A 48,170-nucleotide genomic window follows, 5' to 3' on the forward strand; every position below is an offset into this window, starting at 1 on the left:
TCGATGATCACGATCGGTTGAACGCCCCCCGCGCTCGACCGCTCCAGAACCTCGCGGGCATACGGCGCCATGACCTCGGCGGGATCGATCAGGCCATTGGCCAGAACCCGCTTGATCCATTGAAACCGGCTGGCCCGGTTCTCCGTCTCCAGCGGAAGGCCGCAGCCAAGGGCCATCAGGTTGACGTGTTGCTCCTGCAGGAGTGTCGCCACCAGTGTCGAGAGCTTGCGCCTTTGCGTGACCCTTTGCCGGGGAAGCCGACGGCGCATGTCCTCTTCCACAGCCTCTTTCAGCCCATCTATGTCAACCATCAAAACCTCGGGGTTCGGTTCCCCTCGGTCGAATCACGCCACGACGCCCGCGTCAAGTCTCTCCCTCGGAAAAACTGACCCGTGGCAAGAGGCACCGAACCAAAAAACGAAAGACCTTCGTCCAGGGCCGCGCCTCGTCCTTACACCGCCTCGCGCAGCAACGTGAGCTGGCGCGAGCGGCTGCCCCCCTCCTCGTCCACCAGCGGAATCGGGTAGTCCCCGGTGAAATAGTGGTCCAGGAAGGCCGGGGCCATCGGATCGCGGCCGGGCTCGCCCATCGCCCGGTACAGCCCGTCCAGGGTCACGAAGGCCAGGCTGTCCACGTCGATGTAGCCGGCCATGCCCTCGATACTCATGTGGCTGGCCACCAGATCCGCCTTTTCCGGCGTGTCGATGCCGTAGAAACACGGGAAGCGGATGGGCGGGCTGGCCACCCGCATGTGCACCTCGGCGGCCCCGGCCTCGCGCACCATGCGCACGATCTTCACCGAGGTGGTTCCGCGCACGATGGAATCGTCGATCAGCACCACCCGCTTGCCCTTCAACACCGCCATGTTGGCGTTGTGCTTCAGGCGCACCCCCAGGTGACGGATCTCATTGGTGGGCTCGATGAACGTCCGGCCCACATAGTGATTGCGGATGATGCCCAGTTCGAAGGGCAGTCCCGCGCCCTCGGCGAAGCCCATGGCCGCCGGCACCCCGGAATCGGGCACCGGCACCACCACGTCCGCGTCCACCGGCGCCTCCCGGGCCAGTTCGGCGCCGATCGCCTTGCGCACCTGATAGACGCTCCGGCCCCCCACCACACTGTCCGGGCGGGCGAAATAGACGTACTCGAACAGGCAGGGCCGGGGCCGTTCCCGGCGGAACGGCCGCACGCTCTCCAGGCCCTCCTCGGTGATGACCACCACCTCGCCCGGCTCCACGTCGCGCACCAGTTCGGCGCCGATGATGTCAAAGGCGCAGGACTCGGACGCCAGGATGTAACTGTCGCCCAGCCGCCCCAGCACCAGCGGCCGCACGCCGAAGGGATCGCGCACCCCGATCAGCTTGCGCTGAGTCAACAGCACCAGGGAGTAGGCGCCCTCGACCTGCAACAGCGCCTCCACCAGCCGGTCCACCACGCGGCCCTTCGCGCGGGCCATCAGGTGGAGGATGACCTCGGTATCCGTGGTGGACTGGAAAATACTCCCCTGGCCGATCAACTCCCGGCGCAAGGTCATGGCATTGGTCAGGTTGCCGTTGTGGGCGACGGCGACCCCCCCCAAGTCCAGTTCCGCGAACAAGGGCTGGATGTTGCGCGGGTTGGGCGCGCCCGTGGTGGAATAGCGGTTGTGGCCGATGGCCGCGTTGCCCACCAGCCCGTCCATGACCCGCCGTTTGGCGAACACGTCGGCCACCTGGCCCAGCCCCCGGTGCACGTTGAAGCGCTCGCCGTCGTGGGCGACGAGGCCGGTGGCCTCCTGGCCGCGATGCTGGAGGGCATGAAGACCGAGCGCGGTGTGCGCGGCGGCATCGGACGTGCCGAGGATGCCGAAGACCGCGCATTCTTCTCGCAGGCGGTCCGAGCCCGGGTCGAGGGCATAAACAGGCGCGGGCACAGGCGCGGACGCCGGCGACGGGGCCCCCTGCCCGCGCCTCCCCCTGACTGGAGGCCGATGGGAGACCGCGGGGGTCGGCGCGACGGGACCCGCGACGGGATCCGGGCCTGTGTCTGGACTCATTGAGTGCTCTCGATCAGTCGGTTCATCTCCTGGCGCTCGTCGCGCTGGTAGCCCTCGACCCCCGGACGCGGTGGTGCCTGGGGGCGCGGCTGGCGCAGGTCCTCGAACGCCCGCTGGGCATCCAGGGCATTGTTGACCCCGGCGGCGGCCTCGCCTGCCTGCCGGCGCAGGCGCTCCTGCTCGGCCAGCAACGCGGGGGGCAGCATGGCGTACAAGGCCTCCTGGCCATCCCGGATCATGGGCATGCTGCGCGCCTCCCGCACCCAACGCGGCTGGGTCTCGGGCGGTACCAGCCAGGAGGCGGACACATAGATCACGATCACCACCAGGGCGCCCCGGGCCAGGCCGAACAGGAACCCAAGCGAGCGATCCAGGCTGTTGAGCGCACTGTCCTGCACCCGGCGGGCGATCAGGGTGGTGATGATCGAGAACACCACCAGCGCCACCAGGAACAGCGCCACGGCGGCCGTCAGGTCGGCCGCCCACTCTATGGGAATGTAGGGCCGCACGTAGGGCTGCACGAGGGGCAGGCCGTAGACGGCCACCAGGATGGCGCCGATCCAGGCGCCAATGCCCATGACCTCGTGCACGAACCCGCGAAAGAACGCCAGGATCGCCGAGATCAGCAGGATCAGCAGCACGCCCATGTCCACGGGGTTGATCGGCCAGCTATCCATGCTCATCCGTCGTTTCCTCTCGCGCCCCCGTGCCGGCGTCGGCATCCGCCCGCGCGTCCGGCCCCAGCAGGCCGACCAAATCCTGCAGGTGACCGATCGCCCGCACCGCCGGCCCCGGCGTGGCCCGGGCCTCCGAGGTTCGGGACGAACCGGCCGAGGGTCCCCCGTCTCCGGTGCCTTGCCCGGGCCGGGCCTTCCCTCCGGGACGGCGACCGCCCCCCCGCTCCGGCGTGGTGGGCATCAACACCGACGAGAACCCCAGCTTGGCCGCCTCGCGAACACGCCCACCGGCCTGGGTCACGGGCCGCACCTCGCCAGACAGGCCGATCTCGCCAAACACCACCATGTCGGCGGGCACCGGGGTCCCGCTGGCCGCCGAGACCAGCGCGGCGGCGACGGCGAGGTCGGCGGCCGGCTCCTGAATCCGCAAACCACCTGCCACGTTGAGATAAACGTCATTGCCGCCCAAGGCAAGGCCACACCGGGCCTCCAGCACCGCCAGCACCATCGCCAGCCGGCTCCCGTCCCAACCGACCACGGCGCGACGCGGCGAGCCCCCGCCCGAGGGCGCCACCAGGGCCTGGATCTCCACCAGCAGCGGCCGGCTCCCCTCGATGCCGGCGAACACGCAAGCGCCGGAGACGTTGCCCCGCCGCTCGGCCAGGAACAGGGCCGAGGGATTGTCCACCTCCAGCAGGCCCCGGTCGCTCATCTCGAAAACGCCGATCTCGTCGGTGGCGCCGAAGCGGTTCTTGACCGCCCGCAGGATGCGGTACGGGTGGCCGCGCTCACCCTCGAAGTAGAGCACGGTATCCACCATGTGCTCCAGCACCCGGGGGCCGGCGAGCGTGCCCTCCTTGGTGACATGACCGACCAGGAACAGCGTGAAGCCGCGCCGCTTGGCCAGACGGATCAACTCGTGGGCGCAGGTGCGCACCTGGGCCACCGTGCCCGGCGCCGAATCGAGGGTATCGGCGTGCACCGTCTGGATCGAGTCGACGACCACCGCGGCCGGGGCCTCGGTTCCGTCCAGGCTGGCGGCGATGTCGCGCAGGCTGGTGGCGCTGGCCAGCAGCACCGGCGCCGCCTCAAGCCCCAAACGGGCCGCGCGCAACCGCACCTGATCAATGGCCTCCTCGCCGGAGATGTACAACACCGGCGGCGCCTCCTGCGTCGCCAGCGCGGCGGTCGCCTGCAACAGCAGGGTGGATTTGCCGATGCCCGGGTCTCCTCCCACCAGCAGCACCGATCCCGGTACCAGGCCGCCACCGCACACCCGATCCAGTTCACCGATCCCCGTGGAGCGCCGGGGCGGCGTCGCGCCCTCGCCCTTCAGGCCGACAAAGCCGATGCGCCGGCCGCCCTTGCCGGCCGTCACCCCCTTGGGCACGGCCTCCGGAGGGGCCTCCTCGACCAGGGTGTTCCACTCGCCGCACCCATCGCAGCGTCCGGCCCACTTGCGATGGACGGCGCCGCAGGACTGACACACAAAACGACTGCTGGGGGGTTTGGCCATGGGGGAGCCATACCGCGCCCGGGCCGCCCGCCGCAACCGCCCGATCATCCCGCTTGCGGCACCGGGTTCGGAGTCACAGGTCGCGGGTTGCCTCGGGATGGAAATCCTTCAGGTGCCTCGCACCTCCAGGATGAAGAGCATATCGGTGCGCCCCAGAAGCGGTACCGGCCCATCCGGAGACCGTCTGGCCGATCACGTTACCTCTTGCGCCGACCCCAGGTTTTCAGTATTACACGCCCCTCGCCGGACGACACACCGGTCCTGATCGCTGTTTGGCGTGACACCCGGTGTCGTTATTCTGGCAGGTAATGCAAGGCGCCCGTAGCTCAACTGGATAGAGCATCTGACTACGGATCAGAAGGTTAGGAGTTCGAATCTTCTCGGGCGCGCCAGTTTTCAAGGGGTTATGGGCCGGCGAACAGGATGTTAGACAGTCCCAAAAAGGGCGTTAGACACTCGCTGGTCCGTTCCCGTTTTTTTCGTTCCGCACATTTTGTTCCGACGTCGCCGCGTCAAGGCAGTCAATAGCCAGCCGTGCCGCACGACGCTGGGCACTATATTTCATCGCCATCTGCATGGTGGCATGTCCGGTGATTGCGGCGACCCCTTCCCAGTCCCCCAGTAGCTCGTACACCCTCGTAGCGGCCGTGTAGCGCAACCCGTGTGTCGTGACGTCGCTCACTTTGGCTGCCTTGTACGAGGCCGCCATGCGGTGCCGGAAGCGATCCACGGTAATGGTCCCGAGAATCCGGGACTCCCGGTCCGGCTCGCCACCGCTCCGCGTTTGGCGCCAAGCGTCCAGGGCCGCGGCCAAGTCGCGGCTCACCGGCAAGCCGAGATGAGCTCCGGTCTTCTGCTGGTGCACTCGCACGGCGCCCCCCTCGACATGCCCCCAGGTCGTGGCCAGCACATCGCCGCCCCGCTGCGCGGTGTTCAACGCCAGTTCGAACGCGATCCGCTCCCAGGACCCGAGCGGCCAGCGCGCTCGGAAAAGAGCCACTTCACTTTCTTCCCAGGGCCGATGGCCGTCACCGCTCTTGAACCGTCTCGGGCGCGCGGCCGGATTAACGGTCACTCCGAAGGTGCTGGACCGATCGACGGCGTAGCTGAACAACAGCCTCAGGATCTGCAGGATGTAGTTCGCCTTTCGGGGGGTATTTGCATACTTGTCGCGCAAGGCTAACACGAACTCGCGCGGCATGGTCTTGATCGGCAAGTGGCCGTGGTTCTGCTTCAACAGGTCCAGGTAGCCGGTGTAGTCCTTCCGCGTCTTCGGGGCTTTTGATTTGAAATCGGCCGACTCCCGGTAGTGATCGATCAGGTGGGCCAGGGTGCCGACGGCGGCCGGCCGGCGCTCGGTTCGGCCCTGATCCTCGAAGGTCTGGTGGATGCGCTGGTAAGCCGCGACAAACGCCGCGTCGCCCGGCACCACGGGCTTGCCGTCGACATCCGTGATCCGCACTCGCCGTTTGCCGCGCCGGTAGTAGGCGTAGACCTTCCCGCGCGAAGTGTAGACCTGGAGGTATGCGAGGGGGACAGGAGTCATGCTGCGCCCGCCTTCAAAGAATTCAGCCAGGCGTTACCGGTGGCCTCGTCGTGCACCCGACCGGCGGCGCGGTCCAGCCAGGCGTCCAGATCTTCCTTCAGCCAGACGCGCCGGCCGGCGGTCAGAGCGATGGGCTGGGGTGCGGTACTGCCCTGCTTGTTGACCTCTCCCCAGAACTTGCTGGGCGACAGCCCGACGTAGGCCGCGGCCAGTTCCAGCCCCATCGATCGGGGCCAGTCCGGCAGTTCGTGCGGAGCGAGGCGGCGGGCGGTCATGACCCCATCCCCTCCAACAGCGGCTGCACGGTGCCGTCCTGGTAAACGGTGTCCATCCAGGTGTCGGCGCGCGGTTCGTCGCCCGCCCACCCATTCGGCCATGTGCCTGCGTCGATCAGCGCGCGGATGCGGGCCGTTTCCTCCGTGTTCAGGATGTCGATTTCCGGACGGCCCCGGGGCCGCGCAAGGGTGTTCACGTCGCCCTGGATGTCCAGCACCATGTCCAGCGCCGCCCGGCGGGCCTCCAGGGTCAGCGGCCCCATGCGCTGGGGGTTCTTGGCGAGGGCGCCGGACTTCAGGCGCTCGGCGCCGGGCTTGCGCAGCCGCTGCCGCGGCTCGCGCAACCAGCGCCACAGGGGCCGCAGGCCCTTCAACGGCTTGAGATAGGCCCATTGCGGCTGGGCCAGGATGGCGTCGAGGGCCGTGTCCCGCTGCGCCAGCGGGCAGCCGACACAGCCGGTGCGGGCATTGATCTCCTCGGCCTCGTCGCCGCCGTAGGCGTCGGCCAGAGCCGCCGTCTCCCACCCGCCGTATTCCGGCATGGGCGCGTAGATGCGCAGCCAGTCCCACACCAGGCACACCCGCCAGTGCAGCAGCGGCGCCAGGGTGGCCACGCGCCCCCGGATGCCCCTGGCGTGGGGCAGGACCTGCTGATACCAACCCTGCCCGCATTCGGCGCCGTCGCGGCTGCACGACATTTCGATGCGCCGGTCGCGGATGGCGGACTCGCCCTGCCGCACGCCGGTGATCATCAGCACGGACCCGTCGAGGCCGGCCAGACGTTCGGCGATGGCCGCCGCCATCGGGTCCACCTTGATCTGGCGCGTGCACCAGCGCAGCGTGTTGTTGTTCGGCGGCGGCACGCCCCGCCCGAGCATGTACACGAGAAACCGCCGGTCGAGCGGCGCCCGCACCACCTGGACATCAATGCCGCGCGCGCGCAGCCGCGCCATGATCCCCTGGGCCGCGATGGCCAGCGGCGGCAGTTCCATGCGCGTGTCGGCGTAGAACACGGTCAGCGACCGGGGACGATCCAGCGTGCCGCTCTCCAGCAGGCTGACCAGCAGGCTCAGGGCGGCCGTTGAATCCTTGCCGCCCGACCATGCGACGCACCAGTGATCGTGCGCCGGACCGTAGGCCTGGAGCGACTGGACGGTCAGGTCCATGGCCTCGCCCACCGCCATGCGTGGCGAGGTGCTGAACAGGTCGGGGTGGCGGCGAGCAGCGGTCATGACGCCCTCCGCCTCTCCATCAATGCAGGGTTGGCCCCTCTTGGCCATGTCGAGAGACATGGACAGCGCCTCTGGATCGCCCATCACGTCCATGAAGTCCTCAAGCACGTTGTCGGCCGCATCCAAAAGTTCCGCCAACACGTCGTCGGCGATGTAGGTGCGGGCCTCCGGGAGCGGCTCGGCGTGCCACAGATAGCTGTGCGGGTGAATCCACACCCGATCCGGCAGGGTCTGGTTCGGCGTCATGGTCCCGATCCTCCGTCATCAGGCGGGTACCGGCGCATCGGCCGGCAACAGGCTCCGCAGCATGGTCAGCCAGTGATCGGCGGCCTGGTACCAGGGCTCGGGCCGCAGGATGGTGGTGTCCGGTGGCGGCAGTTCCTGGACCCAGTCCACCCCGCAGGGGACCAGCAGGTCGCGGCGCTCGGTGGCCAGCGCCACCATGTCCGCCTGATGCACGGCGCGCAGGGTCTCCGCCGAGGGCATCGGCACGCCGGCTGCGATCCACAACACCGCGTCCGTCGTGTCGGCGATCCGGTTCAGCCACGCCTGCACGTCGGCCGGGGCGCTGCGCTTCATGGGCGCGGGCCAATCCACGCCCATGAGTGCCTCGTGTGCATCGTGCAACAGGCCATACAGCCGCAGGTCCGGGGGCAGCAGGGCCGCCACATGGCAACAGTGCTGCGCCACGCTATAGGGTGCGGCCTGGGTGGCGCCGCCGAACCGGGCGATCTTGCCCAGGCCGTCGGCGATATCGCGCCAACACACGTCCTCGACGCGCGGCGCCAACGGCCACCAGCGCCGCCCGCTGGCCAGTTGCAACCACTCGCCAGCGCGGCGGGACGCAGAAAAAGACGAGAGGGCGAGGCAGGTCATACGGGCGCTCCGGAGGCGGTGCCGTCGCGGCTCAGATGGCGGAACCGCGACGGCAAGAGGGGCTAAAGGGACTCGGGTTCCTCGGGCATGCCGGCGTAGACGGGCACGCCGGTGTCCCCGGCGATGCGGGTGGCGGCGTCCTGGAAGGCGTCGTCGAACACCTCCTTCACCCGCTGCAGGTCGAACCACCAGCTCAGGCCCTCGCGGCTCTTGCGGTAGCGCAGGCGGGCGACCATCCGGTAGCGCGTGCCCTGGTCGAACACCGGGATGGCGAGGCAGAACAGCGAGGGGATGGTCAGCTTCTGGCCGGCGCCGTCGGTGTGCTCCTCTTCGAAGACGATGGAGCCCTCGCCGCTGTTGGTGTTGATGACCGCGCCGACCCGACTGGTCTCGTGAACCACCAGCCCCCGGGCCAGTTCCATCATGCGTTCCGGCCCGGCGAAGGTGCCGTCCAGCAGTCGCGCCAGCTCGTGTAAGCGCTTGTCGCTCTCGGTCTCCGGGACGGCGGTCAGATCGGGCGCCGGCAGGACGTCGAGGATGCGATCCTCGACAAAGGCCGCGAAAGAGCCCTGGCCCATCTTCTCGCCACTGGCCCGGCTCCACAGCTTCCACTCGCGCGACAGCGGGAACTCGTGAGTCGCACGCCACCCGCGCCAGTTCGGCGTGGCATCCATGCCGGTCGCGGTGCCGGTGCCGCTCATGTAGTCGTAGACCGCCACGGCGCGGGCCGGATCGCGGGAGATGAACACCGCCGTCTCGGTGGTGTCGTGAGCCTTGATGTGCTCGATCAGGCTGTCGAGGGTGATGTGCTCGCTGCGCCCGCTGATCCGCTCCGGCCGGGCGCGGTATTCGTCCAGCAACGGCTTCAAGCTCTCCAGGCGCTTGCCCTGGGGAACGACGGCGATCGGCTTGTCGGTGAGGTCCTCGGCCAGGATCTCCAGGCCGACATGGTTGACCATGAAATCGGCAAGGGCGGCGGTTTCAGTCTGGGTTTCGGTGGACATGAACAGGGCTCCTTAGACGGCCTTGGTTTCGGGCGGGGCGGTTTCCACGGTCTTGAACGGCAGAGCCTGCTGGCGCGGGTCGTTACGGGTCAGGCGGTTGTCCTCGGTGGCGAAGAAGGTGGTGCGACGGCGCGGCATCTTCGGCTTCTTGGTGGCGATGTCGGCCACCACATCGATGCCGCGCCCATCCAGCTTCAGCTTGAGCTTGATGGACATTTCCCCGGCGGCCTTGCCCCCGGTCTCCATGCCAACGTTGTGCAGCGTAGCAACCAGCTCGCGCAGGTCGTCGGTAAGCTCGTTGTGGATCTGCCCGTCCTCGACGTCGGCGAGGAACGTGTTGAAGGTGCGGTGGGCGGTGGTGGTGGGATCGCTCATGGCAGCTCTCCGGAGTGGTGGGGGTAGGGATCAGGCGGCCTCGGCGACCGCGTCGGCGAGCAACGCCCGCACGTCCTGGGCGGCACGGCGTAGCCAGTCGCGGCCCTCGGCGGTGGGCACCACCAGCACCGACCGGCGATCGGTGGGATCGGGCTGGCGCATCAACAGCCCCTGGTGACCCAGCCGGTCCAGCGCTCGGCACGTGGCTGGCTTGGACATGCCGAGGTCCCGCGCCAGGCTCCGCACCGTGTGGGGATGCCCTTGAGTGGTGATGGCGACCATCACCGCCAGGTGGCGCAGGCTGGCATCGGGGACCATGGTCCGTGTGGTCATGGGGCGGGCTCCTCAGTGCTTGGTGATCGGGGCGCCCTGCGGCTCGGACGCGGCGGCCCGGAGAGCACGGCCGATGACGCCCAGGTCGGGGGCTAGTTCCTCGGCCCACTCTGCGGCACAGGCGACAAGCTGCACCGCGTGGGGTGCGCAGCAGCAACGCCCTAGGGACTCGATGTGGCTTGCGTCCGGATCATCGATCACGAGCACGTAGCACGTGATCTCGCCGCGTGCGATCCGGTCTGCGAGCGCTTGCAGGCGCTGGGCTATCTCGTCCGGCGAAGAGGTCTCGGCGCGGCTCATGATCCCGGCTCCAGCGCCGGGACGATCCCGTAGGGCACGGGCAGGCCGGCGACATCGGGACCCAGGACCGCGTGCCCGAGGATCGCCCAAAGCCCGAGCACCAGGAACAGGGCGGCAAGAGCCGTGCCCTCGGCGACGATCACGCGCGCGGTCATCGGCCGGCCCTCTCGGCGGCGATTCCCAGTTCGTCGCGGTACATCGCCAACAGCGTGTCGTGCTCGGCGCGGGCGCAAGCGGTCATGCGCCGCAGGCGCAGGACGTCCCGAAACGTGTAGAGGTTGAATCCATCCTCGACGACGGCGGCCTCGGCCGCCGCCAGATCGGCGCGCACATGGGCGATCTCGACGTTCAGCCGGGCGATCCGCTCGGCGCCGTCGGCCTCGGCGATATCTCCGGCGCGGATGTCGCTCCGCAGGGCGCGGACCGCCGCCTGCAGGCCACTGCGCTCCCGGTGCAAGTGCTCGATGCGCTCCGCGTGATACGGGAGGGACGTGACGGTCATGGGTCAACCCTCCCCCTGCGGATCGGCGGCCTGGCAAAGGCGCACCGTGGTCTGGATCAACTCGAGGAACTGGCGGCGGTGGTCTGGCCCCAGGTCCTGCCATGCGCCCAAAAGGGCCAGGGCGTCGTCACTGGTGACGACGGCGCGGTCCCAAGTCCGGCAAAGGCTGGTCATCGGCGCGCCTGCCCCCGGCTCGGCGGTGGGGACCAGGGTGCAGCCGGGGATGCAGACGGCATCCGGGGCGGGTGCTTCGTCGGGCGGTTCGTCCACCGGCTCGGCATGAAGAGGCGGTCCCAAGCCATCACAGCGGGGGCAGTGACAGGGGCACGCGTCCGGCTCGTCGTCACAGACCTCGGACCACGTGTGGCCGCAGTCGGGGCAGGCGTATTCGACGCGCCACCAGCACGGCGGCGTCTCGACGATCACGTGCGCTCGCCGCGGCAGGCCCAAGACCTCATTGGCCGCATTGAAAGCCGCGCCGATCAGGGCGGCCCGGTGGCCGGAAAAGGTCGGCCAGTAAGAGGGCGCCGTCTCGATCAAATGGTTCAGCGCCCAATCCGGCGCGCAGATTTCCATGACGATGGCGTCGATGACTGCCTTCGTGCAGCCGGTCGCCCGGCGCGCGGCGTCGTAAGCGGCGTCGTAGCCGGCCTCGGTCAGACGGACGCCCTCACCCGGGATGAGGGCGAAAAGGGCCGGGGCGGACGCGGCAGGATCAGGCAGGGCACTAGCGGCGCCGGAGGAACGGCAAGCGGACATGGCGGGGACTCCCATCGGGGGCCTGGGTGATGGAGAGATTTTGCACATATCGGTAAATTTTGGCAAGCAAAAATTTACCGATATGTGCAAATATTGCTGCCGAGGAGGGATGCCCGCTCACCTGTAGGGGTTGACCTAGCTCGATCTGGATGAATAGTATGAAGCGCCTGCTACCCGTAGTAATAGGGCAGGCCGTGGGGTTCCCGCCCCACGACCCGCGATGCACCCACATCGCACAGCGCTGGATCGTCATCCTTTGCCGCACCCCATGCCCGTACAGGCATGCATGGGGTAGCAAGTTGTGTACCGTGGGGGCACCAATGAAAGCCGAAGTGCGGCTGAATCGCGGACGTGAGACTCAAGTCATATATCCTGCGCAAGGCACACACATCGTAGGGCAGCATTGTTTGTCCTGGGCCTGAGACGTTCAACGTCCCATGTTCACCTTGTGTTCTTTTGCGGAGGAAAGAATGGCCCTGTCTTCAGACGAAGAACGTCGAGTTAGGGATATCATTTCTCGCCTTCCCAAGTCTCGTCGGGCGGAGGCAGTTGCTGCGGCGGAGGCTCTAGCAGAGCGGTTATGTGCGCCTCAAGGCCATCCAGGAACGCCGCGCGGCGTGACGGAGGCACAGACTCCAAGATCCGCATGAGTCGCCTAGCGTCATCTCTCTCACTTTGACTGTCATTAACGAGATCCACGAGGGGAAGGCCGGCCTTGTGGCTGATTTCCCTGAGTTTATCGATGCCCAGATTGCGGCTCATCGGGTCCCGGAAAAATTGGTAAAGCCCGGAGGGAGATATCCCGTATGCCTTGCACCACGCGTGCAGTGACTTGTAGGGCGACTCATCAATCGCCCGCCGTATTCTGTCGCGCAGCCTGAAGCGACGCGCTTTTTCATCTCCGTTGACCATAACCACATCATGCGCCGACTTGTGCAAATCGCACCTGTCGAGTTGCGCTAATTTTTGCTTGCCAAAATTTACCGATATGTGCAAAATCTCGGTCAAAGGAGGCGCCCACCATGAGCGACGATGATGACTTGTTGCGTGAATTCCGCTCCATCATGGATGCCCACGGCCTTTCGCGCCGTCGCGTGGCGCTGGTCTGTGGCCTCAAATATAGCGCCCTTCGGTTCATCCACGACCGGTCGTGGCGCCCACAGAACAAGACCCGTATCGCATTGGCGACTGCGTTGCCGTGCCTCCGAAGACACGTCGATCGCGCCGATTCCCATCTTACCCCTTCGGAGCCGGAGACCGCGTAGACATGGCCAATATGAACCTGACCCTTCGGGCCATGACTGCTCGCTTGGCCGACGCCGAGGCGACGGCCAACGTGGTGTTCCCGCGTCCGGATCCGAAGGTCCAGCGCGAGGCAACGGTGTGCCCCATCACGGGGTTCGCGATCCCCGTGGACCCACTGCGCTATCGCCGACGGGCCACGCCGCTGCTGGACGTGCTGGGTCGGTGGGAGTGGTGCGCCCGCGCACTGATCGGCCTTGCCGCCATGCGGGCGTTGAGACGCGCTGGTCTGGTGGTCGTGCCTCGGGCGTTGTTGGTGGCTTGCCTGCGCGAGATGGACCCGGAAACGGCTGCGTTGATGGCAGCCGATGACCGGGACACGGCCTTTTCCGATCAACCAGAGGACCAATCCGAAAGCGAGTCTGGTTCCTGCCCCTGCCAAACGGCGGAGTCGTCCCAGGGCGAGTGCGTTGTGCAGCGCGACGCCACGGCGTCGGCCGCCGCCTCGGGCGATGGATAGGTGCCCAGGTCCTCGTTGCCGACGCCAAGAACGAACACCCGTCCTCGGCGCCGGATCCAGAAGGTCCCGACCGGGGTTCGGAACGTCCACATGACACAGCCCTTTCAGTGCGGATCGCGGGATGCACCAGTTTAGGAGTCGATCCATGTCCGTCCACCCTTTGCACCATGAGGCCGCCTGACATGCCCCCGATGATCTTGCTGGTCCCCGACATCCCGGTTCTCTCCGTCCCGCACGCCCTCCGTCGCCTTGTCCACACCCTGGCGCTGCGCTGGTACGACGGGCGCGGCCAACGCTTGGAACGCCGTGCCGAGGCCCTGCAACGACGGGCGGACGCCGTCTACGCGCGAGGCGGTCGCCACTGGCAGGCCCTAAACCCTGATACCTGACACCCGCACTGTGCCCGGTCCAGGCACGCCACGACAGGGGGAGGATCGCCCATGCATGGGATGACGTTGGCACCGTCAGGCGGTTCGCCGCTCTCCGGAGGTGACGTGACCGAGGCCATCGACGCCGTCCGCGCGCGCTTCCTGAACTGGGTCCGTCGCTGTCCAGCAAAGGCCCTGGCGCGGATCCTCGGGGTCCCGGTCAAGACCGTCGACCGCTGGCGCGAAGGCGTCATGCCGTCGCCCGACAGCCTGGCGCTAATTGCCGCGCACATGGGCGAGAACTGGCTGACCTGGTTGTTTGGCCCGGTGCTCGACGAAGGCACGCTGGACGCGCAACTCGCCGTCGTGGCGCTGCGCATCGAGGAAATCCGCAGGGACATCAGGGAGAGCGATCATGTGCGGAGCGCTGGCGCTGCTGGCCAACCGGATCTGGGCGCCGCTGGGCCGGGCGCTAGCGCGGCGGATGGCCGCCCGGCACCTGCGGGCGGCAGAACGGCACGTAGACCAGGCCACCTGGTGGCGGGGTCGATGTTGATCGGCCTGGTCGTCGGCATGGGGGCGATGCAGGTCGTCGGCGATGCCGACGACGTCCTGCTGCGTGCCGGGAGCCAACCCAAGGTCATGCGGACCATGGGGGTGCGTGATGTGTGACTACCTCTTTCTGATCCGAAAAGGTCTGATCATCCCCGTTGGAGATGGACTTTTCAGTGCCACCCAAACTTACACGCTCGGAGACCAAGAAGCCTGATCACTTGAGGCCGGCGGCGCGGGCCGCCCGTTCCGCAAGGGCGGGCAGGCTCCCCCGGCGCCCGGCACCGCCCGCGCCGCCGCCCCACCCCACACTCCCAGGCCCAGGAGCCCGACGGACATGCCCGTCTCCCTCGTCACCGCCGACCAGCGCGCCTCCAGCGCCTACGACACCACATCGCTGGCCATCTTCGGCCCCGCCGGGGTGGGCAAGACCACCCTGGCCAGCACGCTGCCGGGCGAACGGTCCCTGGTGATCGACCTGGAGGCCGGCATGAAGCCGCTGCGCCACTGGTCCGGCGTCAGCCTGCCGGTGCGCGCCTACACCGACTTCCGGGACCTCGCCATCCTGATCGGCGGAGCCGATCCGGCCAAGCCGGACACCGAGGCCTATTCCGCCGGACATCACGCCCACATCGTGCAGACCTACCGCGATGCGGGCCTTAACGACGTGCTGGCCGCGCTGGCAGAACGTTCAATCATCTTCGTGGATTCCATCACCGACCTGACGCGACAGGCCATGGTCTGGGCCAAGCAGCAGCCGGAGGCCTTTTCCGCGCGCACCGGACAGCCGGACGTGCGCGGCGCCTACGGTCTGCTGGGCCGCGAGGTCATCACCGCCCTGAAGCACCTGCAGCACGCCCGGGGCCGCACGGTCATCTTCGTCGGCGTGCTGGAGAAGGTGACCGACGACTACGGCACGGTGCACTGGCAACCACAGACCGAGGGCTCGAAGGTCATGCGCGAACTGCCGGGCATCGTCGACCAGGTCATCAGCATGCACCACTTCCGGCCGGACACCGACGGCACCGGCTGGGTGCTGGACGAACAGGCGGACGGCCGCCGGCTCGTCTGCCGCGCGGGCAACCGCTACGGCCTGCCGGCCAAGGACCGTTCCGGTCAGCTGGACGAGACCGAGGCGCCAGACCTTGGCGCGCTGCTGACCCGCATCAATCAGGACGGCCCGTCGCCGTCTTCCACCACGTCCTGGAGCGCCTGACATGCTCGATCTCAACGACGCCGGCCCGCAGATGGCGCCGGCCAGTGACCTGATCCCCGATGGCACCTTCGCCAAGGTGAAGCTGACCCTGCGCCCGGGGGGTGTGGACGGCCCAACGCCCGATGACCGGGGTCTGCTGAAACCGTCGCAGAACAGCGACGTGAAGATGCTGGACTGCGAGTTCACCGTAGTCGGGGGCCGTTTCGACCGGCGCAAGTTCTGGCAGCTGCTGACCGTGGCCGGCGGCAAGGCCGATGCGAACGGCCAGTCGATCGGCTGGAACATCACCAAGTCCACCATCCGGGCCATGGTGGAGTCCGCCCTGGGGATCAACCCCAAGGACGACGGTGCCGAAGCCAAGCAGAAGCGCACCCTGCCCAGCCTGAAGGCGTTGGACGGAATCGCGTTCTACGCCTGGATCATGGTCGAGCCGGCCTCCAGCGCCCAGTACAAGGACCAGAATAAACTGGCCAACGTGGTTGTGCCCGGCGATCCCGAGTACGACCCGTTGACGCGCGGGGAAGAGGTGGAACCGCGCCCCGTGGACGCCAAGCCGCGCACGCCGAAGGGCGGGACCCAGCCGCAGGGCGGAGCGTGGGGCAACACCGCCGTCCCCAGCGCTCACAACTCCGCGCCTCCCGCTTGGCAGCAGACCGGGGGGCAAACAAGCGGTCAGCAGGCCGCCCAGGGTGGCGGCGCCAAGCCGAATTGGTTGTGACCGAGGACGAGAAACAGGCCGCCATCACCCGGGCCGGGGCATACGCCATCGCCGACTGGCTGGAGACGCGGGGTGCCCTGGGACGTCCCATCCGCTCCCTCACCATGGGCGAATTGGAGCGCATGGCCGGAGCCGCCATCTCCGCCGGCATCCTGGCCCGGGCCGAGGTGGCCTGGCGGATCGGCGACGACGCCGAGATGGCCCGCCTGCTGGTGGGATGACGCGGGCGCCCTGTGCCGTGTGCGGTCGTCAGACCCGCGGCTTCGGGCTCCGGCCGCTCCGGCCGGCGGCGCCATGGCATCACTTCTGTTCGATGCGCTGCCTGGATCGGGGTAGCGCCATGGCGACGAAAGGGCTCGGCATGATCGACAAGTCCAAAATGGAAGCCCAGGCGATCAAGGATGCCCGCCGCCCCTTCGCCGAGGTGCTGACCGAGCTCAACCTGATGGCGCCGTTCGCCGACCGCACTCCGGCGGAGATCGACCACCTGATCGAGGCCTGCGTCACCGGCTTTCAGGAGTCCATGCAGCGGCAGTCCCTCGAGGACGAAATCCCGTTCTGAGGCGCCCGGCATGATCGACCTCAACCATGGCTCCGGTGCCACCTGCGACACCGACCCGCGCCGCTTCAACATCGTGAGCGACCAGGTCAACGGTGCCGTCGACCTCATGCTGACACAGCGCCAGCGCGCCCAGGTGCCGCGCACGTACATCGGCGCGTCGAGTATCGGACGGACCTGTCTGCGCCAGATCCAGTACGACTACATGGCCGTGCCGAAGGACGAGGGCCGTGACTTCGAGCCGCGCACGCTCCGCATCTTCGAGGCCGGACACAAGGGCGAGGACATCGTCGCCGCGTGGCTGAAGGACGCGGGCTTCGACCTGCGCACCCACGGCGCCGACGGCCGGCAGTACGGCTACGTCCAGTTGGGCGGCCGCTTCAAGGGTCACATCGACGGCGTGGTCCTGCGCGCGCCCATCTCCATGGCCGTGCCCGCCCTGTGGGAAAACAAGGTACTGGGAAGCGCGTCCTGGCAGGCGACGGTGAAGAAAGGCGTGGTGCGCAGCAAGCCGATCTATGCCGCCCAGATGGCGATCTATCAGGCGTACATGGACCTGCCCAATCCGGCCCTGTTCACCGCCCTGAACCGAGACACCTGGGAGTTGTACGCCGAACTGGTGCCGGCCGACCCGCCCCTGGCGCAGCAGATGAGCGACCGCGCCGTCCACATCGTGCGCGCCTGCGATCACCAGGAGGTCCTGCCCCGAGCCGCCGGTGATCGCCGCGCCAAGGTGTGCGCCGGCGGTCACGACGACGACCACTGGCATCCGCCGTGCGCCTGGCAGGACCGCTGCTGGAGCCGCCCGTCATGAGCACCTGGCCATTCGATCCCCTGCGCCCACTGACCTACCGCTGCATCGTCGCCGATCCGCCGTGGCGTTTCGCCCTCTACAGCGAGCGCACGGGAGCGGCAAGGAGCCCGCAGGCGCACTACACCTGCATGGACCTGAACGCCATCAAGGCCCTGCCCGTGGGCCAGCTGGCGGCCGGGGACTGCCTGCTGTGCCTGTGGGCGACGGCGCCGATGCTGCCGCAGGCGCTCGAGGTCATGGCCGCCTGGGGGTTCACGTTCAAGACGATGGGGGTGTGGGCCAAGCAGTCGAAGCGGGGCGACAAGCAGGCTTTCGGCACCGGTTACATCCTGCGCAGCGCGGCCGAGCCGTACCTGATCGGCACCGTGGGGCGCGTCCGCGTCCTGTCACACAGCGTGCGCAACTGCATCCAGGCGCCGATCCGGGAACACTCCCGCAAGCCGGCGGAAATCTACCGGGACCTGGAGGCCCTGACCGATGGCACCCGCGCCGACCTGTTCAGCCGCGAAAGCCGGCCGGGCTGGGACAGCTGGGGGCAGCAGGCCGGCTTGTTCGATGCGATCGGGGGCGTGGCATGACAATCACCCCCAGCGACAGCCAAGCAGCCGCGATCCGCCAGATCAAGGCGTGGTTCGAACACCGCACCGACGAACAGCAGGTGTTCCGCCTGTTCGGCTACGCCGGCACCGGCAAGTCGACGGTGTTGAAGTTCGCGCTCGATGACCTGGGGCTTGATGCCGACGACGCCGAGGACGTCGTCACGGCCACCTTCACCGGCAAGGCCGCCATGGTGCTGCGCCGGAAGGGCACGCCGGCACAAACCATCCACAGCCTGATCTACTCCGTTCAGGAAGCGCCGGAAGAAGAGATCGCCGAGGCCGAGAAGGAGCTGGCGCAGATGGAGCGGGAGGTCCTGGCGCTGGTTGGCTGGGCGCGCACGGAGGCGCAGTCGCAGTGCGAGGCCCGCCGGCAGGCCATCAAGGAATTGCGCCGCCCGCAGTTTCGGCTGAACCCAGACTCCGCCGCCGCGCACGCCAAGCTGATCGTGCTCGACGAAGTCTCCATGGTGGGCGGGGACATGGCCAAGGACCTGCTGTCCTACGAACGGCCCATCCTGGTGCTGGGCGATCCCGGTCAGCTTCCGCCGATCAAGGGCGAAGGCGCGTTCGTCGACGCCACGCCCGACGTCATGCTGACCGAGGTGCACCGGCAGGCGGCCGAAAGCGCGGTGATCCGGCTCGCCACTTGGGCCCGCCAGGGCCGGCCGATTCCCATGGGCCTGCACGATCCCTTGGTCGCCAAGATGCGTTTCGGCGACCTGTCGCCGGAGATGTGCCTGAATGCGGACCAAGTCATCTGCGGCCGCAACGACACCCGCATCATGCTGAACAACGGCATCCGCCGGGTCGCGGGTCACACCAGCCTGCTGCCGGACCCGGGCGAGAAGATCATCTGCCTGAAGAACAGCAAGGACATGGGCGTGGTCAACGGCATGTTCCTCGAGCTGGACGAAGCGATCGACGACGCCGAGCTGATCTTCAAGGCCCGCCTGATCACCGAGGACGGCGCCGTCGTCGGCACGCCCAACAGGGACGGCGAGGCATGGGTGCCCGTCTACAAGGGCCCGTTCCTCGACCACGTCCAGATGGACAAGGACCGCAACGGCCGCGACTGGAAGCTGCTGCGCAAGGTCAAGCCGCTGGAGATGGTCTTCGGCTACGCCATCACCTGCCATAAGGCGCAGGGCTCCGGCTGGCGCAACGTCATCGTCTGGGATGACGGCCTTGGCCGGTCCGACGCCGACCGCCGGCGCTGGCTGTACACCGCCATCACGCGCGCCGAGGAAGGGCTGGTGCTGCTGTCATGACCATCGACCTGAATGACACGGCACCGCCCCCGCCTGCCCGCGTCAACCTGCGTGAGGTGAAGGACCGCTTGCAGGCGTCGGCCCACGACTGGGTGCCGATGCTGTTCCCGGCTGGCCGGTTGACCCCGGACCGGCGCGCCCTGCGGCTTGCCAACCTGGGCGGCGATGCACCGCGCGGTCACGGGTCGGCGGAAATCGGGCTGGCCGGGCGCTGGGCCGGGTACGGCCGCGATTGGGCCACAGACGATCGTGCTGACCCTATCGAGCTCATCGGCTGGGCGACGGGCCTTTGCAACGGTGACCTGTACACCGAAGCCGCGCGGGTGGCCGGGCTGACGCCGGACGCGCCCAAACCACGCAAGGCCGCGCCACCGCCGCCACCGGCCCGCGACAAGACGGCCGACGCCCGGCGCGTAGTCGAGAGCTGCCAGCCGCTCGGCGGCACCTTGGCCGAGGCCTACCTGAAGGCACGCGGGCTGACTGATCCCGGGGCGCCCGACCTGCTGTTCACGCCCGACATGACCGACATGGCCAGCCGCACCGGCTGGCCGGGCATGGTCGGCGTGATCCGCGATGGCGACGGACAGCCGACCGGCGGCATCCATCGGACCTTCCTGCGGCCCGACGGTGCCGGCAAGGCGTCGCCGGGAAAGAAGATGCTGGGCCCGGCCGGCGGCGGGCACGTCCGCCTGTTTCCGGTTCCCGAGGATGGCCACCTTGGCATCGCCGAAGGCATCGAGACCGCCCTGTCCGCGCACCGGCTGTTCGGCCTCCCCACCTGGGCGGGCCTGTCGGCGGAGGGTGTGCGGCGGTTCCAGTGGCCCGGCGGGGTGACGCGCCTCACCATCTTTGCCGACGCCGGTGAGGCAGGACAGAAGGCGGCGGCCGACCTTGCCGCGCGGCTGAACGATGCCGGGATCGGCCACACCATCGTCTCGCCGCTGCACGGCGACGACTTCAACGACGATCTGCGCCACGGTGCCACGGCGGACGACTACGCACCGAAGACGTCCGATGCGGCCGGACCGTCGGTGCAGGTGGACGACGGCACCACCCTGACCGCCGAGGCGGCGGCCCTGACCAAGGGCGATTTCCCCGGCGCCATCTCCATCGTCGACCGCATGGTGCGCGCCCGGCTGGAAGGCCTGGAAGAGGAAGGCATCCTGACCGCGCTCAAGGGCGCGACGGGCCTGTCCATGGGCGGGTTGCGCCGGCAGGTCACCACCATGCGCCGTCGGTTCAACGCCTCCGCCGGCGAGACCACGGCGCGCATCAACAGCACCTGGGCGCATCGCCTCCGCGTCGACGCCACCGGCCTGCCTGAGCGCAACGAGGCCAACGTCATGGTCGCGCTGGAGCACGATCCTGCGTTCGGCGGGGCCCTGTTCTTCGATGCCTTCGCCGAGAAGATCCTGGTCCACAGGTCGCTGCCGTGGTCCGGGCATGACGAAGAGTTCCCCCGGCAGTGGGCCGACGCCGACGACATCCACATGGCCGTCTGGCTGCAGCGGCGGGATATCAACGTGACGCCGATCGTCACCGCCCGCGCTGTCAACGCTTACGCTCGCGGCCGCGCCGTGCACCCCGTGCGCGACTACCTCGACAGCCTGGCCTGGGACGGCACGCCGCGCCTGGACAACTGGCTGTCCACCTATGTCGGAGCCCAGGATACCCGCCTGACCCGCGCGTTCGCCGCACGCTGGATGATCTCCGCCGTGGCCCGCATTCGGCGGCCCGGCTGCAAGGCCGACCACATGTTGGTGCTGGAGGGCCCGCAGGGCCTGAAGAAGTCGACCGCCTTCAAGACGCTGTGCGGCGCTGCGTGGTTCACCGACGAACTGGCCGAGGTAGGGTCGAAGGACGCCGCGATCCAGATGCAGGGCGCGTGGGTGGTCGAGATGGCCGAACTGGACGCCATGTCCAAGGCCGAGACCGGCCGCATCAAGGCGTTCCTGACCCGCACCACCGACCGCTACCGACCGCCCTACGGACGGCACACCGTCGAGGTCCCCCGCCAGGCGGTCCTGTGCGGCACCGTGAACCACGAGACGTGGTTGAAAGACGAGACCGGCGGCCGGCGCTTCTGGCCAGTCAAAGCCGGCGTGACCGGCCCGATCGACCTCGACAGCCTCGCGCAGGACCGCGACCAGCTGTGGGCCGAGGCCGCCGCCCGCTTCGCCGCCGGCGAACCCTGGTGGCTGGACGAGCAGGACCTGGTCACCGATGCCTGCGCCGCCCAGGAAGCGAAGCGCGTCACGGACGCCTGGGAAGAGAAGATCGACCGCTGGCTGACCCATAAAGTTGAACGGGTCCAGGTCGCCTACGAGCAGTGGGAGACCCAGGAAGTGCCGCGTGCCCAGCCGCTGACGGACGTGTCCGTAGGCGAAATCTTACAAGGAGCGCTGGGCATCGAGCCGGGTCGGTGGGGCAAACCCGAACAGATGCGCGTGGGGTCTTACTTCACGGCGCGGGGCTGGACTCGGTATCAGCAGCGGGTTCTTGGGGGGCCGCGCGAGTGGCGGTACCGGCACCCGGGATAACCAAACAGCCACTCAAGCCAGCCGCTCATTTCTTTCGCGGAAATATAGGATTCGACATAGCGAAATCCGTCATAATAGGTGGAAGACTGGCCCTTTGCGTTTCTATTAATTTTTCTTCCCACCTCCGACGCAATGTCATAAGATAACAATATATTCTTGGGTTTTTTTCTCTCCTTTGTTCTATAAAATTTCTAAATATCTTAACGTGTTGAATCAACGTGCTTGCCACCATATCAAAGCAAACTTCATCGCTTGCGACATCGGATTCTATTGCTAGAGCCATGCTCTCCCAATGAGCCAGCAATGTAAGAATTGAGACGTGTAGTTTTGGGTGACTTTCCATCTTCTTTTCAATCTCACCCATTGGAATAGCTTCTTTAATAGAAAACATTGAACCAAACACTTCCTCTACCTGCATTCTAGCATCACGTAGATGTTCGTTAGAGTAAAGGGAGTAGTTCAAGGCTTTATTTCTAATAGTCAAGTTATAATTCGCGCGCATTTGCTGCCTGATCATGCGAGCAGACACTAATACGCTCGTTAGAATTGCGATCGGGCCAAGAAGTCGCAAGATCAGGTCAAGAAAGTCCACAGGGGCCTCCTTTCCTCGTGTGAGAGCAGTATGCTGCCAAGGATCACCATGTTCCGCACCTTAAAGTGAGTGGGCATGATAGGCGCTTCCTTGCGCGTGCCTCAACCTGCCTGTCCTCAAAGGGCTGGTATTGTCACCACCACCGTTTTTGAAGTGATGACAGCCTAGCAGACAGCTGCATATGACGATGAGGTGGTGACAACCACAGCTGGATCACCGCGGCCGAGGCGCGTTTGTCACCACCTGTCACCACTTCGCGCACGAGGTGGTGACAGAAGTGATGACAGAATTTCTTTTGCAATATCAAGGCTGTCACCACTGTCACCACTGTCACCACTGAAATGGTGAAAACTGGTGGGCGATGAAAAAATACGGCGGATCGGTAGAGCTTTCATGGGCGTCGATTACCTGAAGTAGGCGTGTGTTTTTCCATCCACAAATGATGGGGACCAAGTGGTGACAGTGGTGACAGTGGTGACAGGCCGTTCCGGCACGACTCGCGCTTGACCCGCGACTCGGGTGACGGCACACTCGTTCCCGCCAAAGCCAGGGGCCCGTCTCACAGCAGCGAGCCCCGATATGTCCGACACCTTTCTGGCCCTCGACCTGGGCACCAAGACCGGCTGGGCTGTTTCCGCCCATGGCCGTGTCGCCGCTAGCGGCACCCAACCGTTCAACACCGGCCGCTTCGACGGTGGCGGCATGCGTTATCTGCGTTTCCGTCACTGGCTGGACGAGGTGCTCGTCCGCGTCGGTGGAGAACTGGCGGCTGTCCACTTCGAGGAAGTCCGGCGCCACGCCGCGACCGACGCCGCCCATGTCTATGGTGGCCTGCTGGCCACCCTGACCGCTTGGTGCGAGGAACGGCGCATCCCTTATCAGGGTGTGCCTGTGGGCACCTGGAAGCGCCATATCGTCGGCAAGGGCAACGCCTCCAAGGATAAAGTAAAGGCCGAGGTTGACCGGCGCGGGTTTGCCCCCTCGGACGACAACGAGGCCGATGCCATCGCCATTGCCCTCTGGGTCGCCGAGACCGACGGGGGTGCGCGATGAGCCGTGAGATCACGTCCCAGGATGTCACCGCCATGATGGCCGCCGGGGCATCGCTGGCCCGCGATCATGGGATGTCTGATCCATGCCCAGAGACAATCGCCTGGGAACTGTTGATCGAGGCGGCCGACACGCTTAAGTGTCTGCCGGATCGGGAACGGGGCTGGTTGGCGTCTTGTGACCGGTCGGCATGGCCGCCGGTGCTGATCGAACAGGCAGAGCGATGGGCTGCGGCTGTGGCGCGGGGTGGGTGGGATGCCATGACCGTGCGACCCGGCCCCCCGTCGGCGGCAGCGATCGAACGCATGGACACCCTGTTTCGCCTGACCGTCGGCTTTCCGCGTCCGCTCGATCTGCGTCGGGCTTTCTTGTTGGCATCGGGTGTGCCCGCGCATCTGATTGCCCGCCACACAAAGTGCAGCCGGCGCACCGTTTTCAACGCTCGGGATCGCTCCGTTGCTGTGTTGGCCGAGCGATTGGACAACATGTCGAAAAATTTAGCCGCTTGACACAAAATAGCTTGCACTCCTTGCACTCGATAAGGCATGGTTTCTTACTAGAATAGCAGCAGTGTGCGACCCCGCCGGCCCCCGCCGTGCGGGGTTTTTCACGTCCGGATCAGGAGAGCACTATGACCGTCCCTGCGAGGGAAGCCACCAGGCAAGCGATCGCAGCGCAAGCGTTGCTAACCGCCGAGATGGAGAGGTTCAACGCTCATGCCGCTGTCGGGGATGGTGAGGGCGCCGACAGTGCCCGGCAGGCCGCCCACGAGCATCTCGACCGCCTGCTGGATGTCCGGGCCGGGATCATCGTCCACGTGCTCGCGGGTGGGTGGTAGAGACCTAGCAAGCAGCGTGCCAGACGGGGCCCCTGAGGGGGCATACGTCGCGGGTCGGCACATCCAGTCGCGTTGTGTCCGCAGCTATAGGGTCCGAAATCCAGTTAACTGCGGCTTAACTGCGGCAAGGGCGCCACGATGGATCTGGTGACCAAGGCCGAATTTGCCCGCCGACACGGGGTGTCCAAGCCCGCCGTTCAGAAGTGGCAGGCCCAAGGCTACCTCATCATGAGCGACGGAAAAGTCGACGTCGCGGCGACTGACGCCAAACTGCGGGACGCTCGTAAGGGGCGCTTCAGGAGCGCGGCCTCCCAAGTAAATCCGGGTGTGAACAGGGCCGTTGACGCCTCGACGCCGAGTGTCGAGGACGCAGCCGCCACGATCGCGGCCTTCCTGCAGCGGCTCCTGGATGGGGAGTACGAGACCGAGGCGGAGGCTGATCGGGTCAAGGCGAACGCTCTGGCGGGCCTGCGAGCCTTGGAGTTTCAGGAAAAGGCGGGGTCGCTGGTGAACCTGGAGATGGCCGAGCGGACCCTGATCGACACATCGCGGGCCGCGCGGGACGCCTGGCTCAACTGGCCGTCGCGGGTAGGGCCCTTGGCCGCGGCTGAATTGGGGGTTGAGGCCGATAAGGCAACCGAGGTCCTGACGGCCCATGTCCACAAGCACCTCGAAGACCTGGCAAAAACAGGGGCAGACGCAGAAGGCCAAAGCTGAACGACTGCGCCAAGCGGCGTGGCGCGGCTGGGCCCCGCCGGCTCGGATCAGCGTGCCGACCTGGGCGGACGAATACCGACGACTGGCGAAGGAAGCCGGCAACCTGTCGGGCCGCTGGCACACCGACACGGTGGAGGTCGCACGCGGGCCGATGCTGGCCGTGACGGAACCTGGGGTGCATGTCATCACGACGATGTGCTGCACCCAGCTCATGAAGACGGCGCTGATCGAGAACATCTTCGGCTTCTTCGCGCACCTGGACCCGGCGCCGATGCTGCTGGTCCAGCCCAAGGAGGATGCGGCCCAAGCGTTCAGCAAGGAACGCATCGACAAGATGGTGAAGGCGACGCCGGCCCTGAGCGGGCTGGTGGGGACGGGCAAGAGCCGATCTTCGGACGACACGCTGCTGTACAAGGCATTCCCGGGCGGTTTCCTGTCCCTGGTCGGCGCGGGGAGCCCGGACAACCTCGCCCGGCGGCCGGTGCGGATCACGCTGTTCGACGAGGTGGACAAGTACCCCGTCACCAAGGAGGGGGACCCGATCGCGCTCGGGGAAGAGCGCACCGCGACATTCGGCGCCAACTGGCTGTCGGTCCGGGCCTGCTCGCCGACGGTCGAGGACGAGAGCCGTATTGCCCGGAGCTACGCCGCCAGCGACCAACGCCGGGCCTCGGTGGCTTGCCCACACTGCGGGCACAGGCAGTTCCTGGACTTCTTCAAGCACGTCGAGTGGGAGAAGGACGAGTCTGGGAACCATCAGCCGAAGACGGCGCGGATCTACTGCGAGTCCTGCGGCTGCGAGTGGTCGGAAGGCGACCGCCTGCACGCTCTGCAAACGACGCGCTGGCACCAGACGCGGCCGTTCGAGTGTTGTGGTCGACGGCACAGCCCATTGGACGATTACGCCCGGGCATGGCGCGACGGTGCTGCCGACCCGGTTGGCGCGGTCTGGGCCTGGTGGGAAGGCGACCGGTGGGCCGTCCATCGGGCGCGGTGTCCAGACTGTGGCGCTTGGACCGTAGACAACGAGCACGCCGGGTTCCAGGCCAGCAAGTTGTATTCGCCATGGTCAAAGGACCGGCCGCAGGACATTGCCAAGAAGTGGCTCGACGCCCAGGGCGACGACGACGCCAAGCAGACGTGGTGGAACACGCAGCTCGGGCTGCCCTACCGGCCCCGGGTCGGGCGCGACATCAAACCTCATGCGCTGATGGAGCGACGCGAGGTCTGGCCCGGCGAGGTGCCAGCCGGGGTGGCGCTGCTGACGTCAGGTGTGGACACGCAGCCCGACCGGCTGGAGGTGGAAACGGTCGGCTGGGGGCGCAGCGAGGAATCGTGGTCGGTCGAGTTCCACGTCATTGAGGGCGACCCGAACCAGCCGGAGGTGTGGCAGCGGCTCGACGAGTATCTGCTACGCCCACGGCTCCGGGCCGATGGCCGCCCGTTCACGATTGCGGCGTGCTGCATCGACACGGGCGGCTGGAACACCCAGGCCGTCTACAATTTCTGCCGCGGGAAGCTGCCCCGTCGAATTTGGGCGATCAAGGGCGCCTCGGAGACCAGCGGCCAGCGGGCCCCGGTGTGGCCGACGGCGCGGACGTCGAAGAAGCGCAGCAAGGATTACCGGCCCGTCATCATCGGGACGAACGCCGCCAAGGACCGGATCTCGGACTGCCTGGCGATCGAGACGCCCGGACCTGGATACATGCACTTCCCGGCCGAAAGGGACGCTGGCTACTTCACGCAGCTGACCAGCGAGCGGCTGGCACTGCGGAAGCGCAACGGCCGGACGTACCGGATCTGGGAGCCGAAAAAGGGCATGGCGCACGAGGCGCTGGATTGCCGGGTGTACGCCTATGCCGCGCTCTGGGGGTTGATTGTGACCGACCGGAAGGACCTGGACCGCGAGGCGCTGAAGGTCGGCGCGATTGACGATGTGCAGGTGGTGCGCATCGGCACGCCGGAAGCCCAACGCCTGGAGGCTGAGAAAGAACCGGTGATCGAGGCCAAGCCGGTTGAGAAGCCGAAGCGCAAGCCGCGTCGCGTGGCGCGCTCGAACTGGATGGGGTGAGCCGATGGCCACGCTGGAAGAATTGCAGGCGCAGCTTGCCGAGGCGCGGACCATCCGGAGGTCCCTGGTCTCGCAGATGAGTTACGCCGACGGATCGTCGGTGTCGTACCGAATCAGCGGGCAGGACGCGATCATCCGAGAGATTGAGGCCGAGATCGGTCGCCTCCAGTCGGTGAAACGGGTGCGCACGGTGCGCCTGTACGGAGGGTCCGGGCTTTGAGCTTCATCCGCCGCGCGAGGGCCGCAGTCCGCGCCTTCACCGCTCGCTACGACGCCGCCTCAACCGGGCGGCGTTCTCGTGTCTGGGGGGCGGTGAACGGCGGCCCGAACATCCCGGCGGCCAACTTGCCGACGCTGCGCAACCGGGCGCGCGATGCGGTCCGCAACGACGCCCTGGCCGATTCCGCCGTCGATACCGCTGTGACCAACATCATCGGAACCGGCATCAAGCCGCAGTTCGCCACGCCGGACGCCGGTCTGAACGCCGAACTGGCCACAATGTGGCTGGACTGGACGGACGAAGCCGACCCGGCCGGGCAATTGGACTTCTACGGCCTTCAGGCTTTGGCCGTGCGGTCGATGATCGAGGGGGGCGATAGCTTCGGCCGGTTCCGCCTGCGTCGGGCCGAGGACAGCCTGACGGTACCGCTACAAATCCAGGTGCTGGAAGGCGAGTTCTGTCCGGCTGAGAAATCGGAGATGAACGGCGGCAACAGCATCGTCTCAGGTGTCGAGTTTACGCCGTTCGGCCAGCGCGCGGCCTACTGGATGTACCGCGAGCATCCCTATGACGGCACGAACCCGCGCATTCAAGCCGGCCTGCCGGCGCGCGTTCCGGCGAGCGAGGTGTTCCACCTGATGGCCGTCCGCCGTCCCGGGCAGGTGCGGGGCGAGCCGTGGCTGACCCGCGCCCTGGTGAAGCTGAACGAGTTGGCGCAGTACGACGACGCCGAACTGATGCGCAAGAAGATTGCGGCGATGTTCGTCGGCTTCCGGCGCCGGCCGGTCCCCGAGGGCATGTCGGCGGACGAACTGGCGGAAGCCTGGGGCACGGCGGACGCCGAAGTTGATGATGGCGTCGGGCACGTCTCAATGGAGCCCGGCACCATGCAGGAGCTGGATCCGGGCGAAGACGTCGAGTTCACCAATCCGGTGGACGTGGGCGGCAACTACGAGGCTTTTTTGCGCGCTCAAAAACGCCTTGTCGCCTCGGCGGCGGGCGCCCTGTACGAGCAAGTGACCGGTGATTACAGCCAGGTCAACGACCGCACATTCCGGGCGGCGGTCAACGAGTTTCGCCGCCGCTGCCAGATGTGGCAGCACCACAACGCGGTCTATCAGATGTGCCGCCCGACACATCGCCGCTGGATGGCGGCGGGCGTGTTGTCCGGTGTCATCCGCCCGCCGCGCCGCATGGCCGAGCGCGACCTTTTGCGCGTCAAGTGGGTGCCGCAGGGGTGGAGCTACATCCACCCGGTGCAGGACGTGCAGTCCCAGCAAATGGCGGTGCGCAGCGGCTTCAAGAGCCGCGCGGAAGTGGTCTCCGAACAGGGGTACGACGCCGAGCAGATCGACGCCGAGCAGGCGGCCGACAACGCCCGCGCGGACGCGGCGGGCCTGTCCTACGACAGCGACGGGCGCCGCGCCCTGACCGATCCGACCAAGACGACTGAGCAGACGGAGAACGCCTGATGGCCTGCACCGTGAACGGCAACGAGATCGTGCTGACCGGGACGGTCGGCATGATCTGGTGGGACGAGGATTGCTTCACCTTCGGCGACGTCTTGGCAGCCCTGGCGCGGGTGGGGCGCGAGACGGATGTGCGCGTGCGGCTGAACAGCGGCGGCGGCCTCGCGACCGAGGGCGCCGCCATCCATTCCGCCCTCGCCACTCATCACGGCACTGTCGAGGTCATCATCGAGGGATGGGCCGCGTCGGCTGCGTCCCTGCTGGCCATGGCCGGCGACACGGTGGTGATGCGGCCCGGCGCGATCTTGATGATCCATGACCCCAGTGGGTTTACCTGGGGCACGGCGGACGAGCATCGGCAGACGGCCGAGGCCCTGGACGCTCTGGGCGATGCCTATGCCCAGATCTACGCCAACAAGACCGGCAAGACCGTGACCGAGATGCGCGCGCTGATGAAGCGCGAGGTCTGGCTCGGGCCCGATGAGGCCGTGGCGCAGGGTTTCGCCGACCGCGCCGACGGCGCCACCAACGACAACAACGAAGCATCTGAGCCGGTCGCGTTCGGCGGCTGGCATCGGTACGCCCGGGCCCCCGAGCGTATTACCGCGATGGCCTCGGCCAGCCGCTGGCCGTCGCGTGACCCCCTGGCGGCGCAGCCCGCCGCCCCTTCCAAACCCGACACGAAAGGAAAAGCCATGTCGGAGAAGGACAAGCAGCCGGCGGGCACGACCGACGCCGGCACGACCAACCCCACCAATACCGGTCCGGATCCCCTCGCCGCTGAGCGCGAGCGGTGCTCCGCCATCGCCAAGATGTGCGCCGAGTCCGGTGCGCCGTCCCTGGCCGATGGGTTCATCGCGGCCGGCCTAACCACGGACGACGTTAAGGCGAAGCTCGACGCGACCGGCGAGATCAAGACGATCTGCGCCACGGCCAAGCGCCTGAACCCGTCGCTGGATGCCCAGGCGCTGGAGCGCGAGTTCCTGGCCGCCGGCACCTCGCCCGAGGCCGCGCGCAAGGCGCTGTGGAACCGCCTCGCCGCTGATAGCGAGGCCACGGCCATCGTCAACACGCTGACGCCGGAAGCGGCTGCCGGGAAGGCTGCACAGTCCGCTGGTGGCGCCGCGCCCGGCCAGGCGCACGCCGATGCCATCGCCCGGGCCAACAAGCTCGCCGGCTTCGCCGGCACCGCCGCGTAAGGAGCCGCGACCATGACCACGCTTACCGAAGACCTGCACGACGGCGGGTTCGTCGCGTCGGAAGGCAACGGCCACATCAGCCGCGAGGCCGTCACCATTGTGTCGGGCCAGACCCTGAAGGCCGGGGCCGTGATCGGCAAGATCACCGCGTCCGGCAAGTACGCTGCGTATGACAACGCCGCGACGGACGGCACGCAGATGGCGGCCGGTGTGCTGTACGGCGCCGTCGACGCGTCCGGCGCCGATGCGACGGGTGTTGCCATTGTCCGCATGGCCGAAGTCGCGACCGACGGCCTTGTCTGGGGCGCCTCTCAGGATGCTGCGGCCAAAACGGCCGGGCTCGCCGATCTGGCGGCTCTCACCATCATCGCCCGCTGATCGCCGGGCCACTCAGGAGGACATGAGCCATGGCGACCATGGACATTTTCGCCAGCGACGCGTTCAAGATGACGTCGCTGTCCGGATCCCTGGACAAACTGGGCTACGTGCCCGGCTTCCTGCGCAATATGCCCGGGCTCTACGTGCCGGCCCCGGTTCGGACGGAAGCCATCTTCATCGAGGAGCGCGAAAACGCTCCCGCGCTGATCCAGACCAGCGAACGCGGTGAGGCCCCGTCCCGTAAGGTCGGCGAAAAGCGCAAGGCGCGCGGGTTCGAGACGGTGCGGCTGGCGCAGGCGTCCCGCATCCACGCCCGTGAGATCCAGGGCATTCGGGCCTTCGGCTCCGAAACGGAACTGGCGCAGGTTCAGGTCGAGGTTGCGCGTCGTCAGTTGCTGATCCGGCGCGACTTCGAACTTACCTTCGAGAACATGCTGCTCGGGCTGGTGCAGGGGCTCGCGGTCGATGCGGACGGGTCGACCCTGTACGATTGGGCGACGGAGTTCGACCAGACCATCCCGACGGAAGTTGATTTCGACCTGGACAACGCATCGCCTGCCAGCGGGGCCGTTCGCAAGAAGTGCAACGCCGTGGTGCGGTCGATCCTCCAGGGCCTGTGGGGCCTGGGCGGCAACGGCGTTCGGATCGCCGCCATCTGCGGTGACGCCTTCTGGGACGATCTGACCGGGCACAAGGAGGTGCGCGAGACGTACCTGAACACCCAGATGGCCGCCGATCTTCGCCAGGGGAACGCCTACGAGAGCTTTTCCTACGGCGGGATCACCTGGGTGAACTACCGGGGCACCGACGACGGCACCACCGTCGCCGTCAACACCGACAAGGCGAAGTTCTTCCCGGTCGGCTCCGGCATCTTTCAGTGGGCGCTGTCTCCGGGCGAGTCCTTCGACTTCGTGAACCAGCTCGGGCAGGAACTGTATTCCGCCGTCGTCCAGGACCGCGACCGCAACGCCTGGGTGGATGTGGAGATGTACAGCTACCCGCTGCCGGTCTGCACCATGCCGCAGGCCCTGCATCGGGCGCGACGCACCTAAGGCTGAGACAAGCGGGCGGCTTTCGGGCCGCCCGCCCGTGCGCACGCAGGAGGCCGCCATGCTGCCGTCGTTTCCAATGGCCGCCCTGATGCGCCAGATGGGCGAGCCTGCGACCCTGACGACGGCGGGTGGTGACGCCCTGGCGACAGAGGATGGCTTTATCCTCCTGACCGAGGACGGCGCCGCGCTGATCACGGAATCCGGCGGCGAACCGATCAGCCTCTACGCAAAGCGCGTCGGAGGCGGTCGGGAAGTGACCGTCGGCGATGTCCGGCTGGTGGTCGAGGACCTGTCGGTGCACATCCTGCGGGCCGACGCGACGCCGGTCGCCGGACAGACGATCACGATCGGGGCGGAGACCTGGACGATCCAGGCCGTCGAGCCGCTGCCCAATGATCCGCAGGCGACGCGCTGGTCGCTACGCCTGACGTGGGGCGTGACGCTGACCCTGCGCACGCCGGGGGCTGGGGGAGGCGGCAGCCCGTATGACCCGGTCCCTGACACGATCACGCTGACCGCGCGGGCAGCGGGCGCGGGCGCATTGGCGATCACCCTGGTTGCCAGCGGGTGGACGTCGGGCCGGATCCGGGCCGGTGACGTGCTGATCATCGGCGGCGCGAGCTACACGGCGACGGCGGACGTGGCGCTGATCCTGGCCGGGCAGTCCTGGGTGTTCGCCGCGGTGCCGATCACCCCGCCCCTGGCCGCTCCGGTGGCCGAGGGTGCGGCGGTGACCGTGACGGCGCCGGCGGTCGAGACCCGGACGGCCTACGCGGCGCCAGCCGAATGGACGGCGGAGGAAATCGCCGGGGGCATCGCGACGTCCGATCAGCGGTTTGTGATCCGCGCGACGCCGGGCGCCGTGCCACCGACCACCAGCGATCTGGTGCGGGTCGGAGCGGAAACCCGTGACCGGCAGGTGACCGGCGTGCGGACGATCTACGCGGGCGCCAGCGTGGCGGCGTGGGTGATCGGAGTGGCGAGTTGATCACTCTCGGCCCCACGACAACCGCGACCCTGGACATCGATGCGTTTTGCGTGGACCTGAAAGCGAACCCGTGTTGGCGTGTCCCGCATCCGGGGCACGGCGGGGACTTGCGGCCGGTCAAGGCGATGGAGTTCGCCGACGGGAGCCGGGTCGAGTTGACCGACACCGGGTTCGAGGTCAAGCCGGTGGCGTCGTGAGCATCGCGGCAAGCATCCGGGCGGCGGGGCAGCGTGCTGTTGGCGGCCATGCCGGTCGCGCGCGAGACTACGCCACCGGGCGGTTTGCCGCCGCCGACCAGCAGATGGGCCAGGGCGAGACTGAGGGTGAAATCCGCCAGACCGGCGACGTCATCGAGCGCGTCTATGCCAGCCATGCCGAGGCGGTGACGTTCGCGCTGGAAACCCTGCGGGAGCTGTCCCCGGTGCGATCCGGGGCCTACAGGGAGAGCCACGTGGTGCTCGTCAATGGCGCGGCTGCGTCCTGGCCGGTGGCACTGAAGCCGGCCGACGTGGTGGTGCTCACCAACACGCAGCCTTACGCGCGGTTGATCGAGGGGCCGCACGGGGCGTCCGGCCTGTCGGATCAGGCCCCGAACGGCGTCTACGAGGCTGCACAGGCCATCGTCCAGGCCCGGACCACGGCGGACGTGGAGTTCAACTATCAAGGCGTGGTGGATGGCGCGGCGGCCCCGGGACACCTGGCCACGCAATCCGACTATCGGTACCCGGCTTTGATCATTCGGCGGAGGCAAAAGCGATGAGCAGCGCGGCGGTCTCCGCCCTGGTTCTGGCCCAGCTTGATGCGGCCTGGACCCTGACGCCGGTTCGCCGGCCCAACGCCGATTTCGACCCGGGCGGGCGACCGTTCGTCGAGGTCGCGTTCCCGGGCGCCGACGTGCAGCGCGGCGCCATCGGCGACGCGAGCAACCCGCTCTGGGATGAGGCCGGGGCGTTCATGTGCCACGTCTTCGTGCCGGCGAACACTGGGGACGCAGTGGCCCGGCAACTGGCCGACGCCCTGGGGGATCTGTTCCTGCGCTGGGACGCGCCGCTTGGGCTGACGATCTGGCGGAGGCTCGCCAGCCAGGAGGGCGCGCGCACGGTTCAAGGACGCCCGTGGTACGGCGTTTCGTTTGGACTCACCTACCAGTTCCACACCATCGGCTGATCTGATCGGCCACAGACGGACCACAATAGGCTCGCCAGCGGTGGGCCTTTTTCTTTGGAAGGAGGCCAAGGGCCATGGCGACCAGCGCCTACTTTGCCGGTGCGCAGACCAACGACCTGCAGATCGGAATCCAGCGGGAAACGACGTGGGGCACCGCCCCGACCAGCGGCACCTACAACGGGATGCGGGTGCAGTCCATCGGCCTGGGGGAGCGCGCGAACCGGACCCGCCCCGGCGAGATCCGCAACGACATGCAGGTGTCGGCGAGCGTGCTGCAGGACATCGCCGCGTCGGGCGGCATTCAGTTCGGCGTCAGCTACGGCAACCAGGATCTGGTCTGGCCGACGCTGTTCACGGGCGATTGGAGCACGGCGGTTGCGGTCAGCGCCACCGACATCGCGGCCGATGACAGCGGCAGCCAGTTCACCAGCACGACCACCGACTTCACCGGCGAGAACATCAGCGTCGGGCAGTGGATCAAGGTCGCCGGCTTCACGACGACCACGAACAACGGGTTCTTCCGGGTTACCAGCGTGGCCGCCAATGCCCTGGGTGTGAGTCCGGCACCGGGCGCCGCCGAGGCTGCCGGGGACACTGTGACGATGGTCGGCTCGCGCCTGGTCAACGGCACGACAGTCAACTCCCTGGCCATCCAGGAACGGTATTCGTCCAGCCTGGGCTTCATGTACACGGGCTGCATCGCCACCGGCGGGCAGATCAACGCGCAGCGCGGACAGTTCTTCAGCGGCACCGTCGATTTCGCGGCCAAGGCGGAGGACAAAGCCGCTTCCGTGGTCGCCACCATGGGCGCCGCGCCGACTGCTCGTGTGATGAACACGGTCGGGCACATGCAGGCCATCGCCCTGGGCTCGCTGACGAGCGCCAAGGTCAACAGCGTGACGACCACGATCACACGTGAGGGTGCCGGCGCCGACTACGCCCTCGGCGGTGCGAGCGCGGTGGGCGTCCGCCCCGGGTCGTTCAGCGCGTCCGGCCAGATCGAGATCTACTTCGCCGATTTCGACGCCTACGACCTGTACAAGGCCGAAACGCAGATCATGGCCTACTACCGGGTCACCGACAGCGAGGGGAACACGTACATCGTCCATCTGCCCAAGGTGGTTCTGGGGGCTGTGACGAAGCAGCGCGGCGGCCCCAACCAGCCCGTCATGGCGACGTTCGAGTTCATGGCCGAGCCCGACCCCGATCTCGGCCACACGATGGCTATCGACCGCTTCGCGGCCTGACGGCTGCAGTGAACGCCCGCGCGCGGGCCGGGGCGGTGTGCGTGTCAGGGCGCCGCCGCCCCACTCCCTGACGATCTCTGGCACCCCCTGACGAAAGGACCTGAGCATGGATTTGAACGACTTCGCCGTCGGCGCGGCCTACGAGGACGGTTTCACCCTCATGCTGTCCGAGGACTGCGGCGTGAAGCTGCGGGCCGCAGGCAGCGACAAGGCCCAGAAGGTGCGGGAGCGGCTGTGGGAGCCGTACAGCAGCTTCCGCGAGATCCCGGACGGCATCCGGGCCAAGCTGAACGCGCGCTGGATCGCCGAAGGCTTGGTGGTTGAGTGGGTGGGACCCTGGAAGGTCGACGGCAAGCCGCTGCCGACCGACGTCGCCGAGGTGGCGAAGATCCTGGCCCGCCCGGCGCTCAAGCCGCTGGCCACGCGCCTGCTTCAGGCCAGTCTGAACGACGAAAATTTCCGCGCCGGCAAGGAAGCGGCAGCGGAAAAAAACTGAGGGCCTGGGCTACGTGGCAGTTCGGCTGGGGGAAGGACGCCGAGAGCATCGGCATGATGCACATCGAGGACGGGGAGGACCCGCCGCCGATCTGCATCCCACCCCCCGTCAGCCCTGCCCTGGCCCGGTATGTCGTGTGTTTCCGGCTGGTAACCCGGGATAGGCCCGTCGGCATGGCGCCAGGGCCGATCCCGACCAGCGCCATCATCACCTATGCCCGCGATGTCGACGGCGTGACGGATCGGGCGGAGCTGCGCCGGTACCTGCGGTTCGTCGGCACCATCGATGAGGAATACCTGAGGGCCGGGCACACCGAGCGGCGGGAAAAGGGCGCGGACTAGTCTTTCCGCGTTACACCCATGGCGTTCACAGGCGGGCGGGGCCTCCCGGGCGAGGCCGGAGTGCCTTGCCCGGCGGCGTCCTGGCTTTGGTCCAGGGGTAGCGGGTCGACGTCTCGGGCGCATCGCGGGCACACGGTAGCCTCGCGGTCAATGAGTGATTTGCAGTGCGGGCATTGTCGGCGGGTAACCGCCCACCCAACCGCAGCGGTAACCGCAACGTCAGATATTTTGTTGGCAAACCATTGCTGCACAAGCCACTGAGTGGCGCCGACGACAAGTAGCAGCAGAAACGCTCCGATCAGCACGTACTCCATTTCTGGCCTCCTTCGCGAAGGAAGCCGGAATCATGACGTATGCCGCGCGGTGAGTCCATCGCGCGCACCATGAGGCGCGCCTATGGCCGAGATCAACGTCATCATCGACAAGATCGTCATCGACGACAGCGGCGCCGTGTCCGGCGCCGCCAAGGTCGAGACAGCCTATGAGCGGTTGGCGCGCGCGGCTGGCGAAGGTGCGACGGCGGCGGACAAGACGTCGATGGCTTTGGCGCGGCTCGGCGCGGCGGCTGGGGAGTTCGCGGCGGCCGGCGGGCGGTTCGTGGCCGGCGCGACGCAGATCACGACGTCCATGGGCGTCATGGTAGCCCAAGTGACGACGGCGGAGCGCGCGTGGACGGCGCTGGAACTGACCATGGCCACGGCGGCCGGCGGTATGTGGGGCCTCAAGAAGGAGATCGCGGAGACCGTCGTCGAGGCGCATCTGTTCGGTGGCGCCGCCGACAGGGCTGCGTCCGCGTGGTCCCGGCTGGAGATGGCGGCCGGGACGATCGGCGTGGGTCTGTCCCTCAACAGTCTCATGCAGCAGGCGCAGGAGTACCATCAGGCCGTCAGCTTGATCGAGCGCGCGGCCGGCGATCAGGCGGGCGCGGTGGAACGCGACCTGTACCGGATCAGTCAGGCGGCCGGGGCCTCCTTCACGGACCTCGCGCGCCTGACCAAATCGCTGGACGACCTGCCGGGCGGGATGCGCGAGGCCCTGGACGTGACGGAGGCCGTGGCCCTGTCCATGGCCTCCATGCCGGGGTCCGCGCAATCGGCGGCGGCGGCCGTGACTCAGTTCACGCAGGCCATGCAGGGCGGGAAACTGCGTGGCGACGAGTTCAACAGCATCATGGAACAGGCACCGGCCCTCGCGGATGCCCTCGCCGAGGGGCTGGACGTCTCCGCCGGCAGCATGCGCGCCATGGCGGAAGCCGGCGAACTGTCGGCCGATCGGGTCTCCGCCGCGTTGCGCTCCGTGCTGCCCGGCCTGCGCGAGTTGCGCGAGGAGATGGACCTCACGCTGAATCAGCAGACGCAAATGGTGCAGAACGCGCTGACGCGGTTCTCGGGTCAGGTGGACGAGCGCGCCGGCGCGTCGGGTGTCATCGGCGGAACGCTGATGGACGTCACCGAGCGCCTGGAAAGCCTGGAGGCGCAGAACGCGGCCGTGGCCGTCATGGAGAAGTTCGCAGTGGCCGGCGGCATGGCCAGCGATGCCGCCATGTTGCTGGCGAACAACCTGGATCTGGTCATCGGCGCCTGGATGGTCTGGCAGGGCCTGAAGGCCGGGGCCGGCGTGGTGTTTTTCGCCGGGGCTATGAACACGGCCGAGGCAGCCATGGCGCGGCTGGGCATCGCCACGAACACCACGACCGCCGCCGTCACGAAGTTCGGCGTCGCCGCGACGCTGGGCGTGTCGCCGCTGTCGATCATTGCCACCCTGTTGTCGGCCGGCGCCGCCGGGTGGCTGCTGTGGGAAAGCCGGGTGACGGACGCACAGGTTGCCACGCAGGCGCTGATCGATGTGCAGCAGCACCTGAACAAGGTGACGGCGGATCACAACATCCTGGTTGGGGAAACGACGGAATCTATCGCAGCCATGACGGCCGCCCAGCGCGAGGCGGCGCTGTTCGATATGGCCGAGGCAGTTGAGGATCAGGCTGAGGCGGTCAGCAAGGCGGTGTCGTCCCTGCGGGATGCGTTCGACCTTAACGCCATGGACTTCACGGGCCAGGGCGAGTCCGCGCTGCGGCTTTTCAATGAATTCGATCGGCTGGTGGCAAAACTGGGAACCGGGTCGCAGGATCTGGAAGCCTGGCTAGCGAACATGCGGACCTTTGCTGACAGTCTGGGGGGCGATGTTCGCGCATCGATTCTCAAAACTATCGACGCACAACAGGCGCTAATCGCGTCTACCGCCGATGTGGGAGAGAGCAATCAGCACGTCACCATGACGGCGCGGTTGTTAAGGGATCCCACGGAGGAAGCGGCCCTGGCGTTCTTTGAGCTTGCGGACGGCCAATCTGCGGCGGCCCGTGCCGCCGCGCAGATGTCCCGGGAGATGGATCGTGCGCGGAACACAGTGGACGATCTTCAAACCCGCGTAATCCGGTTGCAAGCGGCGTACACACTGTTTCAACGACAGGGTGCGGAGGCCGCGCAAGAACTCCAGCGCCGCTTCGAGGCTAGCGACCTCGCGCGTGCGGCACAATACTCCGTGCAGCAAATCGAAGAACTGATGGTCGCCGAAGACCGGCTTACTGCGGCGCTGAATGAAGGATATCGGGCGGCGGAGAATGCTGCGCGCGAGGCCACCTCGGTCTCCCGCAACCACAACACCGCCCTGGAGGCGGCGAATCGTCTGCTGGAGCAGTACAGCCAGCGGGATATGCCCGAGGCGATGCGCGTGGAGCGCGAGTACACGGACGTCATCGAAGAGGCGATCACCAGCGGCAAGGTACAGATCGACACCATCCACGCCCTGATCGCGGCGCGGGACGAGCATGTGGCCTCGATCCAGGCCGAGGCCCAGGCCGAGCTGGGCCGCCTGACCGACGCGCCGCGCCTGCTGGACGAGGAAACCGCCGCGATCCTGGCCGGCGGCGACGCCCTGGAGCGGCTGACCCGCGAGCGCGAGATCGCCTCGGCGACGGCGGACCAGTACACGGCGGTGCTGGAACAGGCCCGCGAGGCCGGCCTGTCCGAGGCCGAGGCGCTGGAGACCGCGCGCATGTCCGCCGCCGCGCTGGGCCGGGCCATGGGCGACCTGGACGCGGCGGCGGACATGCGCGCCTACTGGGACGCGATCGAGGGGGAATCCTATGCCGTCTCGAAAGATGTCGCCGATGCCCTGGTGACCGGGATCCACGACGGGTGGGACGAGGGCCTGGACGACCTCGGCGACCTGCTGAACACCATGCTCCGGGACTGGCAGGCGCGTCTGCTGGCGGAGCCACTGACCATCGTCATGGACTACGCCGTCGCCTCGGCGCCGTCGGTGTTCGGTGTACCCCAGGCGACAGCCGGGAACGTCCCGGCCGGCTACCAGCCCGCCGTGGGTCCGGATGGCAAAACCGTGCTGGTGCCCTCGGGCCAGCAGGCACCGTCCGGCTTCGACCTGTCGTCGATCTCGCTGCCGATGACGGGCGATACCTTCGGGATGTTGCCCTCGTGGGTGAACAAACCGCTGTTCACCATCGGGGGCGATGGCGGGTTCGTGTGGGGTTCGTCGTCCTCAATGTACACGCCGGGGGTGACCGGCGCGCCGTCGCCCGGCCCGGCCAGCCTCGGCGGCGTCAGCACGTCCGGCGGGGGTGTACCGATCTCCGGCGGTCAACTTTTCGGCGCCGGCATGTACGGTATCTCTGGCGGCCTGGGCATCGCCAACGGCCAGTACTTCAGCGGTGCCGCAAACCTGGCGGCCGGGGCCATGATGCTGATTCCCGGGGCCCAGCCTTTCGCGCCGTTCGTGGCGCTGGGCGGAAGCATCCTGGAGGGTGTCTTCGGGAGCATCTTTGCCCCCACCCGCCCGCATCCGGCCGGCGGCGGGCACATCACCGTCAATCCCGACGGCACGGTCAGCACCGGCGCCTACTTCGGCAAGCACACCGACCTGGCGGCGCAGCAGGCGGCGGTGGACCCGTTCGGGGCCTTCGTCCAGCAGATCATGGACCTGACCGACGCCCGCCTGTCGGGCGCCCTGGACATGGCGATCAGCGCCGACGACGGCGAGTTCCGCCTGACCACATCGCACACGGGGGTGCCGGAGGATCTGCGGCCCTACGTGTCGAGCGTCAAGGACGGTCAGTTCATCGACTTCACGACCATGGAGGCGGCGCAGTCGGCCTACCTGCGTCACCTGGGCGGTGCCCTCGAGGACATGCCCGACGCCTCGCGGGTCCTGCAGGACGTGACGCCGGACAACATCGAAACGGTGCTGCCGGACCTGTCCTTTGTGATGGAGTTCGACCAGGCCATCGAGGCCATGACCGCCGGCGTGGTGTCCTTCAGCGAGACCGCGCGCGGCCAGATGGTGGCCGGCCTGAAGCAGTCGCAAGAGGCCATCGAAGAGTTCCTGGACTCCACCACGCGGCTGATGCCCGACCGCATGGCCGAGGCCGACGCGGCGGTCAAGGCGGCCGCCCTGTCGATGTTCGGCCTGACCGAGCAGAGCCGCATCCTGGCCCCCGAGATCCAGGCGTTCATCGGCCAGACCGAGGGGCTGCGGGACCAGTTCTCCGCCGTCATGGGGGCCGCCGGCTGGACCGACGAGACCATCGGCGCGGCCGGCTTCGCCAGCCTGGCGGAGGCGGAGACCGAAGCCGTGCGGCGGTCCCTGGAAGGCTGGCTGGAGACCGTCGCCCTGACCCACGACGGCGCCGACGCGCTGGCCGAGGCCTTCGGCGACATCCCGGACATCCTCAAGATGCTGGCCGACGAGGTGGAACAGAGCCGCGCCGACCTGGAGCGGACCTACGAGCAGCGCTACGCCCAGGCCACCGGCACGCCCTACCTGAACCTGTCCGGGGTGGCCGATCAGTACGCGGCGGCCCTGGAGGAGGCGGCCGGCGTCGGCCTGGACGCCGCCGTGGTGACGCGCACCTACACGGCCGAGATCGCCGCCCTGGTGGACGAGATGTCCGCCGCCGACATCACCGCCCTGATCGACCAGTACCAGGGCGTCGACGTCGTGGTGGATGGCCTGCATCAGGCGCTGTTGGCCGCCGAAGAGGCGGCACAGGTGACGACGGCGCACGAGACCCTGCTGGCGGCCTACGAGGCGGAACGGTCCGCGCTGGCGGACCTGTTGACGACGCAACGGGACGTCGTCTCGGGCTGGCGGGCCGTGGCCGAGGCGGCGTCCGATGCGTTGTTGGGGCTGCGCACGGGCGCGGACACCCTCCTCAGCCCCATGGATCGCTTCAACACGCTGGAGGCGGCGGTCCGGGACGCCTATGCCGGTGCCATGATGGGAGATGCCGACGCGGCGGCCACCCTGGCGGCGCTCGCGCCTGATCTGAACCAACTGGCGCGCGAGAACTGGGGCACGGGTGGTCAGACCCCCGAGACCTACCGCATGTTGGACGACATGCTGTCGGCGGTGGAGGCCCAGGGCCTGCGACAGGTCGGCGTCGAGCAACGGTCGCTAGACGCCCTGGAAAGCCAGATCGACAGCCTGACGGCGGTCGAGGCCGCCATCAAGGAGGGGGATGTCGCGACCCTGGCGTCGCTGGACGGGCTGAGCGTCAATCTCCTGGCGGCCGTCCAGGCGCTGGCGGCGGCCAACGATATCGCGCCGCCGCCCTGGAACGAGGCCGCCTATCTGGCGGCGAACCCGGATGTGGCGGCGGCGGTGGCCGGCGGCGCCTTCACATCGGGGCGCGCGCACTGGGACCGGCACGGTCAGTACGAGGCCGGGCGCCCCATGGGTTTCCGCCTGGGGGGTGCGATCCCCGGATACGCCGGCGGCGGCGTCGTCGGCAACGGCGTCTGGGACGTGGACAGCGTCATGGCCCGGTACGCGGGCGGCGGTGCGATCGCCCTGGCCGGCGGCGAGTTCGTGGTGCGGGCGCCGAGCGTGACCGACGCCACGCTGCCGGCCCTCGGCGCCATCAACCAGACGGGACGCCTGCCGGGGTTCGATGTCGGCCCGCTGGTCGCGGAAATCCGCGAGTTGCGGCAAGAGGTGGCCCAGCTGAAAGCCGAGGCCCGCCGCAACACGGACGTGGCCTATGCCGGGCACAACACCGTGGCCGAGGCGGTGCGCGACCAGGGCCGGACCATCCACACGGTGCGCCGCCATGTCGCGTAGCATCGCCCTGGTGGAGCCGACGGTGGTGGACCGGGCCACGACGACGCTGGTCGTGCTGCGGTATGCCGTCGGCCCCTTCGTCACCGCGCCCACGGACACACCCGCCAGCACGCCGTACCTGCCGCAGGTCCAGGCCCTCGGCGGCATCACCCAGGCCATCGGCACGGACGAGAGCCCGCTGGGGGCCTTGGACGTGTCCGGCCTCGTGCTGGGCAACGCGCCCGATGACATCGGCCGCCCCCGCCCCCTGGACGCCCGCCTGTGCGCCGGAGACGGCGCGGGCTGGCCGGTGACGATCCGCCGTGTTCCGGCCGGGGGATCGCTGGCGAGCGCGACCGCCATTGCCACCCTGGTGCAGGAGATGCCACGCCTGACCCGGTCCACGGTGACCCTGACGGTGCGCGACCGCATGGGTGACCTGGACACGCCAATGCTGACCACGCGCTACGCCGGCACGGGCGGCCTGGAGGGCGGCGCCGACCTGGAGGGCGTGGAGAAGGAGCGCACCTGGGGCCGCTGCCGGAACGTGCAGCCGACATACCTGGGCCTCAGCGCCGCAAACTACCCCCTGTGGTCACTCAACGGCGGCCAGCCGATCCAGGCCATCACGGCGGTGCGGGACGGCGGTGTGGACCGCGGGGCGGCCACCCCCGGCACGCTGGGCGCGGCGGACGGGTCCTGGTGGCGGGTCAATCTGGCGACGGGGACCCTCGAGACGTACTCCAAGGGTGAATTCGATCTCACCGTGGACGTCGAGGGCGACGCGCGCGGCGGCGCGTTCCGCGATACGCCCGCCAGCCTGATCCCGGACATCCTGGTCCATCACCTGGGGCTGGCCCTGGAGTCCGACCTGGACGGCACATGGGCCACCCGGGCGGCGGAGCGGCCCTGGGCGGTCGGGTTGCACGTGCCGGCCGGGGACGGCATGACGGCACGGGAGGCCGTCGAGGCCCTGTGCCGGTCGGACCGGTTCTGGATGGCCTGGACACCGGCCGGACGGCTGACCACCGGCCCTCTGGGCGCGCCCTCGGGGCCGCCGTCCTTCGTCTGGCGCCCGGACCTGCACCACGGCGGCGTCGAGCCCGGCGACGACCAGGGCCTGCCGGTGCACGAGGTTTCCATCGGTCACACACGCAACTGGACCCCGGGCCAGCGCACGGCGGCTCTGGCGCCGACGGCGTCCGTGACCTTCGCGGAGACCGAATACCGCCGCGCGGTGAGCGAAGGCGCGTGGTCGGGCGCGGTCAAGGCACGGTGCCCCCTCGCGGGCACCCTCAGCCTTGATACGCTGCTGGCCGATGCGGCCGACGCGGCGCTACTGCGGGGGGCCCTCGAAGCGGATCGGGCCGAGGCGCGCCGGGAGTACACCCTGGATCTGTTCCTGGACGCGGCCGAGGTGCCCGCGCTCGGCGCGGTGGGCACGGTCTACGACGACGTCGCGGGCTTCGAGGCCGGCCGGCGGGTCCGTGTCGTCGCCCTATCGCTGGCCGGTCTGCTGAACGGCCGGATCTCCGTGACGGTGAGGGATTGATGACATGGCGAACGGACTCTTGAGCCGCACCAACCATGCGACAGAGGCCACGATCAGTGGCCTCGGCTGGGCGGGCCTGGACACGCTGCCCACCCTGCCGCTGGGCGTGCCGGCGCGATCCGCCGATCCCGCGCCCGGCCCGATCCGGCTGCGATGGGCGGCCCCGAAGCCGACCCAGGCCCTGTTTTTGGGCAGTACCAACCTGCAGCAGGCGGCCGAACTGACGGTCACGCGGTTCTCGGATACGGCGGCGTCGATCGAGATCGATCGCCAGACCAAGCCGGTCGTGCCCCGGCTGTACACCTGGGACCAGATGTACTGGGGCCACCCCGGCCTGTTCCGGGGCAACCTGGAAACGGCGGTCTACACAGCCTATCCCCGGATCGCCTGGATGACGTTCGATCGCGCGCTCTGCGGCGGCATGGACATCCAGGTCGACGACGCGGCCAACCCGGACGGCTACCTCCAGATCGGCTTTCTGTTCACCGGCACGGCCCAGCGGTTCCGGATCAACTACGCGACCGGCCAGCGGGACATCGTGGTCCCGAACGGCTCTGTCGCGCGCACGGCCGGCGGGCATGCGTTCGTCGAGCCCGGCCAACCCACCCGGCGTGTGGAAATCCCCTGGGACTACATGGCGGACGGTGACCAGGAGGTGCTGGCGGACACCGTGTGGTCCCAGCAGCAGCATGGCCCGGTGGTCTGGCTGCCGGATACCGATCAGCCCGCGCTCTGCTTCCGCCACGGCGGCGTGTTCCAGATCCGGGGCGAGACCGCCCTGGATCGCGCCTACTGGGACCGCAGCAGCACGACGACCCTGACCCTGGAGGGGGTGACCCGATGAGCAGCAATCCGACCTTCCCGACCATTCAGGCGGCGATCGACTACGCCGAGGGCCTGAACACCAACGTCTATTCCGCCGACGCCAACCCCGGCGGGCTGGATGGCAACGACGGGATGGTGGCGAACTTCGTGCCGGCGATCCACGCCGTGGCGCGCATCGGCGAGGGGGTAGGCACCTACGACCCGGTGCTGCTCCAGACGCTGGTGCCGCATCTGGGCGACCTGGCCGCGCTGGCGGCGGCGGCGCAACTGGCGCCGGTGGCGGACGGGGAGTTCCTGCGCTACCAGACCGGCGCCGGCTACGTCGGCGCCGGTCTGGTAGCGCCCCCCACGATCGTGACACCCTCGCCCGGCGAGGTGCTCACTAAGGACAGCCCGACGCTGGCGTCATCGGCCTATGGGTCCATCTACGGCGTCTCTCACGCGGCGAGCCGATGGATCGTGTATGCAGGGGGCACGGACACCATCGTTTACGATAGCGGCTGGACCGCCGACCTGACCAGCCACGACATCCCGTCCGGACACCTGCAGCCGGGGTCGGTGGCCTATGGCCTCGCCGTCCAGCACCGCGACGCGGCCGGGGTCGAGAGCGCCGAGAGCCCCCGCGTCGGTGTGGTGACGTCGGCGGGTTTCTCGGACCTGCTGCCGGTGCCGCCCTCCGTTCCCGCCATCGGCAGCGCGCATGCCGGAGGTTTTTATTGCGGCGCCATCTGGGACGAGGTCACGACCTCCAGTGATAGCCTGACCATCGCCACCGGCCAGATCACCGTCACGGTGACTGATCAGGCGCCCTTGTTCTACGCGGGCCAGTCGGTGCGGCTGGTGTCGCGTGGTGACGCCGGCAACCGGCGCATGGAGGGGACGGTCACCAGTGGTTGGGGGACCGCGCTGGTGGTCAACGTCACAAGCATTACGGGCGCGGGCACATACACCGATTGGTCGGTGACCGCCCGGTATCGGCTTGTAGTGGCGCCCAAATCAGCCGGGGAATCATCGGCGTACGCGATGGCGGCGTCTGAGGGCGCGTGGCCGCCCGCCACGGCCACACTGACGAATGGTCAGGCGGCCACGGCAGCGCTGCTGGCGGCCGGCACCGCGAGTGTGTACCCGGCGCCACATTGGGCGGCCGGCCTGACTATCGGCGGGCGTGCGGACTGGTATGTGCCAGCCCGAGACGAGATCGAGGTGGCATGGAGGAACTTAAAACCCGACGCGGCTAACAACAATACCGGAAATCGCATTAAAACGGACACAAACTATGAGAGCGGTGGTAACGAAGACGATGTGGACTCGGATACAATGGGTGTAAACAGGCACTCAAGCCCGGAGGGGGGCGCATACACTACCACAGTACCAGGTCAGACAGCGGTCACGGCGTTTATGCTTGGGAACGAGGAGGCTTTTAAGTGGGGATCAGGTGTTTACGTGTATTACGTAACGTCTAGTGAAATTAACGAACAGCAGGTCTGGGCTCAAGGCTTCAATTCGAATGACGCCGGCGGGCAATCAATATCAATTAAAACGTCCGTCACCAGCACCCTCTTTATTCGCGCCATGCGTCGCGAGATTTATTAGGAGGGAAGTAGCATGAGATACCTGCGCTATACTTACGTCGACGCCGTGACGGGCATCTCCGCGACGGCAGGCACTCCGCGCGACGCCCCCCGACCGCCGGACGTAGCCGGGTTGATGTATCTGTGGGCACTGGAGACGGAGTATCCGACGGAGGCGCCCACGTTCTACGGCCGCGCGCCGGACGATACCGACCTGACCGTCCCTGGTGTCCTCGCCGAGGTGACGGTGGCGGAATGCCTCGCCGCCGGCCAGCGGGAGTGGCGTGCCCGCGCGACGGAGGCGTTTCGTCGCTCCCGCGACGCCGGACTGGATGTGGAGACCGGCGGCGGCCCCCTGCATGTGGAGACCGATGACCCGGCGCTGGGACAGATCCGCGCCCTGCGGGACCTGCTGGTCGACACAGGCGGGACGCAGGCGTTCGTCACCCGTGCCGGGGCGCGGGTTGTCGCCGATGCGGCGATGATGACCACCATCCACGGCGCCGTGGCGGCCCGCTGGCAAGCCCTCCTGGCGCGCGAAGCCGCTTTGTATGACGCCATCGACGCCTGTACGGCCCCGGCCGATTTGCGGGCCATCGACACGGCGGCCGGCTGGCCCTGAGCCACCGTGCCGCCGCCCACCCCATCCGCCCCGCCCTCGCGCGGGGTTTTTTGTGTCCCGAGACAGAGGAGGCCCCATGGCCGATCCGATCACCTGGGAGGCCCTCGGCGCCGGCCTGGCCCTGCTGGGGGGTGGTGGCGCCGCGACCGCCTGGATCGTGGCCGAGATCAACCGGGCGCGCCGCGAGTCGTCCGAGGGCCGGGACCGGCTGCACCGGCGGCTGGACGCCCTGACCACGGAGATCGGCCAGACCTACGTGCGGCGCGATCTGCACGCCGCCGATCTGCGCACGGTGCACCACGCCCTGGAAGAGACGAACCGCATGCTGACGTCCCTTGCCGGCCGCGTCTGCCCCTATGACGCGGGCGATGGACGCCCGCGATCGAGAGAGGAGGATCGCCCGTGACCCCCGTCCCACCCCCCGTCCTGCCGACCGAGGCCGTGCTGGCCGCCACCGCCGGCGGGCGGCTGTCCGAACGCCAGGCCGCCCTCATCGCCGCCGTGGCCGCCGAGGCGCCGGCCGCGCTGCCCCCCGCCGGCATCGACACGGCCCCGCGCGTCGCCCATCTGCTGGCGCAACTGGCCCATGAGTCCGACCGCTTCCGCACGACGGAGGAATACGCGTCCGGTGCCGCCTACGAGGGCCGCCGCGACCTGGGCAACACCCGGCCCGGCGACGGGCGGCGCTACAAGGGCCGGGGGCTGATCCAGTTGACCGGCCGCGCCAACTACCGCCGCTTCGGCCGTTTGGTGGGCGAGGACCTGGAGGCCCGCCCCGAGCGCGCCGCCGAGCCGGCGCTGTCGCTGCGCATCGCCGCCGCCTACTGGACGGACCGGGGCCTGAACCCGCTGGCCGACGCCGACGACATCCGCGCCATCACCCAGAGAATCAACGGCGGCACCAACGGCCTGCCCGACCGGGTGCGCTGCCTGGAGCGGGCGCGCACCGCCCTGGCCCAGCAGCGGCTGGCCGACCTGGGCCACGACCCCGGCCCCATCGACGGCCGGTGGGGGCCGCGCACCGGCCGCGCCCTGCGGGCCGCCACGGGCGCCGCCGACCTGGCCGCGCTGTGGGCGGAGGCTGTCGAGCCCCCGCCGAACCCTGACCCCTGAAGGAGACAGACCATGGACTGGATCGTCACCCATTGGGACGAACTGCTGCTGATCGTCACCGGACTGATCAGCGTGGCCTCGGCCATCGCCGCCTTGACGCCCACCCCCACCGACGACCGGCTGGTCGGCGCGCTGCGCCGGATCGTGGAGGCCCTGGCCCTCAACGTCGGCCATGCCCGCCCGGCGCCGCCGCCACCCCCGCCCTCGGCCCCGCCGGAGTGAGGGGACGCCGGGGGCGGCGATGATCGGCGCCGTCCTGCGCCTGGGACCCGTCCTGGCCGTCGGCGCCGTGCTGCTGGCGGCGGCCGGTGGCGGGGGGCCAGGATGCGGAAGGTACGGGGGTTGATGGCAGGAAACCGCTAGACACTCCCCATACAAGCCTTTGATTTTCAAAGAGTGAAACAAATCATGAAAACTGTCTAACCTATACTGGAATCACACATTTCTAAGCTGACTACGGATCAGAAGGTTAGGAGTTCGAATCTTCTCGGGCGCGCCATATTTTTCAGACACTTATGTCTCGCAACGGCGGCCTTCAGGCCGCCGTTTTGCGTTTGAGGTACCATCCGACAGGCGATATCTTGTGGGTGCCAGGGTCCGCGACAGCGGCGCGAGCACGCATGACGTTTGTGTAGCGCGGCGGTCGATTTGGCACAAATCGGCAGGGATTTGGCACACCGGACATTGGTCCGGGGTGGCGTGATTTGGCGGCTGGCGAAAGGCAT

The 48,170-nt window shown here is 68.0% G+C and carries 53 protein-coding genes, 1 tRNA gene and 1 pseudogene; 38 read left to right on the forward strand and 17 right to left on the reverse strand.

Annotation, left to right across the window (positions count from 1 at the left end):
• From GGD89_RS16500 to radA, 4 genes and pseudogenes are all read right to left on the reverse strand, one after another.
• Nucleotides 1-269 (reverse strand): annotated as a pseudogene (locus GGD89_RS16500) (IS4-like element ISMmg3 family transposase); the annotation flags it as partial.
• A 182-nt stretch (nucleotides 270-451) separates the two neighbouring features.
• Nucleotides 452-1,912 (reverse strand): amidophosphoribosyltransferase, encoded by a 1,461-nt coding sequence (gene purF / locus GGD89_RS16505; RefSeq protein WP_343058636.1) that lies wholly within the window; start codon nucleotides 1,910-1,912, stop codon nucleotides 452-454.
• 119 nt (nucleotides 1,913-2,031) lie between these two features.
• Nucleotides 2,032-2,718 carry a CvpA family protein gene (locus tag GGD89_RS16510; RefSeq protein WP_246423185.1) on the reverse strand — a complete coding sequence of 229 codons (687 nt, stop codon included), beginning with the start codon at nucleotides 2,716-2,718 and terminating at the stop codon, nucleotides 2,032-2,034.
• Nucleotides 2,705-4,228: a DNA repair protein RadA gene (radA, locus tag GGD89_RS16515; RefSeq protein WP_184047517.1), complete on the reverse strand. Its 1,524-nt coding sequence runs from the start codon at nucleotides 4,226-4,228 to the stop codon at nucleotides 2,705-2,707. Before radA ends, GGD89_RS16510 begins: the two co-directional genes overlap by 14 nt.
• 315 nt (nucleotides 4,229-4,543) lie before the next feature.
• Between radA and GGD89_RS16520 the strand changes: the two genes are divergently transcribed.
• Nucleotides 4,544-4,620, forward strand: a tRNA-Arg gene (locus GGD89_RS16520).
• A 56-nt stretch (nucleotides 4,621-4,676) separates the two neighbouring features.
• On the opposite strand, the gene GGD89_RS16525 is transcribed toward GGD89_RS16520, so the two are convergent.
• The 12 genes from GGD89_RS16525 to GGD89_RS16580 all read right to left on the reverse strand — a co-directional run bounded on the left by GGD89_RS16525 (nucleotide 4,677) and on the right by GGD89_RS16580 (nucleotide 12,438).
• Nucleotides 4,677-5,774 carry a site-specific integrase gene (locus GGD89_RS16525; protein ID WP_184047520.1) on the reverse strand — a complete coding sequence of 366 codons (1,098 nt, stop codon included), beginning with the start codon at nucleotides 5,772-5,774 and terminating at the stop codon, nucleotides 4,677-4,679.
• Complete coding sequence (locus GGD89_RS16530) at nucleotides 5,771-6,049, reverse strand: helix-turn-helix transcriptional regulator (RefSeq protein ID WP_184047523.1); 279 nt, start codon at nucleotides 6,047-6,049, stop codon at nucleotides 5,771-5,773. Before GGD89_RS16530 ends, GGD89_RS16525 begins: the two co-directional genes overlap by 4 nt.
• On the reverse strand, nucleotides 6,046-7,527 hold the full coding sequence (locus tag GGD89_RS16535; protein ID WP_246423186.1) for a phosphoadenosine phosphosulfate reductase domain-containing protein: 1,482 nt from the start codon (nucleotides 7,525-7,527) through the stop codon (nucleotides 6,046-6,048). Before GGD89_RS16535 ends, GGD89_RS16530 begins: the two co-directional genes overlap by 4 nt.
• A gap of 18 nt (nucleotides 7,528-7,545) precedes the next feature.
• On the reverse strand, nucleotides 7,546-8,157 hold the full coding sequence (locus tag GGD89_RS16540; protein WP_184047526.1) for a hypothetical protein: 612 nt from the start codon (nucleotides 8,155-8,157) through the stop codon (nucleotides 7,546-7,548).
• A gap of 62 nt (nucleotides 8,158-8,219) precedes the next feature.
• Nucleotides 8,220-9,161 carry a DUF2303 family protein gene (locus GGD89_RS16545; RefSeq protein WP_184047527.1) on the reverse strand — a complete coding sequence of 314 codons (942 nt, stop codon included), beginning with the start codon at nucleotides 9,159-9,161 and terminating at the stop codon, nucleotides 8,220-8,222.
• A 12-nt stretch (nucleotides 9,162-9,173) separates the two neighbouring features.
• Nucleotides 9,174-9,536, reverse strand: coding sequence for a hypothetical protein (locus GGD89_RS16550; RefSeq protein WP_184047530.1), 363 nt, complete (start codon nucleotides 9,534-9,536; stop codon nucleotides 9,174-9,176).
• A 30-nt stretch (nucleotides 9,537-9,566) separates the two neighbouring features.
• Nucleotides 9,567-9,869 carry a MarR family winged helix-turn-helix transcriptional regulator gene (locus GGD89_RS16555; protein WP_184047533.1) on the reverse strand — a complete coding sequence of 101 codons (303 nt, stop codon included), beginning with the start codon at nucleotides 9,867-9,869 and terminating at the stop codon, nucleotides 9,567-9,569.
• Between the two features lie 12 nt (nucleotides 9,870-9,881).
• A complete protein-coding gene (locus tag GGD89_RS16560) occupies nucleotides 9,882-10,169 on the reverse strand; it encodes a hypothetical protein (RefSeq protein WP_184047535.1) in 288 nt (95 codons plus the stop codon).
• Nucleotides 10,166-10,324 carry a hypothetical protein gene (locus GGD89_RS16565; RefSeq protein WP_184047538.1) on the reverse strand — a complete coding sequence of 53 codons (159 nt, stop codon included), beginning with the start codon at nucleotides 10,322-10,324 and terminating at the stop codon, nucleotides 10,166-10,168. Before GGD89_RS16565 ends, GGD89_RS16560 begins: the two co-directional genes overlap by 4 nt.
• Nucleotides 10,321-10,671 (reverse strand): GapR family DNA-binding domain-containing protein, encoded by a 351-nt coding sequence (locus GGD89_RS16570; RefSeq protein ID WP_184047541.1) that lies wholly within the window; start codon nucleotides 10,669-10,671, stop codon nucleotides 10,321-10,323. The genes GGD89_RS16565 and GGD89_RS16570 overlap by 4 nt, the downstream gene beginning before the upstream one ends.
• A 3-nt stretch (nucleotides 10,672-10,674) precedes the next feature.
• Nucleotides 10,675-11,430 (reverse strand): hypothetical protein, encoded by a 756-nt coding sequence (locus GGD89_RS16575; RefSeq protein WP_184047544.1) that lies wholly within the window; start codon nucleotides 11,428-11,430, stop codon nucleotides 10,675-10,677.
• 510 nt (nucleotides 11,431-11,940) lie between these two features.
• Entirely contained in the window at nucleotides 11,941-12,438 is a 498-nt protein-coding gene (locus GGD89_RS16580; RefSeq protein WP_184047547.1) for a hypothetical protein, read from the reverse strand.
• A 14-nt stretch (nucleotides 12,439-12,452) separates the two neighbouring features.
• On the opposite strand from GGD89_RS16580, the gene GGD89_RS16585 reads away from it, so the two are divergent.
• The 12 genes from GGD89_RS16585 to GGD89_RS16640 all read left to right on the forward strand — a co-directional run bounded on the left by GGD89_RS16585 (nucleotide 12,453) and on the right by GGD89_RS16640 (nucleotide 21,826).
• Nucleotides 12,453-12,695, forward strand: a complete 243-nt coding sequence (locus GGD89_RS16585) for a hypothetical protein (RefSeq protein ID WP_184047549.1) — start codon at nucleotides 12,453-12,455, stop codon at nucleotides 12,693-12,695.
• A gap of 2 nt (nucleotides 12,696-12,697) precedes the next feature.
• Nucleotides 12,698-13,192 carry a hypothetical protein gene (locus GGD89_RS16590; RefSeq protein ID WP_184047552.1) on the forward strand — a complete coding sequence of 165 codons (495 nt, stop codon included), beginning with the start codon at nucleotides 12,698-12,700 and terminating at the stop codon, nucleotides 13,190-13,192.
• Nucleotides 13,193-13,374: 182 nt separating this feature from the next.
• Entirely contained in the window at nucleotides 13,375-13,581 is a 207-nt protein-coding gene (locus GGD89_RS16595; RefSeq protein WP_184047556.1) for a hypothetical protein, read from the forward strand.
• Between the two features lie 51 nt (nucleotides 13,582-13,632).
• Nucleotides 13,633-14,232: a hypothetical protein gene (locus GGD89_RS16600; RefSeq protein WP_184047559.1), complete on the forward strand. Its 600-nt coding sequence runs from the start codon at nucleotides 13,633-13,635 to the stop codon at nucleotides 14,230-14,232.
• Between the two features lie 217 nt (nucleotides 14,233-14,449).
• Complete coding sequence (locus GGD89_RS16605) at nucleotides 14,450-15,328, forward strand: ATP-binding protein (RefSeq protein WP_184047562.1); 879 nt, start codon at nucleotides 14,450-14,452, stop codon at nucleotides 15,326-15,328.
• A 1-nt stretch (nucleotide 15,329) separates the two neighbouring features.
• Entirely contained in the window at nucleotides 15,330-16,046 is a 717-nt protein-coding gene (locus GGD89_RS16610; RefSeq protein ID WP_184047565.1) for a hypothetical protein, read from the forward strand.
• On the forward strand, nucleotides 16,043-16,267 hold the full coding sequence (locus tag GGD89_RS16615) for a hypothetical protein (RefSeq protein ID WP_184047568.1): 225 nt from the start codon (nucleotides 16,043-16,045) through the stop codon (nucleotides 16,265-16,267). The genes GGD89_RS16610 and GGD89_RS16615 overlap by 4 nt, the downstream gene beginning before the upstream one ends.
• 140 nt (nucleotides 16,268-16,407) lie before the next feature.
• Nucleotides 16,408-16,608, forward strand: coding sequence for a DUF6511 domain-containing protein (locus GGD89_RS16620; RefSeq protein ID WP_246423187.1), 201 nt, complete (start codon nucleotides 16,408-16,410; stop codon nucleotides 16,606-16,608).
• A 10-nt stretch (nucleotides 16,609-16,618) separates the two neighbouring features.
• Nucleotides 16,619-17,419 carry a hypothetical protein gene (locus tag GGD89_RS16625; RefSeq protein WP_184047574.1) on the forward strand — a complete coding sequence of 267 codons (801 nt, stop codon included), beginning with the start codon at nucleotides 16,619-16,621 and terminating at the stop codon, nucleotides 17,417-17,419.
• Nucleotides 17,416-17,997 (forward strand): MT-A70 family methyltransferase, encoded by a 582-nt coding sequence (locus GGD89_RS16630; protein ID WP_184047577.1) that lies wholly within the window; start codon nucleotides 17,416-17,418, stop codon nucleotides 17,995-17,997. Before GGD89_RS16625 ends, GGD89_RS16630 begins: the two co-directional genes overlap by 4 nt.
• Nucleotides 17,994-19,286: an ATP-dependent DNA helicase gene (locus GGD89_RS16635; RefSeq protein ID WP_184047580.1), complete on the forward strand. Its 1,293-nt coding sequence runs from the start codon at nucleotides 17,994-17,996 to the stop codon at nucleotides 19,284-19,286. Before GGD89_RS16630 ends, GGD89_RS16635 begins: the two co-directional genes overlap by 4 nt.
• On the forward strand, nucleotides 19,283-21,826 hold the full coding sequence (locus GGD89_RS16640) for a VapE domain-containing protein (RefSeq protein ID WP_184047583.1): 2,544 nt from the start codon (nucleotides 19,283-19,285) through the stop codon (nucleotides 21,824-21,826). Before GGD89_RS16635 ends, GGD89_RS16640 begins: the two co-directional genes overlap by 4 nt.
• A 25-nt stretch (nucleotides 21,827-21,851) precedes the next feature.
• Here the strand turns inward: GGD89_RS16640 and GGD89_RS16645 are convergent, their stop codons facing one another.
• Nucleotides 21,852-22,418, reverse strand: coding sequence for a DUF4760 domain-containing protein (locus GGD89_RS16645; RefSeq protein WP_184047586.1), 567 nt, complete (start codon nucleotides 22,416-22,418; stop codon nucleotides 21,852-21,854).
• Nucleotides 22,419-22,997: 579 nt separating this feature from the next.
• On the opposite strand from GGD89_RS16645, the gene GGD89_RS16650 reads away from it, so the two are divergent.
• The 25 genes from GGD89_RS16650 (at nucleotide 22,998) to GGD89_RS16770 (ending at nucleotide 47,667) form a co-directional block, all read left to right on the forward strand.
• Nucleotides 22,998-23,471: a crossover junction endodeoxyribonuclease RuvC gene (locus tag GGD89_RS16650; RefSeq protein ID WP_184047589.1), complete on the forward strand. Its 474-nt coding sequence runs from the start codon at nucleotides 22,998-23,000 to the stop codon at nucleotides 23,469-23,471.
• Nucleotides 23,468-23,977: a hypothetical protein gene (locus tag GGD89_RS16655; protein WP_184047592.1), complete on the forward strand. Its 510-nt coding sequence runs from the start codon at nucleotides 23,468-23,470 to the stop codon at nucleotides 23,975-23,977. The genes GGD89_RS16650 and GGD89_RS16655 overlap by 4 nt, the downstream gene beginning before the upstream one ends.
• 122 nt (nucleotides 23,978-24,099) lie before the next feature.
• Entirely contained in the window at nucleotides 24,100-24,306 is a 207-nt protein-coding gene (locus tag GGD89_RS16660) for a hypothetical protein (protein ID WP_184047595.1), read from the forward strand.
• Between the two features lie 138 nt (nucleotides 24,307-24,444).
• Nucleotides 24,445-25,023 carry a hypothetical protein gene (locus GGD89_RS16665; protein ID WP_184047598.1) on the forward strand — a complete coding sequence of 193 codons (579 nt, stop codon included), beginning with the start codon at nucleotides 24,445-24,447 and terminating at the stop codon, nucleotides 25,021-25,023.
• Nucleotides 24,962-27,094 (forward strand): phage terminase large subunit family protein, encoded by a 2,133-nt coding sequence (locus GGD89_RS16670; RefSeq protein WP_184047601.1) that lies wholly within the window; start codon nucleotides 24,962-24,964, stop codon nucleotides 27,092-27,094. Before GGD89_RS16665 ends, GGD89_RS16670 begins: the two co-directional genes overlap by 62 nt.
• A gap of 4 nt (nucleotides 27,095-27,098) precedes the next feature.
• Nucleotides 27,099-27,314: a hypothetical protein gene (locus GGD89_RS16675; protein ID WP_184047604.1), complete on the forward strand. Its 216-nt coding sequence runs from the start codon at nucleotides 27,099-27,101 to the stop codon at nucleotides 27,312-27,314.
• The gene (locus GGD89_RS16680; protein ID WP_184047607.1) at nucleotides 27,311-28,786 is read left to right on the forward strand and encodes a phage portal protein; all 1,476 of its coding nucleotides are present in this window, start codon (nucleotides 27,311-27,313) and stop codon (nucleotides 28,784-28,786) included. Before GGD89_RS16675 ends, GGD89_RS16680 begins: the two co-directional genes overlap by 4 nt.
• Complete coding sequence (locus GGD89_RS16685; protein WP_184047610.1) at nucleotides 28,786-29,982, forward strand: head maturation protease, ClpP-related; 1,197 nt, start codon at nucleotides 28,786-28,788, stop codon at nucleotides 29,980-29,982. The genes GGD89_RS16680 and GGD89_RS16685 overlap by 1 nt, the downstream gene beginning before the upstream one ends.
• A 12-nt stretch (nucleotides 29,983-29,994) precedes the next feature.
• Nucleotides 29,995-30,360 carry a head decoration protein gene (locus GGD89_RS16690; protein WP_184047613.1) on the forward strand — a complete coding sequence of 122 codons (366 nt, stop codon included), beginning with the start codon at nucleotides 29,995-29,997 and terminating at the stop codon, nucleotides 30,358-30,360.
• Nucleotides 30,361-30,389: 29 nt separating this feature from the next.
• On the forward strand, nucleotides 30,390-31,412 hold the full coding sequence (locus GGD89_RS16695; protein ID WP_184047616.1) for a major capsid protein: 1,023 nt from the start codon (nucleotides 30,390-30,392) through the stop codon (nucleotides 31,410-31,412).
• A 58-nt stretch (nucleotides 31,413-31,470) separates the two neighbouring features.
• The gene (locus GGD89_RS16700; RefSeq protein WP_184047619.1) at nucleotides 31,471-32,400 is read left to right on the forward strand and encodes a hypothetical protein; all 930 of its coding nucleotides are present in this window, start codon (nucleotides 31,471-31,473) and stop codon (nucleotides 32,398-32,400) included.
• Nucleotides 32,397-32,597, forward strand: a complete 201-nt coding sequence (locus GGD89_RS16705; protein ID WP_184047622.1) for a hypothetical protein — start codon at nucleotides 32,397-32,399, stop codon at nucleotides 32,595-32,597. The genes GGD89_RS16700 and GGD89_RS16705 overlap by 4 nt, the downstream gene beginning before the upstream one ends.
• Entirely contained in the window at nucleotides 32,594-33,160 is a 567-nt protein-coding gene (locus tag GGD89_RS16710) for a hypothetical protein (protein WP_184047625.1), read from the forward strand. Before GGD89_RS16705 ends, GGD89_RS16710 begins: the two co-directional genes overlap by 4 nt.
• The gene (locus GGD89_RS16715) at nucleotides 33,157-33,567 is read left to right on the forward strand and encodes a phage tail terminator-like protein (protein WP_184047628.1); all 411 of its coding nucleotides are present in this window, start codon (nucleotides 33,157-33,159) and stop codon (nucleotides 33,565-33,567) included. The genes GGD89_RS16710 and GGD89_RS16715 overlap by 4 nt, the downstream gene beginning before the upstream one ends.
• Nucleotides 33,568-33,641: 74 nt before the next feature.
• Entirely contained in the window at nucleotides 33,642-34,814 is a 1,173-nt protein-coding gene (locus GGD89_RS16720; RefSeq protein WP_184047631.1) for a phage tail tube protein, read from the forward strand.
• A gap of 106 nt (nucleotides 34,815-34,920) precedes the next feature.
• A complete protein-coding gene (locus tag GGD89_RS16725) occupies nucleotides 34,921-35,310 on the forward strand; it encodes a hypothetical protein (protein ID WP_221238527.1) in 390 nt (129 codons plus the stop codon).
• 56 nt (nucleotides 35,311-35,366) lie between these two features.
• Nucleotides 35,367-35,651 carry a phage tail assembly chaperone gene (locus tag GGD89_RS20685; protein WP_184047661.1) on the forward strand — a complete coding sequence of 95 codons (285 nt, stop codon included), beginning with the start codon at nucleotides 35,367-35,369 and terminating at the stop codon, nucleotides 35,649-35,651.
• A 396-nt stretch (nucleotides 35,652-36,047) separates the two neighbouring features.
• Complete coding sequence (locus GGD89_RS16735; protein WP_184047634.1) at nucleotides 36,048-41,783, forward strand: tape measure protein; 5,736 nt, start codon at nucleotides 36,048-36,050, stop codon at nucleotides 41,781-41,783.
• Nucleotides 41,773-43,314, forward strand: coding sequence for a hypothetical protein (locus GGD89_RS16740; RefSeq protein WP_184047637.1), 1,542 nt, complete (start codon nucleotides 41,773-41,775; stop codon nucleotides 43,312-43,314). The genes GGD89_RS16735 and GGD89_RS16740 overlap by 11 nt, the downstream gene beginning before the upstream one ends.
• A 4-nt stretch (nucleotides 43,315-43,318) precedes the next feature.
• The gene (locus GGD89_RS16745; RefSeq protein WP_184047640.1) at nucleotides 43,319-44,158 is read left to right on the forward strand and encodes a hypothetical protein; all 840 of its coding nucleotides are present in this window, start codon (nucleotides 43,319-43,321) and stop codon (nucleotides 44,156-44,158) included.
• The gene (locus GGD89_RS16750; RefSeq protein WP_184047643.1) at nucleotides 44,155-45,732 is read left to right on the forward strand and encodes a hypothetical protein; all 1,578 of its coding nucleotides are present in this window, start codon (nucleotides 44,155-44,157) and stop codon (nucleotides 45,730-45,732) included. Before GGD89_RS16745 ends, GGD89_RS16750 begins: the two co-directional genes overlap by 4 nt.
• 12 nt (nucleotides 45,733-45,744) lie before the next feature.
• Nucleotides 45,745-46,332: a DUF4376 domain-containing protein gene (locus GGD89_RS16755; protein WP_184047646.1), complete on the forward strand. Its 588-nt coding sequence runs from the start codon at nucleotides 45,745-45,747 to the stop codon at nucleotides 46,330-46,332.
• A gap of 76 nt (nucleotides 46,333-46,408) precedes the next feature.
• The gene (locus tag GGD89_RS16760; RefSeq protein ID WP_184047649.1) at nucleotides 46,409-46,738 is read left to right on the forward strand and encodes a hypothetical protein; all 330 of its coding nucleotides are present in this window, start codon (nucleotides 46,409-46,411) and stop codon (nucleotides 46,736-46,738) included.
• Complete coding sequence (locus GGD89_RS16765; RefSeq protein ID WP_221238528.1) at nucleotides 46,735-47,445, forward strand: peptidoglycan-binding protein; 711 nt, start codon at nucleotides 46,735-46,737, stop codon at nucleotides 47,443-47,445. The genes GGD89_RS16760 and GGD89_RS16765 overlap by 4 nt, the downstream gene beginning before the upstream one ends.
• 12 nt (nucleotides 47,446-47,457) lie before the next feature.
• Nucleotides 47,458-47,667 carry a hypothetical protein gene (locus tag GGD89_RS16770; protein WP_184047652.1) on the forward strand — a complete coding sequence of 70 codons (210 nt, stop codon included), beginning with the start codon at nucleotides 47,458-47,460 and terminating at the stop codon, nucleotides 47,665-47,667.
• The last annotated feature ends 503 nt before the right edge of the window (nucleotides 47,668-48,170 follow it).

It is taken from the genome of Roseospira visakhapatnamensis (assembly GCF_014197915.1).
In the GTDB taxonomy this organism is placed as follows: domain Bacteria; phylum Pseudomonadota; class Alphaproteobacteria; order Rhodospirillales; family Rhodospirillaceae; genus Rhodospira; species Rhodospira visakhapatnamensis.

Coding starts and splice junctions, on each gene's coding strand:
- GGD89_RS16510 (WP_246423185.1), bottom strand. CDS start 2,718: ATGAGCATGGATAGCTGGCCGATCAACCCCGTGGACATGGGCGTGCTG.
- radA (WP_184047517.1), bottom strand. CDS start 4,228: ATGGCCAAACCCCCCAGCAGTCGTTTTGTGTGTCAGTCCTGCGGCGCC.
- GGD89_RS16525 (WP_184047520.1), bottom strand. CDS start 5,774: ATGACTCCTGTCCCCCTCGCATACCTCCAGGTCTACACTTCGCGCGGG.
- GGD89_RS16530 (WP_184047523.1), bottom strand. CDS start 6,049: ATGACCGCCCGCCGCCTCGCTCCGCACGAACTGCCGGACTGGCCCCGA.
- GGD89_RS16535 (WP_246423186.1), bottom strand. CDS start 7,527: ATGACGCCGAACCAGACCCTGCCGGATCGGGTGTGGATTCACCCGCAC.
- GGD89_RS16540 (WP_184047526.1), bottom strand. CDS start 8,157: ATGACCTGCCTCGCCCTCTCGTCTTTTTCTGCGTCCCGCCGCGCTGGC.
- GGD89_RS16545 (WP_184047527.1), bottom strand. CDS start 9,161: ATGTCCACCGAAACCCAGACTGAAACCGCCGCCCTTGCCGATTTCATG.
- GGD89_RS16550 (WP_184047530.1), bottom strand. CDS start 9,536: ATGAGCGATCCCACCACCACCGCCCACCGCACCTTCAACACGTTCCTC.
- GGD89_RS16555 (WP_184047533.1), bottom strand. CDS start 9,869: ATGACCACACGGACCATGGTCCCCGATGCCAGCCTGCGCCACCTGGCG.
- GGD89_RS16560 (WP_184047535.1), bottom strand. CDS start 10,169: ATGAGCCGCGCCGAGACCTCTTCGCCGGACGAGATAGCCCAGCGCCTG.
- GGD89_RS16565 (WP_184047538.1), bottom strand. CDS start 10,324: ATGACCGCGCGCGTGATCGTCGCCGAGGGCACGGCTCTTGCCGCCCTG.
- GGD89_RS16570 (WP_184047541.1), bottom strand. CDS start 10,671: ATGACCGTCACGTCCCTCCCGTATCACGCGGAGCGCATCGAGCACTTG.
- GGD89_RS16575 (WP_184047544.1), bottom strand. CDS start 11,430: ATGTCCGCTTGCCGTTCCTCCGGCGCCGCTAGTGCCCTGCCTGATCCT.
- GGD89_RS16585 (WP_184047549.1), top strand. CDS start 12,453: ATGAGCGACGATGATGACTTGTTGCGTGAATTCCGCTCCATCATGGAT.
- GGD89_RS16590 (WP_184047552.1), top strand. CDS start 12,698: ATGGCCAATATGAACCTGACCCTTCGGGCCATGACTGCTCGCTTGGCC.
- GGD89_RS16595 (WP_184047556.1), top strand. CDS start 13,375: ATGCCCCCGATGATCTTGCTGGTCCCCGACATCCCGGTTCTCTCCGTC.
- GGD89_RS16600 (WP_184047559.1), top strand. CDS start 13,633: ATGCATGGGATGACGTTGGCACCGTCAGGCGGTTCGCCGCTCTCCGGA.
- GGD89_RS16605 (WP_184047562.1), top strand. CDS start 14,450: ATGCCCGTCTCCCTCGTCACCGCCGACCAGCGCGCCTCCAGCGCCTAC.
- GGD89_RS16610 (WP_184047565.1), top strand. CDS start 15,330: ATGCTCGATCTCAACGACGCCGGCCCGCAGATGGCGCCGGCCAGTGAC.
- GGD89_RS16620 (WP_246423187.1), top strand. CDS start 16,408: ATGATCGACAAGTCCAAAATGGAAGCCCAGGCGATCAAGGATGCCCGC.
- GGD89_RS16625 (WP_184047574.1), top strand. CDS start 16,619: ATGATCGACCTCAACCATGGCTCCGGTGCCACCTGCGACACCGACCCG.
- GGD89_RS16630 (WP_184047577.1), top strand. CDS start 17,416: ATGAGCACCTGGCCATTCGATCCCCTGCGCCCACTGACCTACCGCTGC.
- GGD89_RS16635 (WP_184047580.1), top strand. CDS start 17,994: ATGACAATCACCCCCAGCGACAGCCAAGCAGCCGCGATCCGCCAGATC.
- GGD89_RS16640 (WP_184047583.1), top strand. CDS start 19,283: ATGACCATCGACCTGAATGACACGGCACCGCCCCCGCCTGCCCGCGTC.
- GGD89_RS16650 (WP_184047589.1), top strand. CDS start 22,998: ATGTCCGACACCTTTCTGGCCCTCGACCTGGGCACCAAGACCGGCTGG.
- GGD89_RS16655 (WP_184047592.1), top strand. CDS start 23,468: ATGAGCCGTGAGATCACGTCCCAGGATGTCACCGCCATGATGGCCGCC.
- GGD89_RS16660 (WP_184047595.1), top strand. CDS start 24,100: ATGACCGTCCCTGCGAGGGAAGCCACCAGGCAAGCGATCGCAGCGCAA.
- GGD89_RS16665 (WP_184047598.1), top strand. CDS start 24,445: ATGGATCTGGTGACCAAGGCCGAATTTGCCCGCCGACACGGGGTGTCC.
- GGD89_RS16670 (WP_184047601.1), top strand. CDS start 24,962: ATGTCCACAAGCACCTCGAAGACCTGGCAAAAACAGGGGCAGACGCAG.
- GGD89_RS16675 (WP_184047604.1), top strand. CDS start 27,099: ATGGCCACGCTGGAAGAATTGCAGGCGCAGCTTGCCGAGGCGCGGACC.
- GGD89_RS16685 (WP_184047610.1), top strand. CDS start 28,786: ATGGCCTGCACCGTGAACGGCAACGAGATCGTGCTGACCGGGACGGTC.
- GGD89_RS16690 (WP_184047613.1), top strand. CDS start 29,995: ATGACCACGCTTACCGAAGACCTGCACGACGGCGGGTTCGTCGCGTCG.
- GGD89_RS16695 (WP_184047616.1), top strand. CDS start 30,390: ATGGCGACCATGGACATTTTCGCCAGCGACGCGTTCAAGATGACGTCG.
- GGD89_RS16700 (WP_184047619.1), top strand. CDS start 31,471: ATGCTGCCGTCGTTTCCAATGGCCGCCCTGATGCGCCAGATGGGCGAG.
- GGD89_RS16715 (WP_184047628.1), top strand. CDS start 33,157: ATGAGCAGCGCGGCGGTCTCCGCCCTGGTTCTGGCCCAGCTTGATGCG.
- GGD89_RS16720 (WP_184047631.1), top strand. CDS start 33,642: ATGGCGACCAGCGCCTACTTTGCCGGTGCGCAGACCAACGACCTGCAG.
- GGD89_RS16725 (WP_221238527.1), top strand. CDS start 34,921: ATGGATTTGAACGACTTCGCCGTCGGCGCGGCCTACGAGGACGGTTTC.
- GGD89_RS20685 (WP_184047661.1), top strand. CDS start 35,367: ATGCACATCGAGGACGGGGAGGACCCGCCGCCGATCTGCATCCCACCC.
- GGD89_RS16735 (WP_184047634.1), top strand. CDS start 36,048: ATGGCCGAGATCAACGTCATCATCGACAAGATCGTCATCGACGACAGC.
- GGD89_RS16740 (WP_184047637.1), top strand. CDS start 41,773: ATGTCGCGTAGCATCGCCCTGGTGGAGCCGACGGTGGTGGACCGGGCC.
- GGD89_RS16745 (WP_184047640.1), top strand. CDS start 43,319: ATGGCGAACGGACTCTTGAGCCGCACCAACCATGCGACAGAGGCCACG.
- GGD89_RS16750 (WP_184047643.1), top strand. CDS start 44,155: ATGAGCAGCAATCCGACCTTCCCGACCATTCAGGCGGCGATCGACTAC.
- GGD89_RS16755 (WP_184047646.1), top strand. CDS start 45,745: ATGAGATACCTGCGCTATACTTACGTCGACGCCGTGACGGGCATCTCC.
- GGD89_RS16760 (WP_184047649.1), top strand. CDS start 46,409: ATGGCCGATCCGATCACCTGGGAGGCCCTCGGCGCCGGCCTGGCCCTG.
- GGD89_RS16770 (WP_184047652.1), top strand. CDS start 47,458: ATGGACTGGATCGTCACCCATTGGGACGAACTGCTGCTGATCGTCACC.